Genomic DNA, 54839 nt, shown 5'->3' on the forward strand with positions numbered 1-54839 from the left:
CACGTGCAGATGTGCTGCCGGTGCTCCTCCGCCAGGGTCATGGCCGCCTCGCCGGTGGGCGGCTCGTCCGCCGACATCAGGGCGCCGTAGCGCTGATGTTGCGCGGGCCGCCGCCGGCGGAGCCGTACGACCGGTACGTCAGTCCTTGATCTCGCACTCGTTGCCGAACGCGGGGTTGAGCAGCCCGATCACGTTGATCGAGTTGCCGCAGACGTTGGCGTTGATGTCGATGGGGATCTGGATGACGTTGCCGGAGAGAAAGCCGGGGCTGTCGGTGGCGATACCGACGGGGCCGTCGTTCGCGCTCGCCGTACCGGCGAAGGCCAGCAGGGCGGCACAGGCCAGGCCTGCCGCGGCAGTCACACGTGTGCGCATGGGTAAAGCTCCTGTCAGTCGCAGGGACACGTGTCTCCACCGTCACCCGGGGTGCGCCGACGCGACATCGGTGAGCGTCCGAACGGGGTGCGCGCGGTCCGGCGGGGCCGGGTTCGCGCTCTCCGGATGCACGCCGCGCTCCCGCGGGGAATGGTGATATCGGACCCGTTTTTCAGCACCGGGGCCGCACCAGCGATCCGGACCCTAGGAGCAGAGAACATGTCGACGTCAGAGCCCGCCGCATCCCGGCCGCCCGAGGACCGCACCACCCCGGACCGCCTGCTCCACACCAGCACCGGCACCGACGTGTCGCCGGAGGACCTCGTCCTCGCCTCGGGCAAGGACCTCACCCCGCACAACCTCGAGTGGGCCAGGCGCAAGCTGGCGGCGGAGGGGCCTGCCGCCCTCGAGAAGCTGCTGCCCTAGCCGAACCCCTTCGCACATACGGGAGGCCACCGGCCCGGCGCGGATGCGCCCGGGTGCGGTGGCCTCGCGCGTGCCGGCGTGACCTCACGCCGGCGGGCGGGTCACACCCTGCCGTCGTCCTCGGGCAGGGCGCTGTCGTCCTCCACCACGTGCACGGCGGCCTCCTCCGCGCCCGCGGCTCCGCCGTCGATGCCGACGTCGGACGCGACGGTCTCCTTCGTGGTGTCGGCGTGGGCGCCCTCGTCCGGGGCGACCAGGCGGCCGGCGCGGGCGGTGCCCGCCTCGGGGTCCACCGGTTCGCCGTCGCTGTCCGGGGTGTCCCCCACGCCGTCCCCGACGGGCTCGGCGGACACGTCGGGCACCTCCTGGGCCAGCCGTTCGTCGAGGGTCTCGCCCTCGTGTTGCTCGGCGGCGGTGGTGCCGCGCTTGGTGACGCCGAGGGGCTTCTCCGGCGGGGAGTAGCCCTCGTCGAGGGTGTCGTCGTACGTCCGTTCGTCGACGGCGTCCTGCAGGTCCAGCGGCGCGGCGTCCTCCTGCTCCTCGTTGGTCCCGGTGGGCTGGTACACGTCGTCCGCCATCGGTTCGGGGCGCATCGGTTCCGTGCCCATCACTCCTGCCTTCCTGTGGCGCTGCTCGACTCGTTCGTCTCTGCTGTCCGTTCCGCGTTTCCCGTTACGCGGGCTCTAACCTCGGCGGACGTCCCCCGGCCGGGAGGGTGCCCGAACGTCCGGCGGGCCAACGGGAGTTAAAACCCTGGGCGGCCCCGGACATTACCCACCGGTCAATCTTGAAAGCTCAAGGAGTCGGACTATCATCACTCGCACACACGGTGTGACCGGCTGCCGACGCGGCGGCAGCACGGTATCCACCACCCCTGTTTCATCGCCCCCGGTCCCGAGGCCACCCACCTCCGTCCGGCGGCGAGCTCCACCCCCACCCCCCAACGCCGGGACGGCCTGCCCGCCTCCGGTCGTGCACAAGTGAAAGCAGCGCATCCATGAGCTACAGCAGGGGCAGAGGGCTGCAGGCCAATGTCCTCAGCACGTTCGACACCGTGGTGATGGCGGTCGCCGGCAGCGCACCGGCGTATTCGCTGGCCGCGACCACCGCCGTCCTGGTCGGCGCGGTGGGGCCGGCCAGTCCGGCCGCCCTGCTGTACTGCGCGATACCCATGCTCGGCATCGCGCTGGCGTTCAGCTACCTCGGCCGGATCGACGTCAACGCGGGCGCCAGCTACTCGTGGGTGGGACGCACCCTGCATCCCTTCCTGGGCTTCATCAGCGGCTGGGCGCTGGTGATCTCGGCGACGATCTTCATGGTGGCCGGTTCACTGCCCGCCGGTTCGATGACGCTCGCGCTCTTCGACGACGAACTCGCGAACAACACCGCGCTGTCCACGGTGGTCGGTGCGGCCTGGTTCCTCATCATGCTGTGCGTGGTGCTCGGCGGCGCCCGGCTCACGGTCCGGGCCCAGCTGATCATGTCCGGTGTGGAGCTGGTCATCCTGGCGCTGTTCGCGGTGCTCGCCTTCTTCCACACGGGCAACGCCCGCGCCTTCGACTGGTCCTGGCTCGGCTTCTCCCACTTCGACGGCATGGCCGGTTTCGCGTCGGGCGCGCTCATCGCCGCGTTCTACTACTGGGGCTGGGACGTCACCAGCAACCTCAGCGAGGAGACCCGCAACAGCCGCCGTACGACGGGTCTCGCGGGCCTGATCGGGGTGGGCATCGTCTTCCTGCTGTTCGAGGTGTTCACCATCGCGGTGAACGTGATCCTGTCCTCCAAGCAGATCGAGGAGAACGACGCGAACGTGCTGGCGGTGCTCGGCGAGGAGGTCTGGCCGGGCTGGGGCGGCAAGCTGCTGATCGTGGCCGTGATGCTGTCCACCATCGCCACACTGGAGACGACGCTGATCCAGGTCACGCGCTCGCTGTTCGCGATGGGCCGGGACCGTACGATGCCGTCGGCGCTGGGCCGGGTGCACCGCCGCTGGAACACCCCCTGGGTGGCGATCGTCGTGGTCGGATCGGTGGCGCTGGTGATGTTCATCGCCTCCAACGCCCTGGGCTCGGTGGGCGACATCCTCTCCGACGCCATCTCGGCGATCGGCCTGCAGATCGCGGTCTACTACGGTCTCGCGGGGCTCGCGGTGGTCGTCGCGTACCGGAAGATGCTGCTGAAGTCCCCGGCCAACTTCCTCTTCGGCGGCCTGTGGCCGCTGTGCGGCGCCCTGTTCATGTTCTGGGTGTTCGTGGAGTCGCTGGGCGAGTTGAGCGGCACCGCGGTCACGATCGGCATCGGCGGCCTCGCGGTCGGGCTGATCCCGATGCTCTGGTACTGGCGGCAGGGCAGCGACTACTACCGGCCCGCGAAACTGGACGCCTCGCGCGCGGTCGAGACGGACTACGTCCCCGACGAACAGGACGCGCACGCCCGCGTCCACGAGGGTCTCTCCACCGACTTCTGAGGAGAACCCCGATGGCGCGAGGCAGTCTCAGACGTGGTTTCACTCCCGACTTCGACCCCGACTGCGGGGACACCGACCTCACCTCCGCCCGCCAGGACGTCGTGATCGGCCGCTGGCAGGGGCTGCGGGACCTGCTCGGCGCCACCGGCCACGACTGGGCGGCCCGGGGGCACCGGATCCGGCAGCTCGCGCAGGTGTGCGCGGGCAGTTCGACGGTGGAGTCCTGGCTTTCGGCGGACGCCCACAGCGCCGACGCGCTGGTGCTGCGGGCGGCGACGGAGACGGCCCGCACCTTCAACGTGGCCATCGCGGCGGGACGGGGCGTGCCGATCGACCGGCACCGCGTGGACGCCACGGTGCTGGCCTGCCTGACGGCGGCGGAGGCGTACCCGGAGGATCCGACACCGTGGGTGTCACTGATCTCCGTGGCGCGCCTGTACCCGTCGGGGGTACGCCGGCAGGAGCTGGGGCGCTGGTGGGACGAGTTGCACGGGCGCGACCCGTACAGCGTCGAGGGGCACCTGCAGGTGCTGCACTATTACTCGGCGCGCTGGCACGGCACGCACGGCCTGATGTACGACTTCGCCCGGGACGCGGCCGGGGTGGCACCGCCCGGCTGTCCGCTGCCGGTGCTGGTGCAGTACGCCCGGGTCGAGGAGTACCGCTTCGCCCTGGACGCGGCACAGGGCAGGCACTCCGCCGTGGGGCTCTCGCAGCACTGGAACCACGACGGTGCGGCGAGCGACCTGCGGCGGACCTGGCAGCGCTGGGTCATGGGCCGGACGGAGACCGGGATCGCGCCCGCCGAACTCCGCGACTTCAACTACCTGGCCCACGCGGCCTGCACGGCGGGTGCCAGGGACATCGCGGGCATCCTGCTGGGCATGCTGGGGTCCCGCGCGACCCGCACGCCGTGGTCGTACACGGGCGATGCGGAGAAGCAGATCGTCAAGTGGCGCAAGGAGCTGCGGCCGGGTGCGTGAGCTCCTGGCTGCAGCCTCCCTGCTGGGAGGGCGTCATGGCGCCGTGGGCCTCGCGCTCGCCTACGCCATGGCCGTCATGCACTGACGCCGCGCCCCGGCCCGGCCAGGTCCCCCGACCACTTCTCCTCGATGCGCCCGGCCCTCCACACCACCAGCGCCACCACCCACGTGGCGAAGAACAGGGCGACGACCACGTAGCCGAGGACGTTGAGGTCGAGACCGGAGATCCAGTCCCAGAAGGGGCCGTGCAGGCCCAACTGCCCGGCGAGGAGGCCGAGGAGTTCCACCGTGCCGATGAGGAGGGCCACGGCGACGGACAGGCCCGTGACGGTGAGGTTGTAGTAGACCTTGCGAACGGGCTTGGAGAAGGCCCAGCCGTAGGCGAAGTTCATGAACGAGCCGTCGATGGTGTCGAGGAGGCACATCCCCGCGGCGAACAGGACGGGCAGGCACAGGATCGCGTACCAGGGCAGGCCGGAGGCGGCGCCGGAGCCGGCCAGGACGAGGAGGGCGATCTCGGTGGCGGTGTCGAAGCCGAGGCCGAACAGCAGGCCCAGCGGGTACATGTGCCAGGGCTTGGACACCGACTTCATGACGCGGCCCAGCAGTCGGTTCATGAAGCCGCGGTTGTTCAGCTGCTCCTCCAGGGCGGCCTCGTCGTAGCGGCCGGAGCGCATGGCGCGGAACACCTTCCAGATGCCGGCCAGGATGACGAGGTTGATGCCCGCGATGAGGTAGAGGAACGCACCGGAGACGGCCGTGCCGATCAGGGCGGTGACGTCGTGCAGCGCGGAGCCGCCGTCGCGCACCGGGCCGGCCAGGGTCTTCACGCCGAGGGTGAGCAGGAAGGCCAGGACGAAGACGACGCTGGAGTGGCCGAGGGAGAACCAGAAGCCGACCGACAGCGGCCGCTGTCCCTCCCCCATCAGCTTGCGGGTGGTGTTGTCGATGGCGGCGATGTGGTCGGCGTCGAAGGCGTGCCGCATGCCGAGGGTGTACGCGGTGACGCCGATGCCGACGCCGAAGGTCTGCGTTCCCATGGTGCGGTGCTCGGGGGCGACGATCGCGACGAGGGTGAACCAGCCGATCACGTGCAGGGCCAGGACGAAGGCCACCATCCCCCCGACCCTGGTCCACTCCCGCCGCGTCATGGAGGTGCGGACGCGGTGCCAGGCCGTGCGCTGGGCGGGGGCCGGGGCGGGGAGGGGCGGAGTGGACTCAGGGGCGGCCGTCATCGGGGGGAAGGTCTTTCTGTCGGACTGACGGCTGCGGTGAACAGCCTCGTGCCATCCTCCGGCAGCTGCAAGTCATGTGCAGTAAAGCCCGTGACAGGTCTTGTCCATGGAACCGGAAACTCCGCCGGGCGGTCGTCCCCGCGGGCCGGTGTCAGGCCTCGGCGTGCGGTCCGTCCGGACGGGTGTGACGCCGCTCGACCATCTCGCGGCTGAGCTCCTCCGTCTCCGCCTCGGCCAGCCGCTCGAAGCCGTCCTCGGTGATGACCGAGACGATCGGGTAGATGCGGCGGGTGAGGTCGGGGCCGCCGGTCGCGGAGTCGTCGTCCGCCGCGTCGTACAGGGCCTGCAGGGCGGCCAGGGCCGCCTCGCGACGGGACATGCCCGGGCGGTAGAGCTTCTTCAACGCGCCCCGGGCGTACGGCGATCCGGAGCCTTCGGCGTGGAAGCCGAACTTCTCGTAGCGGCCGCCGACGACGTCGAAGGAGAAGATGCGGCCCTGCTCCCCCGCCGGGGCCGCGGGATCGTAGCCGGCGAGCAGCGGGACGACCGCGAGGCCCTGCATGGCCTGACCCAGGTTGTTCCGGATCATGGTGGCCAGCCGGGTCGCCTTCGCGGCGAGGGTCATGGGGATGCCCTCGATCTTCTCGAAGTGCGCCAGCTCGACCTGATACAGCTTCACCATGTCCACCGCGAGCCCGACAGTGCCCGCGAAGGCGACCGCGCAGTGGTCGTCGGCGGGGTGCACCTTCTCCAGGTCGCGCTGGGCGATCAGGTTGCCCATCGTCGCCCGCCGGTCGCCCGCGATCAGCACGCCGTCCCGGTAGGTGAGGGCCAGCACGGTCGTGCCGTGCGGGGCGCCCTCGGCCCGGACGCCGTCCGGAAGGACACGCCGGGTACTCAGCAGCTCGGGGCGGTGGGCCGCCAGGAAGTCGGTGAAGGACGAGGAGCCCGGAGTGAAGAACTCCTCCCCCAGCCTGCCCTCGTGGTCGCTCGCCGCCATGCCGTTCCCCCCTCGATCGTGACCGTCAACCGACTCCTACCTGAGCCGGACGGGCGGGAAACGTCACCTGAGGCGTCAGGAGCCCGGTGCGACACGCACGTCCAGGTCCGAGATCCGGTGGACGGGCCAGGAGCGGGCGTAGCGGGGCGGGGTGCCGCCGGCCGGTGCGAGGTGGGCGACCGGGAGACGGTCCGCGGTGCGCAGGATGCCGGCCACGGTGATGTTCTCGTTGTTCCCGGACGTCGCCCCCGAGGAGCAACCGGTGTAGTAGCCGATGGGGATGGCCTCGTGACCGGTGAGCAGACAAGGCGGGCGGACACCGAGCCGGTGCAGGGCGTCGGCGGTGCGGCCCCAGTCGCGTCTGCTCTCGATGTTGCGGGACACGGCGCCGTCCAGAACGGCGAGCTGCGCCGCGAGATGCCCGGCCAGGGCGAGCGCGACGAGTGGGGCGACCACCGGGCGCCATGTTCCACCTGGGCCTTTGACCAGGTACCACAGAGCGTCGGCGACCGGGAGCGCGAGCAGCGCGTAGGCCGGCTGGAGGAAGCGCGGGGCCGCGTACCCGATCATGAAGAGGTACGGCAGCGCGGCCGTGGTGGCGCAGGCCAGCGGGACCAGCGTCCGTCCCAGGCGCCGGGCCCGCCCCGCGACGACCAGCCCGAGGCCTGCCAGGACGGGCAGGGCGAACCACCAGAGGGTGACCAGCGGGGTGGGCATCGGCCCGGTGCACGGCCGGCACAGGGCCCGTCCGCCCAGGCTGCGCAGCTGGTCGTCGACGGCGATCTGCCAGCCCAGTCCGCCCTGGATCCGGGACGCCTCCGCCAGCCGCGCCCCCAGGCCGCCGTGGCCCGCGTACGCCTCGATCACCCATGGCACGGCGCCCGCCGCGAGACCCGCGGCGAGCACGAGGAGGAGTCGCCAGTGGCGGCGCACCAGGGCGAGGACGAGCAGCGGCACTGCGACGTAGACCGCGTCGGTCGGACGCATCCACGCCATGAGTGCGGCACCCGCCGCGACACCCCACAGGACCACCGAGGCGGAACGTTCCGCCCGGGCCCGCAGGAAGCAACCGACGCTGATCAGGGCGCCGATCGCGACCCAGTAGTTGGGCATGGCCTGCGGACCGTAGAAGAGGGTCATCCACAGGGAGGCGAAGAGAGCCCCGCCGACGACCAGGACCCGGGTCGGAAACAGGCCCCGCCAGGCGCGCAGGGCCAGGTAGAGGGCGAGGCCGGACAGCAGGGCGAGGTAGACGCGCAGCAGCGGGACGGACGACGACCAGGACGCGACGGGCGCGACCAGCAGCGAGACGCCGCGGGAGCGGGGGGCGCTGAAGAAGGCCGCGGGGTGGTGGGAGGTGACCTGGCTGACATAGACGATCTCGTCCCAGCCGAGGCCAAGGACGGGCCGGACCAGAGCGAGCTGCGCGACGGTGAAGACGGCGGCCACGGCGGCGAGGGGCAGGTTGCCGCGCGGCCTGCGGATGGTGCGCGGCCCGGCCGTCCGTGCACGTCTTCGCCGTCGGACGAGGATGGCGTTCGCGCCATCAGCCATGTTCCGCCCCTTACCCCGTTGATCGAAAACACGATCAAGCTAACCCGCGGGGCGGGGGTGTGCAGGGCGGAACTCGGCCAAGTGACTGACCCGGGAGCGTGGGTCAGCGGGCGTTCGGGGCGCGGTGCGGGGGCTGGCTCGGGGCCGGGCGGTGGGTCAGCTCGGGAATGGGCCGCGTGACGGGGGCGTCCTCGCTCACCGTGAGCTCGGTGCCGTGGTGCCGGATGGTCAGGGGCATGCCGGAGTTCAGGCTGTACGTGGCCCGGTCGCCGGTCAGTTCCACGCGCAGGCACCGGCCGAGGAAGCCCACCGTGAAGGCGAGCCGGCTGTAGCGCTCGGGCAGGCGGGGTGCGAACCGCAGGGCGCCGTCGCTGCACCGCATGCCGCCGAAGCCGGCGACCAGCGCCATCCAGGTACCGGCCAGCGAGGCGATGTGCAGCCCGTCGCGGGTGTTGTGCTCCAGGTCGCCGAGATCCATCAGCGCGGCCTCGGCCGTGTAGTCGACGGCCAGGTCGAGATGGCCTGCCCGGGCGGCCATGACGGCCTGGACGCAGGCGGACAGAGAGGAGTCGCGGACGGTCAGCGGCTCGTAGTAGGCGAAGTTGCGGGCGATCTGCTCCTCGTCGAAGTACTCCTCGAAGAACGCGCCGCAGGTGTACATCGCCAGCACCAGGTCCGCCTGCTTGATGACCTGCTTGCGGTACAGGTCGAAGTAGGGGAAGTGGAGCATCAGGGGGTACTGGTCCGGGCCGGTGCGCTCGAAGTCCCAGCGCTGGTAGCGGGTGAAGCCGGCGTGCTGCTCGTGCACGCCGAGTTCCTCGTTGTACGGGATGTTCATGGCCTCGGCGGCGTCCCGCCAGGCGGCCCGCTCCTCCTCGTCGGCGCCGAGCCGCGCGGCCTCGTCGGGGTGGCGTTTGCAGGCGTCGGCGGCGGCCAGCAGGTTCGCCCGGGCCATGAGGTTGGTGTACGTGTTGTCGTCGGCGATGGCGCTGTACTCGTCCGGACCGGTGACGCCGTCGATGTGGAAGGTGCCCCGGTCGTCGTGGTGGCCGAGGGAGCGCCACAGCCGGGCGGTCTCCACCAGCAGCTCCACGCCGACCTCGCGTTCGAAGGTCTCGTCGCCGGTGACGGCCACGTACCGCACGACGGCGTCGGCGATGTCGGCGCCCACGTGGAAGGCCGCGGTGCCGGCCGGCCAGTACGCGGAGCCCTCCGAGCCCTCGATGGTGCGCCAGGGGAACGCGGCGCCCCGCAAGCCGAGCTGGACGGCGCGTTCCCGGGCCGCGGGCAGGGTGTCGAGGCGCCAGCGCAGGGCCTCGGCTGCGGACTTCGGGGCGGTGTAGGTCAGCAGCGGCAGCACGAACGCCTCGGTGTCCCAGAAGGCGTGGCCGTCGTAGCCGGAGCCGGTGAGTCCCTTGGCGGGGATGGCGCGCTGTTCGGCGCGGGCGCCGGCCTGCAGGACGTGGAAGAGGGCGAAGCGGACGGCCTGCTGGATCTCCTCGTCGCCGTCGATCTCGACGTCGGCGCGCGCCCAGAAGTCGTCGAGGTAGGCCCGCTGGTCCTCGAGAAGCCCCTGCCAGCCGCTGTGCCCGGCCGCCGCCAGGGCCGCCTCGACCTGATCGCTCATGGCGGGCCGGGAGCGGACGCCGGACCAGCCGTGCGCGACCAGCTTCTCCACGCGCAGCCGCTCCCCCGGTTCCAGCACGGAGGTGACGGTCAGCCGGGCCACGTCCACGTTGCTCTCGCTGCTCGTGGTGGTCCGTTCGGGGCCGGTGACGGTGTGGTCGGCGGCCACGGCCACCCTGAGGCCGCTGCGGCGGGTGCGGTGGACCAGGCGCAGCCGGCTGTCCGAGGCGAGGTCCTCCTCCGGCTCCAGTGGTGACTTCAGCGCCTTGGCGGCGCGCGGGTCGCCGTCCGGCTCGGGCAGGCTCTCGTTGGCGACGAGTTCCGACTGGACGACCACGCGGGTCCGGCTGTCGACGGGCTCGACCTCGTACGCCACGGCGGCTATCGCGCGCTGGGTGAGGGACACCAGCCGCGTGGAGCGCACCCGGACGGTCGAGCCGGCCGGGGAGGTCCATTCGCAGACCCGCTCCAGGACGCCCCGCCGCAGGTCGAGGGTCCGCTCGTGGGTGACGAGCCGCCCGTAGCGCAGGTCGAACGGCTCGTCGTCGACCAGGAGCCGCAGCACCTTGCCGTTGGTGACGTTGATGGAGGTCTGGCCGGACTCGGGGTAGCCGTAGCCGGCCTCGGCGTAGGGCAGCGGGTGCAGTTCGTGGACGCCGTTGAGGTAGGAGCCGGGCAGGCCGTGCGGTTCGCCCTCGTCGAGGTTGCCGCGCCAGCCGACGTGGCCGTTGGACAGGGCGAAGACCGACTCGCTCTGCGCCAGGACGTCGAGGTTGAGTTCCGACTCGCGTACGGTCCAGGGCTCGACGCTGTAGGCCCGCTGTGTGATCACTCCGTGTCCCCCAGTTCGGCGAGGTCCTTCACCACGATGTCGGCGCCGTGCCGGTACAGCGCGTCGGTCTGTCCGACCCGGTCGACGCCGACGACGTACCCGAAACGGCCCGCGCGGCCCGCGTCCATACCCGCCAGGGCGTCCTCGAAGACGGCCGCTTCGGCCGGCTCGACGCCCAGGTCCTCGGCGGCGGCCAGGAACGTGTCGGGGCGCGGCTTGCCGGGAAGCTTGCGCTCGGCGGCGACCACACCGTCGATGCGTACGTCGAAGAAGTGCTCGGCGCCGATCGAGCGGAGCACGTCACGGCAGTTGGCGCTGGAGGAGACGATCGCGGTGCTGAGTCCGTGGGCCCGGACGGCCTCCAGATAGCGCAGGGTGCCCTCATAGGCCTCGACGCCGTCGGTGCGGATCTTCTCGAGGACCAGCTCGTTCTTGCGATTGCCGAGTCCGTGCACGGTCTCGGCTCCGGGTGGGTCGTCGGGGTCGCCGTCGGGCAGGTCGATCCCCCGGGAGCCGAGGAAGGTGCGCACCCCGTCGGCGCGTGGTCGCCCGTCGACGTACTCGTCGTAGTCCGCCGCCTCGAACGGCCGGAAGTCCGCTCCGTCGCGCTCGCGCAGGAAGGCGTCGAACATCTCCTTCCAGGCGGCCGCGTGCACGACCGCCGTCTTGGTGACGACGCCGTCGAGGTCGAACAGACAGGCGTGGATGTCTTCGGGAAGACCGAGCTGCGTCATACAGGACCGGTTCCCCACCGGGAGATGTTCCAGTGAGTGGCGCACGCCACATGGGCCCGGCACGCGAGTTCACACCCGGGCGCGGGTGACACACTCTCCTCTGTGCCGCTCACCTTCGACGACCTCGTCCTCCGCGCCCGCGCCCTCCCCCGGGGCGGACGGCGCGCGATCCTCGGCATCGCGGGCAGCCCCGGCGCGGGCAAGTCGACACTCGCCGAGCACCTGGTGCGGGAGCTGAACGGCACCGGTGCCCCCTGGGTCGCACACGTCCCCATGGACGGCTTCCACCTCGCAGACGCCGAACTGGAGCGCCTCGGCAGGCGGGACCGCAAGGGCGCGCCCGACACGTTCGACGCGGCCGGGTACGCGGCGCTGCTGGGGCGGCTGCGCGAGGAGACGTACGACGACGTCGTGTACGCGCCCGGCTTCGAACGCGTCCTGGAGCAGCCGCTCGCGGGTGCGATCCCGGTGCCTCCCACGGCCCGTCTGGTCATCACCGAGGGCAACTACCTGCTCCTGACCACCGGCGCCTGGTCCCGCGTCCGCCCGCTCCTCGACGAGGCGTGGTTCTGCGAGGTGCCCGAGCGCGAGCGGGTCCGCCGACTGGTCGCCCGCCACGAGGAGTTCGGCAAGACGCACGAGGAGGCGGCGGCCTGGGTGTCCCGCTCGGACGAGCGCAACGCGGAACTGGTCGCGACGACCCGGGGGCAGGCCGACCTGGTGGTGCCGGAGTCGGCCCTGCCGCGCGTCGAGGCCTGAACATGGGGTTGGACATCACGGTGCTGGCGGTCGACTGGGAGCGCCTCGAAAGCACACCGTTCGAGGAGCGGTACGCGCTGCTCGAGGATGCCGCGCTGCCCGAGGACGACCTCGACCGGTACGCGGAGCCGCGGCGGGGCTGGGTGTGGCCCGCGGCGCCGACTGTCCCCTGGTGCGGCCGGTACGAGTTCCACAGCACCACCGGCTCCTACAAACCGCACTTCTGGGCGGGGCAGGCATGGGAAGACGTACGGGAGCATGCCGGACCGGAGCCCCGCGAGCACCTGGACGCGTTCCTGCGGGACCTGATCTGGGACACGGACACCGAGGACGCCTCGGTCTCCGGGCTGTTCCCCGCGGACACCGACCCCTGGCACCGTCGGCTGCTGCTCGCCTGCCCGCCCGCGACCGTGTCCGCACTGGCCGGGCACTGGGTACGGGCCGAGCCCCTGCTGGAGGGCCTGCGCGAACCGTACGGCATGCACGCCGCCTGCCCAGGGCGGTGGATCGAGGACTTCGACGAGTTCTCGGTGCTGCTGCGGGAGTGGGGTGTGGTGGTGACCGGGGCGGAACGACGCGGTTGGGGACTGGTCGGCCTGCCCCTGTGACGCCCGGGCCCCGGCCTCAGGCGTCCACGGCCAGCCGCACGCCCAGCCCGACCAGGACCGCGCCCGAGATCTGCTCCATGCGGCGCCGTACGGACGGCCGCCGCAGCACGCCCCCCACGCGCCCGGCCAGCCACACCACCGGCAGGTACCAGACCAGGTCCACCAGGGCCCAGATCACCGAGAGGAGGAGCAGGGTGGGCAGGACGGCGGCGCCCTCGGGCACGAACTGCGGCAGGAACGAGACGGCGAACAGTCCCGCCTTCGGGTTGGCGGCGTTGGTGACCAGCCCCTGCCAGTACGACCGCCGCAGCGAGACCGAGGCCGATGCGGCGGGTTCCGCTGCCGCCCCGGCCCTGCGCCGCGCCTGCCACAGTGCACGTGCACCCATCCACACCAGCACGGCGGCACCGGCGATCCGGATGACGTCGTAGGCGATCTGCGAGGCCAGCAGCAGCGCGGAGAGGCCGAAGGCCGCGGCGAGTCCCCACAGCAGCACGCCGCACTCGTTGCCCAGTACCGCGGCCATTCCGGTCCTGCGGCCGTCGGCCACCGACCGGCGCAGGATCACGACGGTGCTCGGGCCGGGGGCCATGGCGATCAGGAAGGCGGCGCCGATGAACGCGATGAGGGAGGTCGACACCGCGTCAGGATCGTCGAGTTCACCTGTCGCCACAAGCCGTATCCCGGCCCCGCCGCGATGAGGCATGATCTGCGCATGATCAGGTACGCCACCGTGAACGACGTCCCCGAGATCCGGGCGATGATCCGCGAACTCGCCGCGTACGAACGGGCCGTCGAGCAGGCCCGGGCCACCGAGGAGCAACTGCGCGAGGCGCTGTTCGGTGCGGACCCGGCCGCCTTCGCGCTGATCGCCGAGGACGACGCCACGGGCGAGGTCATGGGCTACGCCTTGTGGTTCCCGCGCTTCTCGACCTGGACGGGCACGCGGGGTATGCACCTGGAGGACCTGTACGTACGCCCGCAGGCGCGGGGCGCGGGGCACGGCAAGGCCCTGCTCGCGGCTCTCGCCGCGACCTGCCGGAGCAACGGATACGACCGCTTCGAGTGGTGGGTCCTGGCCTGGAACACGCCGACGATCGACTTCTACAAGTCACTCGGGGTGGAGCTCCTGGAGGAGTGGAAGGTGTGCCGGCTCAGCGGTGATCCTCTCGGCGAACTAGCCGCCCAGGCACCGGCTGTCGTGCACCCGGCCGCCGAGGCGCGGGAGGGAGACCCGTGCGACCCCCTGTGACCGAGGTGATCGAGGCCCACCGTGTGCTGGCCCGCCTGGTCGCCCCGCTCGACGACGCGCAGGTCCGTGCGGCGTCCGCCCTTCCGGGCTGGTCGCGCGGACACGTCCTGGCCCATCTCACCGACAACGCCCGGATGTTCGCCCGTCTCGCGGAACACGCCCTGCGCGGGGAGCTCGTGCCCGCCTACGACGGCGGCGTGGACGAGCGCAACGCGATCATCGACGCCGACGCGGGCCGTGACGCCGCGGGGCACCGCGCCGAACTCGCCGCCCGCACGGACGAGCTGGAGGCGGTCTGGGAGCGCGTCGGCGACGCCGACTGGAGCCGTCCGGTCACGTTTCGCGACGCGGACGTCTCGGCGACCGTCTTCGCCCGCTGGCGCGAGGTGTGGATCCACTTGGTCGACCTGGACCTCGGTGTCCGGCCGGCGGACTGGCCGGTGGAACTGGCCTGCCACGCCGTCGACTTCCTGCTCTGCCGACTGCCGGCCGGCACGCGGGTGCGGGCCGAGGACGTGCCCCGGGAATGGTCCGTCGGCGACGGTCCCGGTCAGGTGGTCGGCGGACCGGTGCGCGACCTGGCCGCCTGGATGGCCGGGCGCGCTCCCGCCGTCCTGCCCGTGGCGGCTCAGGCGCTGCCCGACCTCGGTCCGTGGCCGCCCCACCCACCGCCGATCCCTGGGTGAGGTACGGAAAGGCCACCTCACGCGGACAGCGTGAGCTCCGGTTCCCCGGCGGCGTCGCCCGCCGGATCCCCGATGACGGCCGTGAACGCCTCGGTGCGGACCCTCAGGCCCGTACCGTCGCGTTCGAATGCCGGTGTGAAGGCGCTGTCGTGCGGGCCGTAGCGGACGGCGAAGACATGCAGGTCCTCGGGGGCGCCGGGGGCCGGTCCGGCCTCCAGGGCCGTCGAGGCGACCAGGTGGCGCCAGCCCTCGTCGGGGTTGCCGTAGCCGCGGGGGTCGGCGGCCAGGGCGAAGGCGGCCTGCTCCTGCGTGAGGTCCGTGCGGGCGTCGAAGTGGTGCGGGTCGTCCGGGGCCGGGTGGGTCAGACGCAGGTCACCGGCCGACGTCACCCGGGGTTCGGCGGTCCTGCGGACGCGGTCCCCGTCGTCGGCGGCGTACGGCAGGCCGGCCAGCAGGTACGGCGTGCCCGGGAGGCGTTCCACCGCGACCGTCGTCCACAGGGTCGTGCCGTCGGTGACGTACAGGGACTGGACGTGGCGCAGCACGTGGTCGCGGCCGACCACCGGCTTGGTGACCAGCTTCGCCCTCAGACCCTCCGCTGCCACGTCCCGGACACGGACCTCACCCATCGGGCGGCACATCAGGAAGCCGTCGGTGACCGGGCCGAAGCCGTGCTGGCGGTTCACCGCGGCCGGCAGGTAGTACGTGCCCGCGGCCTCGACGAGGGACGGGGTCATGCGGCTGTCGAAGGCCACCGACACCGAGCCCGCGCGGAGCTGGTGACGGGCCGGAGCCGCTGACGGGGTGCGGTGCCAGCGCGTGGTGTCCTGGATCTGCCAGACGAGCATCCACGCGAAGTGGCCGTCGACCCCGCCGTCGGCCTTGCACGCGTGCCGGGCCCAGCGGCTGTCACCCCGGTAGCGGCCCAGGTCGGAGCCGATGCGGGCACCGAAGTAGCGCAGGCCCAGGACCGACTCGAACGCGGAGTGCTGCTCGCTGTAGCGGGGGCCGCCGTTGTCGAAGCCGCCGCCCGTGAGGCGGGCGTCGAGGTAGCGGGCGAGAGCGTCGCCGTCCTCGGCGAAGATCTCCTCGCCGCTGACCCGGTGGGCCTGCGCGAGGAACGACAGGGAGATCGGGCCGTAGTTGTTGTCGTAGGCGCCGCCGTGCTCGGGCGGCAGGAGCGCGCCCCGGTCGGCGACCCGGTGGGCGCGGATCTCGTCCTCGTACAGCCGCAGGGCCTCCCGCCGCACCGGGTCGCCCTGGGCGGGCGGCAGGTACCGGGCCAGCATCAGGCCGCCGACGATGCAGCCGATGGCCTGGTTGCCCGCCTCCTGCGGGTTGAAGAACGTCACTTCCGTCAGCCAGCGCCAGTAGCCGTGCGCCACCTCGACCAGCCGTGTGCGCTGCGCGTCGTCGACGAGGCCGTCCGCCGCGTCCAGCACGTTGACCGCCTGGAGCAGCGCCCACACCGTGCTCGGCCAGTCGCCGATGGGGTGCGCGCCGGCCGCCAGGGTGTAACGGGCGTACGGGAGACCGGAGTTGCGCAACCGCAGGTTGGGATAGCCCGGGTTGTCCTCGGTGTACACCCGCTCGTCCAGGTGGAAGGCGAGGGTGCGGCGCACCGCGTCGGGCAGCCGCGGGTCCTTGCCCCGCTGCCAGGCGAGGGCCAGCAGCGAGGTGACGCCGAGGGACGTGTCGCCGATGTCGTCGACGCAGTCGGGGTGTTCGAGGTTGCCCTCCGGCGTCATGCGGGCCAGTGCCTGCTCGGTGACGTCGGCGAGGACGGCGTCGTACGACTCCGGGGTGTCCGGGAGGTCGTGCAACGGGCCGCGCTGGTGAGGGAGGTGCGTGGGCACGGTCAGTCCTTCAGTCCGGCGTTGATGTCGGCGTTCATGACGTAACGCTGGAACACCAGGAAGACGACGATCAGAGGGACCATGGAGATGACCGATCCGCCGAGCACCACCGACCAGTTGATGTTCTGCGCCCCGACGAGGCTCTGGATGCCGATCTGCACGGTGAACTTTTCGGGGTCGTTGAGCATCAGCAGCGGCCAGATGTAGTCGTTCCACCGCCACTGGAACGACAGGATGGCGAGCGTCAGCATGATGGGCCGGGAGATCGGCACCATGATCCGCAGGAAGATCGACAGTTCGCGGGCGCCGTCGATGCGGGCGGCCTCGATGAGCTCGTCGGGGACCGTCAGGAAGAACTGGCGGAACATGAAGCACCCGGTCGCGGTGAGCACGGCCGGGAGGATGATGCCGGCGAGCGAGTTGTAGAGGCCGAGGTCGCGGACCACGAGGAACTGCGGGGCGAGCATGACCTCGGACGGCAGCATCGTGGTGGCCAGGATGCCGACGAAGAAGACCTTGAGCCACTTGTTGTCGTACTTGGCCAGCGCGTACCCGGTGCAGCAGCTGACGCCCACCGTGAGGATCGTCGCGATCACACACACGATGGTCGTGTTGATGAAGTACTGGGAGAAGTTGGCGCTGTCCCACGCCGCCTTGTAACCCGACACCGTGGGGTCTTCCGGAAACAGCGTCAGCGGAAGGGAGAACAGGTCTCCCGCCGGCTTGAAGGAACTGAGTACGAACCACAGCACCGGCAGCCCGTAGAGGGCCGCCAGGACCCAGAGCAGTGTCGTCGCGGGCACCGCGCGCCGGAACCCACCACTGGCCGCGCCGCCGAGCCGCTTCTTGGGAACAGCCCGCCCGGACCCGGAGTCGACCTTGCGTGGCATGTCTGTGGTTGTCATCGGTTCTCCACCCGCCGGTTGACGATCAGCTGCATGAACGCGACGGCCATCAGGATGAGCATGAGCACGAACGACGCGGCGCTCGCGTAGCCGATCTGGCCCGACTTGAAGCCGGTCTGGTAGATGTACTGGACAAGCAGGTTGTTCGACGTTCCGGGTCCGCCGTTGTTGAGGGAGGCGAACAGCGGGTATTCCTTCATCCCGTGGATCGTGTTGAGCAGGATGACGATGAAGGACGTCGGCGCGATGCTCGGCAGGGTGATGCTGAAGAACTGGCGCCACGGACCGGCGCCGTCGAGCGCGGCCGCCTCGTAGTACGACGTCGGTACGTTCTTGATCGCCGCGATGAACAGCAGCATCGAGAAGCCCGTCCAGGCCCAGGATGCCGCCACCACGACCACGATCAGTGACAGGTCCGCGTTCGACTGCCACGGAACGGCGCTTCCGCCGACCTTCTCGATGAGGTAGTTGACCAGTCCGAAGTTCTCGCCGAACAGCCACCGCCACAGGACACCCACGACGATGGGCGACAGAAGCCACGGGATGAAGAAGAAGACGCGGGCGACCGACACGCCCTTGGCGTGCTTGCTCACCAGCACGTTGGCGATGAGCAGCGAGAACACGAAGTTCAGCGGAACGAAGAGCACGGTGTACAGCAGCGTCCGGGTCAGCGCGTCGAAGAAGGTGGAGTCCCCGAACAGGTTGCTGTAGTTGTCCAGTCCGACGAACTGGAACGCCCCTACGCCCGTGTAGTTCGTGAAGGAGTAGACAAGCCCGATCACCGCCGGCCAGAGGAAGAACAGCGCGAAGAGCACGACATTGGCCGCGATGAGGACGAGCGGCGCAAGGGTGTACTTACTGCGGCTCCTGGGCGGGCTCGCGGACACGTCCGGGGCGCGTTTGGTCATCTTCCTGACTCCGTGCTGGTGGAATGGGTTCCTACAGGGCTCAGGCCATGAGCCCGGCATCGCGTGGGTCTCGATTTGTCAGACAGACCCTGGGCCGGGCGGCGGTGTCTCGACCTCGCCGCCCGGCTCTGTGGGCCTGCGCTCAGCCGCCGACCTGCTGGTTGTAGCCGGCCACGATGTTGTCCAGCGCCTTGTCGGCCGACTGCTGGCCGTTGATCGCCTTGCCGAGCTCCGTCTTGGTCGGGTCCTCGGTGAGGCTCTTGCCCTTCAGCACCCAGTTCGTCTGCGCGGTGTTGAAGTAGCCGGAGATCGGGTCGTAGAGCGGGATCGACTCGTTGTACAGCTTGAACGCCGCCTGCGCCGCCTCGGACTTGAAGGGGTACTTCGGGCTCAGACCGCTCTCGACGGGCAGGAACCCGGACGCCTCGCACAGCGCCTGGTAGTGGGCCGGCTCGTACAGCCAGGTCAGGAACTTCGTCGCGGCGGCGGCCGCGTCGCCGTTGTTGTTGAAGCCGACCGTCATGCCGCCGCTGTTGACGTCGCTGGCCTGCACCGGTTCGGCGGGAGTCGGGACGCTCGCCCAGTCGAACTTCTTGATGCTCTCCGCGAAGGCGGGCACCTGCCACACGCCGGACCAGTAGGCGACCACGTCACCGCTCTGGAACATGGCCGACGGGTCGGCGCCGCTGGTCCACACCGACTTCGGCATGGTCTTGTCGTCGTTCATCTCGACGAAGCGCTTCACGGCCTTCTTGGTCGCGGCGTCCACCGAGAACTTGCCGGAGGAGTCCGCGTGGACGTACTTCCCGCCGAGCTCGTACACCATGGCGCGGAGCCGGGAGGGCGACTGGTCGAACGTGAGGGAGTACTTGGCGCCGGTCTTCTCCCGGACCTTGTCCGCCGCCTTGACGAATTCGGTCCAGGTCCAGGTCTTCTGGGGCGAGGTCGGGACGGAGACGCCGGCCTTCTTGAACAGCGTCTCGTTGATGAACAGGCCGGACGCGGTGATGTCCGAGGGGATGGACAGCACCTTCCCGGACGAGTCCTTGGCGATGAAGTTCTTGTTGATCTTGTTGCTCTTCTTGTTGGCGATGGAGCCGAGGTCGATCAGCTTGTTCGCCCAGATCGGGTCCAGCTTCGGCACTGCCGCCACGTCGGGCAGGGAGTTCGCCTGCGCGGCGTTGCGCAGCTTCGCGTCGTAGCCGTCGTAGGGGATGTTGACGAGCTTGACCTTGACGCCGGTTTCCTTCTTGTACTGCGCCACCATCTTCTTCCAGCCCGCGTCCTGCCCCGGAACCGTGGAGATCCAGAACGTCAGCGACTTGGAGGTCCCGCCCGAGCCGGATTCCGACCCGCAGGCGGAGAGGAGGAGGGCACCTGCCGTGGCCACGGCAGCGAGGGGAACAACGCGGCGTATGCCGCCGCGGCCGAGCCGGCGAGAGCGCCGCACACCCAGACTGGTCATCTTCAATCCCTTTTCGTCGTAGCGGAAGAAGCACGGCGCCAGCCGAGGCGGCACGGGTGCATTTTGCAGGAAATTTCGCTTTCCGGGGGCACGGCCTCGCCCGGCCGCGTCGCCTTGACGGGTGGGGTCCCCGGCCATGACGGCCGTCGTCGCACAAGCACGCCCTCGTGCGGCTGCCGTACTTCGCGTACGGGCGGGAGGCTCACCCGGAGTCGGCGTCCCGGCCGACTCAGAAAGCGCTTGTCCGGACATTGGCAGACCGATGGCGCAGCCGTCAATGCTTCGCCCGCACAGCTCCGGTCACGGTTTGAATTCCATGGGCGACCGCGAGCCTGCTGGCGCCCGCCACGGTGCCGGTGTCGCCCACCACGCTGCTGACCACCTCGGTGGGCCAGCTCAGCCGGTCCAGCTCGGCCCGCACCCCGGGCAGGAGCTGCGGATCCGCTCCGGTGCCGCCCCCCAGGACGATCAGGCCGGGGTCCAGCACGGCGGCGACGGCGGCGGCGAGCCGGCCCACATCGGCGGCGTGCGCGTCGATCACGGACCGGGCCGTGGCATGCCCCTGCCCGGCCAGGGCGAGGAGCCGTTCGGCGGTGCGCGGGCGGGGGCCGTCGGTGTCCTGCCAGGCCTCGGCCGCCCTGCGCAGCAGCGTGCGTGATCCCATGCGCTGCTCCAGGCCCTCGTGGCGCGGGGCGCGGCTCTCGTCCCAGGGGTAGGGCAGCCGGGCCACCTCACCGGCGGCGCCGTTCGCGCCGCGCAGCACCCGGCCGCCGATGACGACGGCGAGACCGATGCCGACGCCGATGCGCAGGTAGCCGAAGGTCTCGCGGCCGACGGCGGCGCCTTCGTGCAGTTCGGCGAGGGCTGCGCAGTTGACGTTGTTCTCCAGGTGAACGGGGACGCCCTCGGGCAGCGCGACGGCCATGGCGTCGAAGACGGGTCCGGCCTTGGCGGTCGCGGGGCGTTCCCCGGCGCCCTCGCCGTCCCGGGTGGTGACATCGCCGACGGCGACGACGACGGCCCTCAGCGGGGCCCCGGCGGGCAGCGCGTCGAGGACCTCGCGGACGGTGTCTGCGGCCTCCTGTCTGGACCCCGTGCCCTCGGCGAGCAGCGTGCCGTCCAGGGCACAACTGCGCACCCGGGTCTTGGCGGGGCCGAGGTCGACGGCGAGCACGGCCCCGGCGGCCGGGCCGAGCCGGTAGACGGCGGCGCTGCGGCCGGTGCCGCCGGACGCGCGGCCGGAGTGGGCGGCGAGCTCGACGGCCTCGAGTTCGGCCACGGCGGTGGAGACGGTCGGCTTGGAAAGGCCCGCACCGGTCGCCAGCTGGGGGCGGGTGGCCGTTCCCGTCCCGGCCAGTACGTCGAACACCACACGGGCACTCTCACTCAGGTGCATGGTCTCCCCAGGTCGTGCTGCGGCCGAGCAGGGCGGCCGCAAGGGTCGCGCGGCACCGGCGATACGTGCCTCTTGACGCGCACCCTACTTCGTTAGTTAACTTCCTAACGAACTTCACGGTACTCGCCTGCCGTGTTCCGCAGAAGCCCGTCCCGGGGCTTCCCTACCTCTTCAACTGCCGTGGTCCGACGGGCGGTTCGCCTGCCGTCGCCGTGCCGCGCAACGACGAAAGAGGACCCGTGCAGGACTCCACGCCTTACGCGGTCGGTATCGACGTGGGCGGCACCAAGACGCATCTGCGCGCCTTCGCGGGCGGCGAGGACGTCGTCGACCGGGTGCGCGGCAGTTCGGGATGGCGACCGCACGACCCCGGGGCCGCCGCCGACTGGCTGGCCGCTCTGGTCACCGACGCCCTGCCGTCCCACGTACGACCGTCCGCTCTCGCCGTTGGCGCTCACGCCTGCGAGACGCCACGCCAGTGCGCGGGCATCCGGGCCGCCCTTCAGGAGCGGCTCGGGGTGCCCGCGCTCGTCGTGGGCGATGCCGAACTGCTCGTCCCGGCCGCGGGGCTGGACAAGGGCGTCGGTCTGGTCGCCGGTACCGGTTCGGTCGCGGTGGGGCGGCTGCCCGACGGCTCTGCGGTCCAGGTCGGCGGCTGGGGCGCGGTGCTCGGCGACGAGGGCGGTGCGGCCGGCCTCGTCCGTGAGGCCGCGCGGGCCGTCTGGGCCGCGCACGACCGCGGTGAGGAGCCCGACGCGCTGGCGACCGGGCTGGTCGCCGCGTTCGGGGTGGCCGAGGTTCCCGCGCTCGGAGCCGCCCTGGAGTCCGCCACGGACGTCTCCGCCGAGTGGGGCCGCCACTCCCCCGCCGTGTTCGCCGCCGCCGAGGCGGGCTCGCCGCTCGCCCGGGCCGTGATCGCCGACGGCGGCCGGGCGCTCGCCGGGCTCGTCGTACGGCTCGCCGCGCGCGGGGTCGCCGTGGACGACGTGGTGGTGGCGGGCGGCACGGTGCTCGCCCAGCCCGCGCTGTACGAGGCGTTCGCCTCCGCGCTGGCCGAGTCCCTGCCCGGGGCCCGGCCACAGCCGCTGCGGGTGCCGCCGGTCGAAGGCGCGCTGGCCCTGGCCCGTTCCCTTCTGTGAGCCGGGCGGCCGCCGTTCACCTTCCGGACACCGGCCGGTGGCCGACCTCTCTCCGAAGGGTCACGACACGGCCGTAGATCTTCGCTCGTACGCAACAGGTGCCACAGAAGTCCTCAGAGGCACCAGAAGTCGCACACGCCGCATCACCTCCCCGGCCGCACCGGCCGAAGCACCGTCGCGCAACGCCACGACACCTTCTTCGCAGAACTCCAGAGAGGCGCACCCATGCCGTCATCAGCCGGGCACCGCTCCCCCGCCACCGTCGACAGGCGGGGCTTCCTCAAGACCTCCCTCGGTGCCTCGGCGGGCCTGCTCGCCGCACCGACCTTCGTCTCGTGGCTCGGCGCCGCGGACGCGAAGGCCGCCACGGGCTTGGCCGCGTTCGTCGACGACTACAAGTCGAACGTCATAGCGAACCTGACCCCGGAGACCAACGCCGTCGTCCGGGTCCTGGGCGGCATGGCGGAGGTGTGGAAGACCGGCGACGCCTGGAACACCGGCCGGGTCCTGGACCGCGAGGTGCTGCGCGCCAACATGCGCTACTGCGCCCGTCTCACGCAGGCCCGCACCGAGGCCCAGGCCAAGGAGGCCTTCCTCTACGACCGCCAGCACCAGAGCTACGCCATGATCGCCGGTCTCGGTCCGCTCGCCGGGCTCTACAAGGCGGGCGCCAAGGCGGTCACGTCGATCACCAGCGCCCCGGACGGCACGCCCGCCGGGAAGATCAACGACACCCTGCCCGCCGACGCCCCGGCCGGATCCGCCCTCGGGGCGGGCTCGTACGACTCGGACCTCGGCCGGGTGGCCAAGCTGGTCGACACCGTGCGCGGGCCGTTCGCCTCGGGCAACCCGGGCAAGTTCGCCTTCCAGTACCCGCGTCCGTGGCGGATGAACGAGGACAGCGAGGTCGTCGACACCGGGAAGAAGGACGCGCTGGGCTACCCGGTGTACGACTCGGACGTGGTCGTCGCCCCCCAGCTGCTGCGTCAGCGTTCCGAGAACGCGCAGGAGGACGGCGGCTTCCCCAGCGGCCACACCAACGCCTTCCACCTGGCCGCCCTGGCCTACGCCTACGCGGTGCCCGAGCGGTTCCAGGAACTGGTCACGCGGGCGTTCGAGCTCAGCCACACCCGGATCATGGCGGGCATGCACTCCACCGTCGACGTCATCGGCGGCCGGATCATGGCCACCGCCCTGACCGCCGCGACCCTGGCCGACCCGGCGAACGCGGAGCTCAAGGCCGCGGCCCGCGCCCAGGCCCTCGCCTACTTCACACAGCGGACCGGCACGACGGCGGACACGCTGTACGACTACGCCCACCCGGGCGCCGGGGACGCCTACGCCGACCGCGAGGCCAACGCCCGCGCGGTCGGGCCGAAGTTGACGTACGTGCTGCCGCGCCGCGGCCGCAAGGACCCGCTCACCGTGCCGAAGGGCGCGGAGGTGCTGCTGGAGACGCGGCTGCCGTACCTGACCGCGGCCCAGCGGCGCGAGGTGCTGCGGACGACCGCGCTGCCCTCCGGCTATGTCCTGCTGGACGGCTTCGAGCAGTGGGGCCGGCTGAACCTGTTCGCCGCGGCGGACGGTTACGGCGCCTTCGACCGGGACGTCTCCGTGACGCTGGACGCGGCGGCCGGAGGCTTCCACGCGGCCGACAGCTGGCGCAACGACATCGAGGGCGACGGCGGTCTGACCAAGCGCGGCACCGGCACGCTCACGCTGACGGGCCACAACCGCTACCACGGCGGGACCGTCCTGGAGGCCGGCACGCTGGTCGCCGCGTCGCCGGGCGCCCTGGGCGAAGGCGACGTCCGGGTCACGGGCGGCACACTGCGCGCGAACAAGGTGCTGCGGGTGCGCGGCTCGTACGTCCAGGAGTGCGAGTCGACGCTGGAGCTGCTGCTGCGCCGGAACCACGGCCCGGCCCTCACGGTGGACCGGCGGGTTCTGCTGGGCCGGGGCAGCGTGCTGTCGCTGCGGCTCGACGCAGAGCGGCCGCCGGTCGCGGGGACGACCGTTCCGGTCCTGTCCGCCGCGCAGCTGCGCGGCCGGTTCGACCGTGTCGAACTGGACTCGAAGACGCTGCGAGCCGTGCCCGTCCACACGGCTGACGGTCTGTCGGTGCGACTCGTGAGGCGGTAGCGCTTTCCACGGCGGGGGCTGATGCAGAGTGGGCCCATGAGGGACCTCCGGATCGCTCCCGCCGTTCCCCGGCCCGTGTCGCTCTCGCCCCCGGCACGGGCGGACGACGCGCGTCGGCCGGGCAGACGGTGGCCGGTGCCGCTCCTCGTGGCCGTGCTGCTCGCCCACATGGCCTTCGCGATGGTCACGACCGCCGTGCAGCAGACCCCGACGATCGACGAACCGGTGTACGTGGGCGCGGCCGCGGAGTACGTGCACGAGCACCGGCTGCGGCACAACCCCGAGCATCCGCCGCTCGGCAAGCTGGTCATCGGTGCGGGGGTCGCCCTCGCGGATCCGCACGTCGACCCGGCCTTCACCGGGGACCAGGGGCGGTTGGGCCGGCATCTGCTGTACGAGTCGGGCAACGATCCCTGGCGGCTGATGCTCGGGGCCCGCCTTCCGGTGATCGCGCTGACCCTGTCGTTCGGGCTGGTGGTGTTCGCCTTCGCCCGTGAACTGGCCGGGCCCGTCGCGGGGTTGGCCGCGCTCGCGCTGTACTGCTTCTCCCCGGACGTCATCGCCCACGGTTCGCTCGCCACGCTCGATGTGCCGGCCGCCGGCTTCGTGCTGACCTCGGCGTGGCTGCTGTGGCGGGCGCGCCGGAGACCGCGGCGCTACGTGCCGCTCGCGGGGCTGGCGCTCGGCGCCGCGCTGGCGACGAAGATGAGTACGTTGCCCGCTGTGCCGGTGCTGGCGGTGCTGGCCGCGGTGTCCGTATGGCGGGCGTCCGCGGGAGGCCGGCGCCTCCTGCGTGCGGTGGCCGGCGCCGGCGTGGTGGCCCTGGCCGCGGTCGCGGTCGTGTGGGTCACGTATCTGATGGTCGATCCGCGGCTGCGCTGGACTCCGGAACAGCATGTGCCCGTGGTGCACGGCCTGCGGGGGCTGCTGGTGGGGCTCCTGCCCTTCCCGGAGGCCTACCGGGACGGGATGCGGGTGCAGTTCGGGCTGGAGAACCGGCCCTGGCAGGGCTTTCTGTTCGGGCGGCTGTACGACGGCTCGCTCTGGTACTACCTGCCGGCCGCGCTGCTGGTGAAGACCCCGCTGGGGATGCTCACGCTGTGGGCCGGGGGCGCGGCGGCCGTTGTCGCGGTCCGGCGGCTGCGGCCCACCGCGCCGTATGTGCTGGCCGCTCCCGTGGTGCTGCTGGCGGCGGCCACGCAGGGGGCGCGGGACCTCGGGACCCGGTACGCCGTGTACCTTCCGCTGTTCCTCGCGGTGGCGGCGGGGTGCCTGCTCGTGGCGCGGCGACGGTGGGTGTCCGTGGGGGTGGCCCTGTTGGCGGCGTTCGCCGCCGTGAGTTCGGTGCGGGCGTTTCCCTACTATCTGCCGTACTCCAACGAGGCGTTCGGGGGGCCGGCCAGGACCCGGGAGTGGTTGCACGACTCGAACGTGGACTGGGGCCAGGATCTCGGGCGGCTCTCGGACCGGCTGCGCGAGCGGTACCGGGGTGAGCGGGTGTGGCTCGTGTACAAGGGCAGTGGGGTGCCGGCCTACTACGGCATCGAGGCCGCGGATCCCCGACGGGTGCCGGTCGACGAGGTCCGGGGCCTGCTGGCCGTGTCGGACTCGGCGGCCGCGAAGGCCACGGGGCGGCTGGCCGAGTTGATCGGCAGCAGCCGCCCCGTCGATGACGTCGGGCACTCGATCACGCTGTATCGCCGTTGAGTGCTGTGACGCGCCTGCGTCAGTGCGTGGCGTAGAAGAACCCGTCCGCGCTCACGTTCTGCATGACCCGGCCGGCCACCCGGTAGCGGCCGTTGGGCACGTCGGGGCACCTCGCCACGTGGACCGCCAGCGGGCCGGCGAATTCGTAGCCGCGGCGTTCCGCGTGGCGGGACAGGCTGTCGGTGAGGGCCTGTCCCACATCGGTGCCGGTGCGGGTCAGGTGGTCGTGTACGTCGTCGGGCAGTTCCACGTCGTAGGCGTTGGGGACCATGACGCGGCCCTCACGGCACACGACGGCGTTGTCGTCGCACTCGCGCCGCAGGGCGTCGAGGACCTCGACCGGTTCCTTGTCGAGGAGCCGCGCCCACAGCGCGTCCCAACGGTTCTCCAGGGTCTGTTCCAGCGCACTCAGCGCGCCCATGCCGTCTCACCTGCCGGAAGCGTCGTCGGTTCGGTTGGGGTGCCGGGGAGGGGATGCCCTACCGGTCGTCGTAGTCGTCGGGGCGCACCTCGGCCTCCTCCAGGGCCTCGCGCATCGTGCGGCCGGTCGCGCCCGGCGGGCGGGTGCGGTTCTCGTCCTGGTGATCCAGCAGTACGTCCGTGGTCTCCGTCTTGGGCCGGTTCTCCTCGGGGACGGTCATGGCGCTCCTCTCTGCATCGTGTGTGGCGGCGGGTTCCCGCCCGGCGTACGGGTATCCCAGGTCCGGGCAGCTCATGCTGCCCGAAGAAGCCCTGGTCACCACGGTGCGTGAGCTATGTTGAACGTCCGTGGGAGACGAAGGAGGCGCACCGGTGCCATCGCCGCAGCAGGCACGCGCACAGGCATCCGCGATCACCTCGGGGAAGGCCGCCCCCGAAGCGGAGGTCTCCCCGTCCGCCCAGCTCAGGTCGCTTTTCGACCGGCCCCGGCTGTCCCCGGGGCAGCGGCGCATCGCGCAGTACCTGATCGAGCACATCACCGAGGCGGCGTTCCTGTCGATCACGGATCTCGCGGACCGGGTCGGCGTCAGCCAGCCCTCCGTGACGCGGTTCGCCTCGGCGGTCGGCTTCAGCGGTTACCCGGCACTGCGGGAGAAGCTCCAGTCGATCGCGCTGGGCACCCTGGCCGTCGGCCCGGCCGAGGAGAACCAGGGCAACGAACTGCAGGCGGCGGTCGACGCCGAGATCGAGAACCTGGAGAACCTGCGGCGGGACCTGGCCGACCCGAACGTGGTCATCGACGTCGGCCGCAAGCTCTCCTCGTCCGCTCCGCTGACCGTCCTCGGGCTGCGCATCTCCGTCTCGCTCGCCGAGTACTTCGCCTACGCCGCCCGCCGGATCCATCCGGACGTACGGCTCGTGACACGGGGTGGCAGCGTCGCCTACGACGCGCTGCTGCAGTCGCGTGAGGCGGGCGGTACGTGGGTGCTGGCGTTCTCCATGCCCCGGCACGCCCAGGAGACCCTGACCGCGGTGCGGGTCGCGCGCGGCGCCGGGCTCAAGGTCGCCCTGATCACCGACCTGGCACTCGGGCCGCTGGCGGACGAGGCCGACGTCGTCTTCGCCATCGGGACCGGGTCGCGACTGGTCTTCGACTCCTACGCGGCCCCGGGCGTGATGTGCTCGGCGCTGCTGCAGGCCATGACGGACGCGGATCCGGAGCGGACGCAGGCGCGGCTGGAGGAGTACGAGCAGGTCGCCGACCAGCACCAGTTCTTCCTCAGGGACTGAGCGGCACTCGGCGGACCTCACATGGGGAGCATCCGCAACAAAGCGCGCATGAATGTTTTCATGCTCCTTGCAAACCGGATGGCATATATAAATACTGCTCACGGATCGCGACCCGGCTGTTCCGGATCCGTTCCGCACCCGTGGAGCCGGGTCCTACCCACTCCGGGTCCCGGGTGTCCGTGGCGGCCCCGGCCATCCCCTAGGCCGGGGCCGCCCCGACCCGTCGTCCACCCTCACGACGCCGCACACCCGGAAGCGATGACCATGCACCTGACGACCACGCGCATCAGCCCGGACTGGCCCTGCCAGGTCAAGACCCCCGGGAGCTACGACTGGGAGCGCTCGGCGGCCAAGTGGCTGCGCGAGCTGGTCCCCACGCGCTACGCCGGATACCCCGTGTTCATCCGCCATCCCGTCCTCCTCGCCCGGCACGCCCAGATCCAGGTCCAGAACGAGATCCGGGTCGCTCGCACCGCCCTCCAGACCGCCCGCGCCGACCTGCCCGGACTCGGCCTGCACGAGGGGGTCATCGAGCACACGATCAAGCTGTACGCGGCCGAGGTCATGCAGCTCCAGCACATCGCCCGCAGCGTCCGGGCGGTCACCCAGGCCCTGGTCGAGGCGAACCGCCAGCCGTGAACCGGAGGGCATGACCCGCGCCGCGCGTGGCACACGTGGAGGAATGAGCACCACCGAAGCCCGGCGCGGCGAGCCGGTTACCACGGTCCTGACCTGGCAGGTGCGTCCCGGCCGGGAGCGGCGGTTCGAGGAGTGGACGCACGGCATCACCCGCTGCGCCAGACAGTTCCCCGGCAACGAGGGCGTCTCCTGGCTGACACCCGAGGACGGCCACCGCTACCACGCGGTGCTGCGCTGGTCCGATCAGCACCGGCTCGCCGCCTGGCTGGAATCCGAGGAGCGCGCGCACTGGCACCGGCGGATCGAGGACATCGCCGCCGAGGTCAGCAGCGAACGCCAGTCGACGACCGGGATGGAGACCTGGTTCAGCCTGCCGGGCACCACCGTGCAGGCCCCGCCCCGGTGGAAGATGGTCCTCACGACCTTCCTCGGCGCCTACCCCTTCACCCTGCTCATCCAGTGGCTGGTGGCGCCCCACACCACCGGCTGGCCGCTGCCGCTGCGGGCCGCCGTCTTCCCACTGGTACTGCTGCCGGTGCTGACGTATCTCGTGATGCCGCGGCTGAGCCGGCTGCTGCGGCAGTGGCTGTATCGGCACGACGGCGACTGAGCCGGCCCCCGCGGGGCTGACATGACCGACGGGACGCCTGGGGCGAGCGAGCAGTCCGCGCGCACAGGGCGGTCTTCGAATCGGGCCAGGTGTGCAATGCTCAACGCGTGACGAGCGAGCCCGTGACGCCGGCGCAGCCCGGTGCCGCACCGGACCTGGTCGAACTGGCCAAGATCGTCGCCCGGCAGCGCGCCGAGATGGACCGGCTGCGCGACCAGGCGGCCACCTCTGCTGTCATGGAGCGCGCCAAGGGCGCGGTGATGGCGCTGACCGGTTGTTCCGCCGACGCGGCGGGCGAGCAACTGCTCCAGCGGGCCAAAGCCGCCCGTCACACCCTGCTGGAGGAGTGCTGGATCACCCTGGGCCGTCTCGCGCCCACGCCACCCGGCCCGGGCCGGGCGAGCGAGTCCGCCGGCACCGGGGCTTTCGACTCCGAAGCGGACGCCCTGGAGCAGTCGGACACCCCGGACGACGTCACCGCCGCTCTGGCCCGTCTCGGCCGGACCCTCGTTCGGGTGATGACACCCCACGACCTCGCCCGGTGTCTGCTGGAGCATCTCGGCCCCGACATGTCGGCGGACGCGGTCCTGATCTACGCCCGCAGGTCCGACGGCGGCCTCGATCTGATCGGGCACGCGGGCATCGACGACGACCTGGCGGCCCAGTGGTGCCAGGTGCCGCCGCTGAGCGGGATGGCGGCGCTGGACGCGCTGCGGGCGGGCGAGCCGCGCTGGCTGGAGGACTTCGCCGCGGACGAGCGGCAGTACCTGCTCATCGGTGACCCTCCCGATAGGTGGCGCTCGCGTGCCTGGCTGCCGGTGCTCGCCGCGGGCTCGGCCGAGGTCTGCATCGGCGTGCTGCGTGGCCGTGCCGGGGTGTTCACTCCGCGCGACCGCGCCCATCTGCGGGGCGTCACCGGGCTGTGCGCCGGCCGGCTGCGCGCCTTCGACACCCCGCCCGAGCGGGACGGCGACGCCGCCACGGACGCGGTGCAGGCACTGTTCGAGGCGCTGCCGGTCGCGGCGATGCTGCTCACGCCGCTACGGGCCGCGACGGGCGAGACCGAGGACTTCCGGGTGGAGGCCGCCACCGCACAGGTGGGTGACCTGCTGGGCCGGACCGGTGAGAATCCGGCCGGGCGGCGACTGCTGGAGCTGCGGCCGGCCCTGGCGGCCGAGCCGCTGTGGCGGGGCTGTCTGCAGGTACTGGCCACCGGGAATGCCTACGAGGGCGAGCCGTTCGCGCACGAGGAGGTCGTGGCGGGCGTCGCCGAGCTGTTCGTGTACACGGCACGGGTGGCGCCGCTGGGCGACGCCCTCGTCGTCTCGTGGATCCGGCACGGCTCCTCCGACCGGCAGGAGCAGCGGCTGGCGGACCTGCAGCGGCTCGGCAATCTCGGCTGGGCGAACTGGAACCTGGCCACGCGGGAGGCCTCCTGGTCGACCCAGGTGTTCTCCCTCGTCGGCCGGGACCCGGCGCACGGCCCGCTGCGCCTGTCCGAGGTGCCGGAGCTCGCACTGCCCGAGGACACGCCCGCACTGACACGCGCCGTCGATGAACTCGTCCACGAGGGGCGGCCGTTCGACATGCCGTTCCGGATCCGGACGAGCGGCGGCATCCGGCATCTGCGCCTGGTGGCCGAGTCGGTGGCCGACCGGCACGGCACGCCCGTCGAGGTGCACGGCTTCATGCAGGACATGACCGCCCGGCGGCAGGCGGAGCTCGCGCTGGTCGAGAGCGAGCGGGCGATCCTGACGCAGCACGACGTGCTCCAGGCGGAGCGGACCCTGGCCACCCGGCTCCAGCACGCGCTGCTGCCGATGGCCAACCGGCCCGTGCACCTGGCCGGGCTGCGCGTCGAGGTCGCCTACCTGCCGGCCCAGTCGGGTGTGCACGTCGGCGGTGACTGGTTCAGTGCCATCGAACTGCCCGACGGTGACGCACTGCTGGTGGTCGGCGATGTCGCCGGGCACGGGGTCGACGCCGTGGCCACCATGGCCCAGCTCCGCTTCACCGCGAAGGGCATGGTCATCACGGGCTCGTCCCTGACCGGCGCACTCGCCCGGCTGAACACGCTGCTGCTGCACTCGCGCGACTCCCACGCGACCGCCACGATGGTGCTGGCCCGCTACAGCCCCCGTCACCGGCGCCTGGTCTGGGCACAGGCGGGGCATCCCCCGCCGCTGCTGCTGCGTGACGGCGAGGCGCGGTATCTGCGCCGCCCCGGCGGCATGCTGCTCGGGGCGACCCCCACGCCGGTCTACCAGGAGGCGGAGTGCCGCCTCGACCCGGGCGACCGGCTCATCCTGTACACCGACGGCCTGGTCGAGCACCCTCCGGACAGCATCGACCGGGGTCTGGAGCAGCTCGCCGAGGCGGTGGCGGCCCCGCACGGCGACGGGCCCGGGTCGCTCGGGCCGCTGCTCGCGCGGATGCTGCCGGACGAGCGGCGGGACGACGTGTGCGTCGTGGACGTCCGGGTGCCCGGGGTGCGGGAACGGTAGGGACCGCGCCCGCCTCACGAGTCCCCGCGGTGGCGCCAGTACCACCACAGGCCCACGAGCAGGGCCAGCAGGAACAGGGTGGGGAGCACCAGGCCGGGGATGCGGGAGCCGTTCATGGGCGTGGCCTTCGGTTCGCGGCGGTTCGGGCGCCTCGTGCGTCGCCCGGGCCCAGGGTGACGCCGGGTGGTCCCGCCGTTCCGCTGCTTTCCCCAGCCCTTGCCCGGCGTTCGATATACAGGGAGCGGCGTCAGTCGACCGGGTGACCCGGATCGATGGTGACGGCGTCGGAGAGGCGCAGCAACGGTCCGTCGTGCGCCTCGTGTCCGCCCCACTCGACCGGGTCGAGGACGAAGCCGATGTGGTCGCCGCCGCCCGCGCGCGTCACGATCCGGCCGACGAACCAGGCCGGCGCGTCCTCCAGGACGAGGGCCCCGCCGTACGCCTCCCGCAGGCGGACGTCCTGGAACTTGTCCGTCCGGTCGCCGGTGTGCCCGCCGAACAGCTCGGCGAGACCGCGCTGTTCGCGGCCGAGCAGGTGCACGGCGAGGACCTCTGCGTTCCGGGCCACCCGGAAGGTGTGGTTGAGCTCGGACAGCCACACCACGAACCGCACGGGCCGCAGCGAGCACTGCGAGGCGAACCCGACCAGGCAGCCCGCCCGTTCACCGCCCGCGGCGGCCGTGACCACGTACATGTCGGGGTTCAGCCGGTCGATGAACTCGTCCATGCCGGCCATGGTCACACATCAGCTCGAGCCCGCCGGGGTGCGGGACTCCAGCGCGGCCCGGGTGTCGTTGCCGTAGACGCCGGTCTCGTCGCCGCGGATGCCGTACCAGAGCTGGAAGCGGGCGACCGCCGCGGTGAGGGTGGGGTCGTAGCGGCCGCTGGTGGAGCCGTCCCGGTAGACGTCCGGGATGCGCAGGAGGCGTTGCTGGAGTTCGGTCACCTCGGGGCCGGTGGCGCCCTCGCGCAGCGTGCCGGCGCCGTCGGGGTCCACGGGAGCGGTGGTGGGCGGGGTGGGTGTGGGGTCAGGGGTGGAGGCGGCGGACCGGGGCGGCGCGGGCGCGGGCGCCGCGGTGTCTTCCTTGTGCTCGCCGCGGAGCAGGAGCGCACCGCCGAAGCCGATCACCGCGGCCGCGAGGACGGCCACCGCGACGGCGGCGCGGCGCAGCCCGGCTCCCGGGGGTACGGCGTCCGTACGCCGACGGGTCTCGCGGGCGACGGGCGGGATTTCCTGTGTCAGGGCCTCGGAGCCGGCCGGCCGCCCCGGCAGCGTGACGGACTCGTAGCCGCCGGGTTCGCGGCCGGTCTCCTGCTGGAACTCCCGCATCAGTTCCGCGAGTGCGTCGGTGCGGCGGGGCCGCAGGACGCGGATGGGTTCGAGGGCCGGGCCGTCGTGCGGCGGCCGGGGCTCGGACGGTGTCGACACGCTGCTCTCCTTCGTCCGGGCCCGGGCGCCCGTCTTCGAGGATCGTCCTGCCGCTAGATACGCGGCTGCCGCGCCCGGGGTTCAGAGACCGATCACGCCCGACGTGCAGAGCACTCAGTACCTCCCATCGAGTGCACTGAGTGCCATGAGTGGCGTGCCGGGTGCTACGTTCGCGCTCATGAGCTCCGAGAAAGCCGAGGCCGTCGCCGGGAAGCCGCCCATGCGGGACGCCTTGGTGGCGGCGGCCTTCCAGCTGTTCCTCGAGCGGGGGTACGAGCAGACCACCGTCGACGACATCGTGGCGCTCGCCGGTGTCGGACGGCGCTCGTTCTTCCGCTACTTCCCCTCCAAGGAGGACGTGGTCTTCCCCGACCACGAGCGCTGTCTGGCGGACATGACGGCCTTCCTGGCGGACGGCTCCGACGACGAACCCGTGGGGCGGGTCTGCGACGCGGCCCGGCTCGTACTGCGCATGTACGCCGAGAACCCGACGTTCTCCGTGCAGCGCTACCGCCTCACCAAGCAGGTGCCGGGGCTGCGTGCCTACGAGCTGTCGGTCGTGTGGCGCTACGAGCGGGCTCTCGCCGAGTACCTGCGCCGGCGCTTCGCGGTCCGCCGCGACGGCACTCTGCAGGCCGACGTGATCGCGGCGGCGGTGGTCGCGGCGCACAACAACGCGCTGCGCTCCTGGCTGCGTTCCGACGGGCAGGGCGAGGCGAGCACCGCGGTTGACCACGCGCTGGCCTACGTGCAGTCGGCGTTCGGGGGCACACCGGTACCACCGGCCGTGGCGCAGCCGGAGGACGTGGTGGTCGTGGTGTCGCGGCGCGGGGCACCGCTGTGGCGGGTCGTGCAGGAGATCGAGGCGACGCTGGGGCGGGGCTGAGGCTCCGTACATTGAGGGTACGGAGTGCCTTTACGAGTGGCACTGAGTGCCATACTCTGTGCTGCGTGCACGGTGGCACGGCGAACCGCGCACACGTGTGCGCGGGTGATCGCGTGCGCGGATTCCGGCCGAGTGCAGGGAGTTGACCAGCGTGTACCACTCAGGAAGCGTCACTCAGCAGGCCGCCGGCTCCGCGATGGGTCTGCTCGACCCGAGGGGCCAGGACTCGGAGGCCATCCTCTTCCAGCGCTGCACCTGGTGCGGCACCTCCATGTACCACCGGCTGCTGTGTCCGGTCTGCCGGGGCAGCGAGCTGCGCACGGAGCGCGCCGAGGGCACGGGCACGGTGCGGCACTCCACCGTCGTGCACCGCAACACCCCCGCGGCGCGCAACGTCTCCCTGATCGAGATGTCCGAGGGCTTCGTGGTGCGCGGCCGGGTGATGGGCCCGCCGATCGGCATCCACAGCGGGGACCGGGTGCGGCTGTCCACGGCCAAGGACCCGGTACGGGGCGAGCCGGTCTTCCAGCTGCTGGACGAGCCGTACCGGGCCTGGAGCTGACCTTCCCTCAGCCGGCGATCAACTCGTCGGTGCGCACCGGCCGTCCCGTCTCGAAGCTCCGGTTGGCCGCCAGTCCGACCGCCAGGGCCAGTGCCCCGTCGCGTTCGGTGGCCGTCGGACGGGTGGCGGCGGTGTCCGCCGGGCGGTCGGGGCCGACGGGGCCGAACAGCGCGTCGAGCATGCGCGGATCACCGCCGCCGTGGGCCTCGTGGGCGACCGCGAGCGGCACGTCCACCGGAGGTTGCCACAGCGGGCGCAGGGTCAGGCGGGCGCCGCCCGGGTGCTCGGCCGCCGCGTCCCCGTGCACCGCGCCGGCCGCCGAGGCGACCCGGGTCGGCGGCGGCTGCCAGCGGCTCTCCTCCACCTCCAGCTCCAGCCGGCCCGCGCTGCCGTTGAACATCACCCGGTAGCCCTCCCACGGGGAGTAGGCGGTCAGGTGGTACGTCATGGTCGCGCCGCGCGCGTAGCGCACGAGGACGGACATGTCGTCCTCGATGGTGACCGGCCCGTCGAAGACATTGCGGTCCCGCAGGTAGCCGTCGTCGCGTTCGGCGTCGAGGTAGAGGGCGCGCAGGGTGTCGTCGGCCGCGAGGTCCAGGGCGAAGGGGTCGTCGGCGGCCCGTTCGGCGCCGTGGGCGCGGTCGTAGTCCCGGCGCAGTCCGTGCCGCTCCCCCGCCTCGCGGCCGTAGAAGCCGAGCCGCCCGTACCCGAAGGCCTCCCGGGGCTCGTCGGCGAGCCACCAGTTCACCAGGTCGAAGTGGTGCGAGGACTTGTGCACCATCAGGCCGCCGCTGTGGCGCTTCTCGCGGTGCCAACGGCGGAAATAGTCGGCGCCGTGCCGCACGTCGAGCAGCCACTCGAAGTGGACCGACAGCACCTCGCCGATCGCGCCGTCGGCGAGCAGGGCGCGGACCTGCTCGTGCACGGGGTTGAAGCGGTAGTTGAAGGCGACGGTCAGGGAGTTGCCGGTCTCGCGGACGGTGCCGAGGATGCGGGCGCAGCGCCCGGCGTCGACGGTCATCGGCTTCTCGGTGACGACCCGGCAGCCCGCCTCGAGGGCCGGGACGATGTAGCGGTCGTGCTCGGCGTCGACGGTGGTGACGACGACCTCGTCGATGCCCTCCTCGGCGAGCAGGTCGGTGAAGCGGTCGGGCTCCCACGTGGTGGCGGCCGGGGCGCCGGTCTCGGTCAGCAGCCGGTTGTGGAAGGCCATCCGGGTCGGGCTGGGGTCGCACAGCGCGGCCACGACGTGGCCGGGGCGTTCGGCGAGGCCGCGGGTGAACAGCTGGGCCCGGTGGCCGGTGCCGACGACGGCTGCGCGCAGGACGGGAGTTCGGCTCATGGCAGGTGCCCTTTCCCGTGGACCGGGCGTCCACTCCCCTGCGACCGAAAGCGCTTGCTGGATGTCAGAGGGTGATGCGGATGCCCACGGTGCCGTCCAGGCCCCGGCGCAGTCGGCTGCCGAGCAGGGTCAGCCGGCCCGTCACGCCGTACTTGCGGGCGATCAGTTTCCGGTAGCGGGCGGTGGTGGCCGGGTCGCAGATCTCCGCCGTCGCGGGCACCTGGTCGCCGGTGGGGTTGCCGCGCAGGTCGCAGGGGCCGACCAGCACGTCGGCGCGGTTGCGGATCCGCTTCACCTTCCAGGAGTCGGCGGGCGTCCACGCGCCGAGCGCGTCCCCGTCGCGTACCACCCAGACCGGGGTGGCGACCGGCGTACCGTTCCTGCGGTAGCTGGTGATCAGCAGGTACTTGCCCGCGCCGAGTTCGTCCAGGGCCCTGTCGTCCATGGCGGGCAGTGTACGAGCGTGCCCCCGGGGTCAGTGCAGCGCCGCCGCCATTCTGCGCACCGCCTCCGTGAGCACCTCCTTCGAGGTCGCCAGGTTGAGGCGGACGTGGCCGGAGCCGCCGGTGCCGAAGGGGAGCCCGGAGTTGAGGGCGACGCGGCCGCGGTGCAGGAAGACGTCGGCCGGGTCGTCGCCGAGCCCGAGGGCGCGGCAGTCGAGCCAGGCCAGGTAGGTGGCGTCGCCCGGCCGGTAGCGGATCGCGGGCAGGTGCTCGGCCAGCAGGTCCGCGAGCAGCCGCCGGTTGCCGTCGAGGCCGGCCAGCAGGGCGTCCAGCCAGGCGACGCCGTCGCGCAGGGCGGCGGTGTGGGCGATGACGGCGACGTGGCTCGGGCCGTGCCCGACCTCCTCGGGCATCCGCTCCAGGTCGGCGGCGGCCCCGGGCCCGGCGACCGCGAGGGCGGCCTTGAGCCCGGCCAGGTTCCACCCCTTGGACGCCGACATCAGCGACAGGCCGCGCTCGGCGCCCGGCACGCTCAGATACGGCACGAAGCCGGCGCCGTCGAGCACGAGCGGGGCGTGGATCTCGTCGGCGACGACACGCACGCCGTACCGCTCGGCGAGCCCCGCGACGGCGGACAGTTCCTCGGCCGTGTGCGCGGTGCCGGTCGGGTTCTGGGGGTTGCACAACAGGTAGGCGGCCCGCCGTCGGTCCGCCACGGCCTGCCGAAAGGTTTCCTCCAGGACAGCGAGGTCGATGCGCCCGTCCGCTCCGAGCGGGGCCTCGGCGACCCGCCGGTCCATGTGCTCCACGAACGGATAGAACGGCGGGTACACGGGCGGGTTCACGACCACCGTGTCGCCGGGGCCGGTGACCAGTTTGAGCATCTCGACGACACCCAGCATGACGTCGGGCACGATCGCGGCGCGCTCCACGGCGAGCCCGTCCCATCCCCACCGCTTCCCGGCGAAGGCGGCCAGGGCCTCCGCGTAGGCGGTGCCGGCCGGGTAGCCGGTGTCACCGAGGTGGAGCGCGTCGGTGACGGCGCGCACGACGGGCTCGGCGAGCGGCACGTCCATCTCGGCCACCCACAGCGGCAGTACGTCCTCCGGGTAGGCGCGCCACTTCATGCTGGTGCGCTGCCGGAGGCGGTCGAGGGTGAGGACTTGCAGGGGATTCGGTTCACCGGACGTCTCGTGCGGGATCCTGGTCATGGGCACACGATAGGGGGCTGTGCGGTGACCGGGAATCTTGTGGACCGGGATCGGGGCGGGGCCGCGGGCGCGTTCCTGGAGATCGCCTGCGACGAGTCGGGGTCGGACGGTGAGAACCTCACCGGCGGGAACACGGACGTGTTCGCCCACGCCGGCGTCTCACTGTCCGTGGCGTCGGCCGCGGCGGCGGTGGGAGAGATCCGGGACCGGATCCGCTCTCCGGCCGAGGAGTACAAGGCGAACCATCTGCTGCGGGAGAAGCACCGCGCGGTGCTGGAGTGGCTGCTCGCGCCGCAGGGGCCGATCGACGGGCAGGCGCGGGTGCACCTCATGGAGAAGACGTTCTTCGTGGTGGACCGGACCCTCGGCCTGCTGCTGGGCGACGCGGCCGAGGCAACGGCCCTGTTCCGCGCGGGGCGTCCGGCCTTCGGGGAGGACGGCTGGCGGGCGTTCCTGGAGGCGGCCAACCAGTTGCTGCGGGTCCGTCACGACGGGGACCCGGTGGACGCCTTCTACGGCACGGTCGACGCCCTGCGCCGCGCACACCCTCGGACGGACGCGGCGAGGATCCTGGAGCGGCTCGCCGCGACCCGGCCCCGCGCGGTCTCCTACCGGGACGGTTTCCTGGCCGGGCCGCCCCTGATCCCGCCGCTCAACCCGCTGCTCCCGGCGATCGTGCGGACGGCCGCGCTGTGGAGTCGTGACGGGCGGCCGGTCCACCTGGTGCACGACCGGCAGAACATGCTGACGCCAGACCGCATCGCGTGGATCGAGAGTACGGCCCGGCGGGCCGGGATCGGCCTGGCCGGGCTGCGGCTGGTCGTCGCGCGCGACGACGCGCGGGTGCAGGTGGCGGACTTCCTCGCCGGGATCGCCCGCAAGATCGCCTCCGACGAGCTGAACGGCCGCGGGGACCCCGCGCTCACCGCTCTGCTGCGGCCCTACGTCGATCCGGACTCGGTGTGGGGCGACGCGCGCAGCGGGGCCCTGCTCGCGGCCCCGCTCGCCGGATGACGCCGAAGAGATCCCCGGTGCGCTGAACGCGGCGCGACTGCGACCCGTATGGATGAAGGGCACTCAACTCAAGGAGGGCCCCGCGGTGTTCGCACCGTGATGTTCGGGTTCGGGAGCCATGCATGAGGCACGCACGACGACGGGTCGTCCGGCGAGTGACACGGCTGGCGGCCGTCGGCGGACTCCTCCTCGGAGGAGCGATGGTCACCAACGCCGTGGCGAGCGAGCCCCCGACCCCGACCATCGGTGTCCCGTTCACGGCGCCGCCTGCGACCGGGGAGGGCACCGACCTCGTGTCCCGGCTGGGGAACTCCCGCACGGCGGGCAGCTGGCTCGACTCGGCCGGGCGGCCGGTCGTCGCGGTCACCGACGAGAAGGCGGCCGCCGAGGTGAAGCGCGCCGGCGCGCAGGCGAAGATGGTCAGCCACAGCATGAGCGACCTCAAGTCGGCGGCGGCGACGTTGCGTTCGGCACCCAGAGTCGCCGGGACCTCTTGGGCCCTGGACTACAAGAGCAACCAGGTGGTGGTACGGGGCGACACCACCGTCTCCGCCTCCGACTGGTCCCGGATGACCGAGGTCGCCGAACGCATCGGCTCCTTCGTGCGCATGGAGCGCACCGAGGGCACGTTCACGACACGGGTCAACGGCGCGCAGCCCATCCTGTCCACCGCCGGGCGCTGTTCGGCGGGGTTCAACGTGACCGACGGGAAGAGCGACTACATCCTCACGGCCGGGCACTGCGGGCCCGACGGTTCCATCTGGTTCGCCGACGACCGGGGCCGGGACCAGGTCGGCACATCGCTCAGGGGGAGCTTTCCCGGCGACGACTACTCCCTGGTGAAGTACGACGGCGGCCGTGCGGGCAAGGGCGCGGACGTCGTGGCGGTCGGTGACGGCAAGGGAGTGCGGATCACGGGCGTCGCCGATGCGGAGGTCGGGCAGAAGATCTTCCGCAGCGGCAGCACCAGCGGACTGCGCGAGGGAGAGGTGACCGCGCTCAACGCGACGGTCAACTACCCCGAGGGCACGGTCACCGGCCTCATCGAGACGAACGTGTGCGCCGAACCGGGCGACAGCGGCGGCCCGATGTTCGCCGACGGCGTCGCGCTCGGCTTGACGTCGGGCGGCAGCGGGGACTGCAGGGCGGGCGGTACGACGTTCTTCCAGCCGGTGACGAAGGCGCTGACCGAGCTGGGGGTCAAGCTGATCGTGGCCAAGTCGGCCGGCGGCACGGGGGCCGCCCCCGCGCCGTCGGCCTCGCAGGGCGCCGCCTCACCGGGTTCGTCGGCGCCGATCACGGGCACGGACGTGTCGACGCTGCTGAGCCGCCTCACCGACCCGCGCAATGTCGGCCCCGGCATGCTCGTCATCGCGGGCAGCCTCGTCGCCCTGGTGGCGACCCGGTGGATCCGCGCGGAGCAGGACCGCAAGGCGTACCGGCAGTACTACTCGGCCACTTGGGGATGATGCCGCCGGTGGCCGACCGTCGTGGGGCCGGCCCGTCAGCCCAGCGTGAGCAGCACGGTCGCGATCCCGGCCCCCAGCAGCCCCACCGCCTGACGGCGGCTGATCCGCTCGTGCAGCAGGACGAGGCCGAGCACCACGGGGAGGGCCGGGTAGAGGGAGGCCAGGACGACGGCGACGGCCAGCAACTGCCGCTGCGCGGCGAGCAGATACAGCACGAGGCCGAGGGCCGCCCCGGCCCCGATGAGGACGGCCTGGACGCACCGGACCGGCGGCAGCTTCAGGCGGCGGGCGTGACGTGCGGCGTCCGGCAGCAGGACGAGGACCGCGGCTGCCCGGCCCGCGGCGACGGGCCACAGCCCGCTTCCGGACCCGGCCTGGCCGAGGGCGAGGTACTGCACGGCGACGCCCAGGCTGGCGATCAGTCCGTCCGCCGTTCCCCTGCCCGCACCGCCCTTGCCGCCGGCGACGAACCACAGCGCGGGCACCGTGACGGCGATGCCCAGCCAGGCGACGGCGCCCGGACGGTCGCCGAGGACGAGGACCCCGCACAGCACCGACAGCGCGACCCCGGTGACGGCGCTCACGGGCACCACGACACTCATGTCGCCCCGGCTCAGCCCGCGGTTCAGGAACCACATGGCCGTGCCGCTGCCGACACCGGACAGCGCGCCCCACAGCAGGTCGGCGCGGTGGACGGGGTCGGCGGACAGGAGGAGCGCGGCGGCGCAGGCGAGCAGCAGTCCGCCCAGCTGGCCGAGGAAGGTGACGGCGGTGTGATGTGCACGCCGGGAGAGCAGACCGCCGGTGAAGTCGACGATGCCGTAGACGACGGCCGAGGAAAGTGCGAGAAGGGCACCCATCGGATCAGGGGTGCCCCTCGACGAGGGTCCGATGCGTCAGCGGGCCGGGACGAAGGTCAGGCCGCGGGCGCCGACTGCGGGGCCGCGGAGGCCCACTCAAGGACGAGCCGCTGGTATTCCTCGCGCTGCTCGACGCTCAGTGTCCCGCCCGACCGGCGCCACAACGCGCGGATCTCCTCGTTGACCTCGTCAGCCGATCGCTCGGATGAGGTTTCAACAGTGGTGGACATGCTGTGAAGCATACGTCGCCGGACGTGAAGACGATGTGAGTAATCGCGAACTAAACGGTCATTCCGGACAGTGTTGCTGATCACGTCCATCTCCCGGTAAACGTGAGGCTGTTCACATCAGCCACCTGCGAGTACCTTTCGCCACCCGGACGTTCACCGCGGTTCACGCTTCGGCCGATCCCAGCACCAGCACCTTGATGGCCAACACGGCCGCGCCACGGGCCCAGTCGTGGAAGTCGGACACCTTCGTCTCCAGGCCGACCGGTGCGGCCAGCGGGTGCCGGTGCTCGCGGACCGTCTCCTCGACCGTCTTCCCGGCCACGTCCATCAGCCCGACCCCCTCCCCCGCGAGCAGGATCTTCTGCGGCATCACGAAGTTGGAGATCTGCGCGACGAGCGTGCCCAGGGCACGCGCGGCCTCCTCGACGACCCGGGCGGGCATCGGGTCCCCCGCGGCGGCCAGGGCGAGGATCTCCTCATAGGTGAGGTCACTGCCGGTGGCGGCCCGGATCTGGTAGCGGATGCTGGGGATGGTCAGCAGCGAGACGGCACTGCCGCGCCTGCCGTCCGGGGTGAGCGGCCCGTTGCGGTCGACGATCCAGTGTCGCCCGAACCCGCGGTCCTCCTCCGCGAAGGGCACCCGCTTGCCGCCGAGGACGAGCCCGTAACCGAGCCCGGCGCCGATGGTGAGGACGACGAAGCGCTCCAGGCCGCGTCCGGCGCCGAACCACGTCTCGGCCTCCACCAGGGCGGCGACGTCGTTCTCGACGACCACCGGCAGCCCGGTTCGCTCCTCGACCAGGTCGGCCAGGGGGACGTCCCGCCACAGCAGGAAGGGGGACTCGCCCACCACGGCACGGTCCTGGACGAAGCCGCCGACCCCGATGCCGATCCCGGCGAAGCGGGGGTGCCCCTCGGCCATCTCGGCGGTCATCTCGGCCAGCACGTCGGCGACTTCGGCGGGGTCGTGGGTGGTGAGCGTCCGGTCGTGGCGGGCGACGATATGGCTTCGGAGGGTGGTGACGACGCCGTAGACCGTGTCCTCCGTGATTTTGAAGCCGAGGAAGAAGTCCGAGTCGGCGACGACGTCCAGCGGCTGGGAGGGGCGGCCCTGGCGCGTCTCCGCAGGCGCTCCCGCCTCGGGCACCTCGACCAGCAGGCCCGATTCGATCAGCGGCTTGGTCAGCCGGGTGAGACTGCCGGCCGACAGGCCCAGCCTGCGGGCGAGTTCGGTGCGCGACAGCGGGCCGTGGACGAGCACTTCGATCGCCACGGAGCGCTCCCCCGGGCTCAGCGGCAGCCAGCCGGCGGTGCCTTCGTTCATGAAGGTCCGACTCCCCTCACCCTTTTTTTCGCACTGAAACCAACATGACCACTCTAAGTCGATGACGGTTCTTGGGAAAAGATGTTTGCAGGCCCCTTGACGCAGCAATTGTTTCGCACCAAAAGTAAGTCTCGCCAGAGGACGAGCCGCCGCAGCGAGGGAGTCTCCCGATGACCATCGCCTCCAGCAGTCCTCCTTCGCGTCTGCCCGCGGGCGGCGCGGAGGAGGCCCGCAGCAGGACCGGAACGCGACGGGGGGTGTCCGGCGAGGACCGGGGGGACGGGCGGCTGGCCGCGCTCTTCATCGCGCCGGCCCTGCTCGGCTTCCTGGTCTTCCTGCTGTGGCCGACGCTCCGGGGCATCTACCTGAGCTTCACCCGCTTCAACCTGCTGACGCCGGCGGAGTGGGTGGGCCTGGACAACTACGTCCGCATGGCCAACGACCCCATCTTCTGGGACTCCCTGTGGGTCACCGTCGAGTACGTCGTCATCAACATCGGCGTCCAGACGGTCGCGGCGCTCGCCACCGCCGTCCTGCTCCAGCGGCTGACCCGGTCGGCGATGCTGCGCGGCATCGTGCTGACCCCGTATCTGATGTCGAACGTCGTCGCCGGTCTCGTCTGGCTCTGGATCCTCGACACCCAGCTCGGTATCGGCAACGAGATCATCAGCGGCCTCGGCGTGGACCGTATCCCGTTCCTCGCCGACGAGACCTGGGCGATCCCGACGATCGCGCTCATCAACGTGTGGCGGCACGTGGGTTACACCGCCCTGCTGCTGTTCGCCGGTCTGCAGGCCATCCCCAACGACATGTACGAGGCGGCCCGGGTGGACGGCGCGAGCGAGTGGCGGATGTTCTGGCGGATCACCCTGCCGCTGCTGCGGCCGGTGCTCGCGGTCGTGCTGATCATGACGGTGATCGGGTCGTTCCAGGTGTTCGACACCGTCGCCGTGACCACCGCGGGCGGTCCGGCGAACGCGACCAACGTCCTGCAGTACTACATCTACGGCTCGGCCTTCGGACGCTTCCAGTTCGGCTACGCCTCGGCCATGTCCGTCGCCCTGCTGGTCGTGCTGAGCGCGATCACCATCCTCCAGTACCGGCTCACCCGGGCCGGCCGGACCGACCTCGGCTGACGGAAGGGAGACACCGCCATGGCTGCCGTGACGACAACGACGCCGACGACCCTGCGGCCGGTCCGGCGCAGGTTCCCCTTCGGGCGGGCCGCCGCCTGGACCGTGATGGGGCTGATCGTCCTCATCACCCTGCTGCCGTTCTACTGGATCCTGCGCACCGCGCTCTCCACCAACGCGGGCCTGAACGCCGACCCCACCAACCCCTTGCCGGTGGACCTCACCACCAGCGGCTTCGAACGGGCCCTGGGGATGCAGTCGGCCGAGGAGGCCGTCAAACAGGGAGGAGCCGGCGGCGGGCTCGACTTCTGGCGCTATCTGCTCAACTCGGTGCTGGTGTCGACCCTGATCACCGGATGCCAGATCTTCTTCTCCGCGATGGCCGCGTACGCCTTCTCGCGGCTGCGCTGGAGGGGCCGGGACAAGATGTTCGGGCTGTTCCTGGCCGGGATGATGGTGCCGGCCATCTTCACGCTCCTGCCGAACTTCGTGCTGATCAAGCAACTGCACCTGATCGACACGCTCCTGGGTATCGCGCTGCCCACCATGTTCATGACGCCGTTCGCGGTGTTCTTCCTGCGGCAGTTCTTCATGAACATCCCGAAAGAGGTCGAGGAGGCCGCGCTGCTCGACGGCGCCGGGAAGATCAAGATCTTCTTCCGGGTGGTCCTGCCGATGGCGTCCACGCCGATCATCACGCTGGCCGTGCTGACGTACATCACCTCCTGGAACGACTACTTCTGGCCGCTGATGGTCTCCTACAGCGACAGCTCGCGCGTGCTGACCGTGGCGCTGGCGGTCTTCCGGGCGCAGACCCCGCAGACCGGCGTCGACTGGTCCGGGCTCATGGCCGCGACGCTGATCGCCGCGCTGCCGATGCTGGTGCTGTTCGCCTGCTTCGCCCGCCGCATCGTCAGCTCCATCGGCTTCACCGGGATCAAGTAAGGGGACTGTGATGCGAATTCGTACGCTCGTCGCGGCGACCGGAGCGCTGGCGCTGTCCCTGGTCAGCGGATGCGCGGAGGGAGGCGCCGCCGGATCCTCCGCGCATACGGTCACGTACTGGCTGTGGGACGCCAACCAGCTGCCCGCCTACCAGGCCTGCGCGAAGGGGTTCGAGAAGGAGAACCCCGGGCTGAAGGTGAAGATCACGCAGCTGGGCTGGAGCGACTACTGGACCAAGCTCACCGCCGGGTTCATCGCGGGCACCCAGCCGGACGTGTTCACCGACCACATCCAGAACTTCGGCCAGTTCGCCGATCTGAAGGTCCTGGAACCGCTGGACGACCTCGGCATCGAGGACTCCGACTACCAGCCGGGGCTCGCCGCCAACTGGGTCGGCCAGGACGGCCACCGCTACGGCGCTCCGAAGGACTGGGACACGGTCGCGCTCTTCTACAACGAGAAGCTGACGAAGGACGCGGGCCTCACCGCCGAGCAGCTGAACAGCCTCTCCTGGAACCCGAAGGACGGCGGCACCTTCGAGAAGGCCATCGCCCATCTCACGGTCGACAGGAACGGCAAGCGGGGCGACGAGCCGGGCTTCGACAGGAACAACGTCAAGGTGTACGGCATGGCCACCAACGGCGGCGGGTTCGGCGACGGCCAGACCCAGTGGAGCAACTTCGCCGCCTCCGCCGGGTGGAGCTACCTCGACAAGCCGCGCTGGGGCACGAAGTACCAGTACGACAGCAAGACCTTCCAGTCCGTCATCCAGTGGTACTTCGGCCTGGCGAAGAAGGGCTACATGCCGCCGCTGTCCGACTACAACGTCCAGTCCAACCAGGCGAACACCCAGGTCGCGGCGGGCAAGGCGGCCACCGCCTTCGACGGGGCCTGGATGATCTCCACATACGCGGGCTTCAAGGGCAAGGACATCAAGACCGCCTTGACGCCGGCCGGCCCGACCGGCAAGCGCGCCACGATGATGAACGGCCTCGCCGACTCCATCACCAAGGCCTCCAAGAACAAGGCGGGCGCCCGCAAGTGGGTGGCCTACATGGCCTCGGACCGGTGCCAGAGGGTCGTCGGCAGGTCCGGGGTCGTCTTCCCCGCCACTCCGGCCGGGACCGAGGCGGCCGTCGCCGCGTACCGGAAGAAGGGCATCGACGTCTCGGCGTTCACCGAGCCCGTGGCCGACAAGAAGCGCTTCCGGACCTTCTCCTATCCGATCGCCAGCTACTCGGCGGACATGACGGCGCTGATGTCACCGGCGATGGAGGACATCTACGGCAACGGAAAGCCCGTGAGCAGCCTCGACCAGACCAATGAACAGATCAACCTGATCCTCTCGCAGTGATCCCCCGACCAGTGAAGGGCACGCCTTACATGACGTTCTCCCTCGGCATCGTCGGCGCCGGACAGTTCTCGGGCCAGTTCGCCACCCTGTTCCAGGCCCACCCCGGCGTCAGCGCCGTCTACGTCACCGACCTGCTGCCCGAGAGGGCCGCGCAACTCGCCTCCGCCCAGGGGCTGGCGGGCACTTTCCCCTCCTACCAGGCCATGCTGGAGTCGGAGGACGTCGACGCCGTCGCGATCTTCACTCAGCGCTGGACGCACGGGCCGCTGGTGCTCCAGGGCCTCAACGCCGGCAAGCACGTGTACTCGGCGGTCCCCATGGCGATCAGCGTGGAGGAGATCGCTGCGATCATCGACGCGGTCAAGGCGACCGGGCTGACCTACATGATGGGCGAGACCAGCGAGTACAACCCGGCCACGGTCCACGCCCGCAACCAGATCGCCGAGGGCGCCTTCGGGCGGCTCTTCTACGCCGAGGGCGACTACGTCCACGACATGGATCTGGGGTTCTACGAGGCCTACCAGTACAGCGGCGGCGAGAACTGGAAGGCGACCGCCAGTTATCCCCCGCTGCTGTACCCGACCCACGCGGTCGGCGGGGTGCTGGGCGCCTGGAAGACGCACGCGGTGAGCGTGTCGGCGATCGGTGTCGTCGACGACCGGGGCGACGGTGTCTTCGACAAGGACGTCAGCCAGTTCGGCAACGACGTCTCCAACGCCACCGCGCTCTTCGAGGTGGCGGGCGGCGGCTCGTTCCGTACGAACGAGTTCCGGCGGGTCGGCTACCCCTCGCACATACGGGAGTCGCGCTTCCGCTTCTTCGGCACCGAGGCGAGCATGGAGCAGCTCGCGACGGTCGCCCTGTGGCAGGACAAGCAGGGGGTGAAGGACATCAGCGAACTGCTGGAGCCCAAGCCCACCATGGCGCCCGACGACCCCTCGCTGCAGCACATCGCGCCGGAGCTGCGGGCGGCCTTCACCTCCGGGTCGGCGCCCGTGCACGACCGTGCGCGGCTGCCGAGGGAGTTCGACCACCTCCACAACGGCCATGAGGGCAGCCACCACTTCCTGGTGGACGACTTCGTGACCGCCGTCAACGGCCGCACGCTGCCCTCGGTGAACGCCTGGGTGGCCGCCCGCTACACCCTGCCGGGGATCATCGCGCACGAGTCCGCGCGGCAGGGCGGGGCCAGGCTGGAGATCCCGGACTTCGGGGACGCGCCCCAGTAGGGGACGGCGGGTGCGAGCCGGGTGCCTGAGATCAGGTGCCCGGCTTGCGGCCGTAGACGAAGACGTCGTCGCCCTTCTTCAGCAGCGACCAGTACTTCTTGGCGTCGGTCTTCGTCATGTTGGTGCAGCCGTGCGAGCCCGGCGGGTTCCACATGCTGACGCCGACCGAGTGGAAGGCCTGGCCGCCGTCGAAGAACTGGGCGTAGGGCATCGGCACGTCGTAGATGGACGAGACGTGGTCGATGTTGCGCCAGTAGATCTTCTTCAGGCCGGTGCGGGTCTCGTACCCGTCGCGGCCCGTGCGGACCGGGACGGGGCCGTAGACGAGCTTCTCGCCGTCCTGGATCCAGCTCAGCTGGAGCGTCAGGTTGACACAGGCGATCCGGCCCTTGTTCACCGGGCACTTGCCGTCCTTGTTGGGGTTCGACCCGACGGCCTTCTGCTTCTGCATCAGGTCCATCACGCCCCAGGTGACGGATCCGGCGTAGCCGATGTTCGGCGAGATGCCGTGCTTGGTCTGGAAGGCCTTGATGGCCTTGCAGTCGGCGGCGGACTGCTTGCCGTCGACCGGACGGCCGAGGAACTTCTCGACCTTCTTCTGGTACGGGCCGGCCTGCGTGGTGCAGCTCGCGGCCTGGGCCGGTGTGGCGCCGAGTGCGAGCGTGAGCGGTGCCACCAGGCCGGTGATCCCCAGTGCGACGGCGCTGCGTCTGCGTACGTCCCCCATGGCTGGTCATGCCCTTTCACGAATGCGGGTCTGCGATGTCTGCCAGCTAGACGGGCGGAGAACGGTTCCGGTTGTGCGGTCGGGCGCGCTGGGACGGAACAGTGACATTCCTCATGGAGCGGGCGCGGGCCCGTGCAAAGCCGTGGACAGGTGAAACCGACGCCGTAAGTTGCACATATAGGCTTACGGCGTAAACTTACGGACATCGGGTAACAGTTCTCCAGTCCACGGAGCACGTGATGATCGAAACGCCCTCACCCACAGCATCGGAACGCCGCCTGCGGCGTGACCCGGCGGCCAGGGCGCTCAAGCTCGTCTTCCCGCTGACTCTCGGGGTTCTCCTGGCGTCCCACGGCAGGCACCTCGCACACCGCGACGGTCCCGTGACGGCGCCCGCCGCGGCACCAGAATCGCCTCGGGTGATCGTGCTCGTGCCCGCCTACAAGGAAGTGGATTCACTCCCCCATGTGCTGGAGGCGGTGCGGGGACAGACACACTCCGCGGACCGCGTCATCGTGACGCTCGATCCGCACAAGGAGAGCCGTCGGACCGCGGAGCTGGAACGGATCGCCCACGCGGCCGGTGCCGAGGTCTGGCATTCGGTCGGCAACCGGCACAAGAAGGCAGGCAACCTGAACGGTGCGCTGAGCAGACTGCTGCCGGACCTCTCCGATCAGGACGCGATCCTCGTCCAGGACGCCGATACCTATCTGGACCCGCACTTCATCGAGGTCACCCGCAAGAAGATGGGACAGGGATACGGCGCGGTCGGCGGGAATTTCCGCGGTCGCTCGGGCGGCAGACTGTGCGGGGCGTTCCAGCGCAACGAGTTCGCCCGGTATGCCCGGGACACGGCGCGCAAGAACGGCAAGGTGCTGTGCTTGACCGGCACCGCGTGCCTTTTCCGGGCCGGAGCCCTGAAAGACGTCCTCGACGCCCGGCGATCGGGCCGGCTTCCTCCGGCCGAAGGCGTCTACGACACGAAGGCGCTGACCGAGGACAACGAACTCACGCTGGCCCTGAAGCATCTGCACCACCGCATCGTCGCTCCGCCGCGGGCCACCATGACGACGGAAGTCATGGAGACCTGGCGGGCGCTTGCCAAGCAGCGGCTCCGGTGGAAGCGCGGCGCGCTGGAGAACCTGATCGACTACGGCCTCACCCGCTACACGACGGAAGGCTGGGCCAGACAGCTCGTGGCCTTCCTCGGAGTATCCGTGTCGACCGCCTACATAGGTTCCGTCATCTGGTTCCTCGCCTTCGGCTCGGGGCTGCGGATCGCTCCCTTCTGGATCGCCTTCACGGCGTTCTACGCCCTTGAGCGGGCCATCACCGTGAAATCGCGCGGCTGGCGTGTGTCGATCGCCTCGATGCTGGTCCTGCCCGAGTGGTGCTTCGACCTGTTTCTCCAGGGCGTCCACCTCCGCGCGCTCGCGGACACGGCCCTGCGAAGGAACCGCACTTGGTGACACCCGAACGACTCATACAAAGACGCACACAAGGAATCGCCCGAGGAAAGGAAAAGATCATGGCGAACTATGTAGGTGCCGGCACCACAGCCGCTGGAACCACCGGAGCAGGACTGCTGCCGGTCACCGGGGGCCCTGGAAGTGTCTGGTTCTGGATTGTCGTCTTCGTTCTGATCTCGGCGGGATCAGCCGCACTGCGGCTCATCCCGCGAAAGGTCAGGAACGACGCCTGACGAGGTCGCCGAGGCGGGGCCACGGAAGTGGCCCCACCGCAATGCGGGAGGTCCGAAATGAGAAGGGTGATCCGGCTTCTGAGCGTCGGCCTGATTCTCGCCGGCCTGGCCTTGGGCGGCCTCAGACTCTTCCACGACGGGCACTCCGGCGACGCCTATGCCCATACGCAGCAGGTGCTGCGCGAAGAGCTTCGGCAGTCGGCCGCACCACCGCAGACGACCCGGGAAAAGGCACCCGATCCGCGCGACGGAGAGGCCTTCGCCGAGCTGCGCGTTCCTCGATTCGGCCGGGAATTCACCCCGGTGATCGTCGAGGGCGTCTCCCCGAAGGCTCTCGAGAAGGGCCCCGGGCACTTCCCGGAGACGGCGCTGCCGGGAGCGGCGGGCAATTTCGCGGTCGCGGGCCATCGGACAGGGTGGGGACAGCCCTTCAACCGGCTCCCGGAGCTGAGGAAGGGCGACACGATCGACATCGAGTGGAAGCGGACGACCTACACCTACCGGGTCACCCACAGCAAGGTCGTGGAGCCCTCTGACGTCGGAGTCCTCCTTCCCGTTCCCGGCAAGCCGGGGGCTCGGCCCGACAAGGCCCGGATCACCCTCATCACCTGTACGGATCGCGGCTGGGACGGCACGTACGTCCACCGGTTCGTCGTGTGGGGCGAACTGGAAAGGCCATGACGGCCGGATGCATCTCCGCGGAGGAGGCACGTGATGGTGAACGGCGCGGGGCCGGGTGCCGATGAGGACGGACGTCACGGCAGGCTCAGCCGCAAGCGGGTCCTCACCGCCGCCCTGGACCTGGTCGACCGCGAGGGCCTCTCGGCACTGACCATGCGTCGCCTGGGAGCCGAACTCGGTGTGGAGGCCATGTCTCTGTACCGCTACGCGCCGGGCAAGACCGCGCTTCTGGACGGAGTGGTGGAGGCTCTGTTCCTGCAGCTGGAGGACCGGCTCGCCCAGGTACCCGCCCCGGAAACGGCCGCTGAGGCCGCGGGCCCCGAGTGGCGGGCCGAACTGCACCGCATCGCCCGCATCACCTACCAGGTCTGCCTCGACCACCCGGAGGGGGCACCGCTGATCTTCACGCGCTTCACCGAGGTACCGCTGGCACGCAGGGCACCGGCGGTCCTCAGAGATCATGAACGCGTGCTCGCCGTGCTCTGGGACGCCGGCGTCGAGGAGACACGTTCCGCCCGGGTCCTGCGCGCCTTCACCGCCTGGGTCCTCGGGTACGTGTCCGTGGAGCTGCGGGCCATGGTCGACAACCCGAGGGAGCCGGACCCCGCGTTCCGGCTCGGTCTGTACCGCATGCCGTCGGAGGAGCTGCCGAGGCTCCGCGCGACCGCACCCGCCCTTGCCGAGCGGGGCGGTCCCGAGGGCCTGGCGGCCGGGCTGGACGCACTGCTGGACCGCTTCATCGAGAGCGAGCGCTGACGGTGCGCCATAGCCCGGCCGCAGGTGACCGTCCTCGTCACCGGTATCCGGTGACGTCCGCGGGCTTCCCCGCGTCCTGGACCTCCACGAGGTAACGCCAGGCGTCCGGACGACTGCCGTCGAGGTCGGTGAAGCCGTACACCTGGGCGAGGCCGCCGCTGGAGAGGGACGTGCCGTTGAAACGGGACACGTCCGGGTCGGCGGCGAGCGCGGCCACGGCCCGCCCCACGTAGTGCGGGGTCTCCGAGATGGCGAAGTGGGGGACGCGCTCCAGGGCGTCGCGCCAGTTGTCCTCCCGTACTCCGAAGGCGTCCAGCATGATTTCCGAGCGCATCCAGCCCGGGGTCAGGGCGACCGTGGTGGCGCCGCGCGGGCCGAGTTCGTGGCCGAGGGAGAAGGCCATGCGCAGCACGGAGGCCTTGGCGAGGTCGTAGAAGAAGTTCACGCGGTAGTTCTCGGCGTTGTAGTCCGCGGTGCCGTCGGTGACCTCGACGACCAGGCCGCCTGGGTTGCGCAGCAGCAGGGGCAGGGCGTGGTGGCTGGTGACGGCGTGTGTCTCGACGGCGAGCTTGAGCAGGCGCAGGCCGTTGTCGAGGTCGTGCTCCCAGAGGGGGGTGTCCCACTCGAAGAGCTTCTCGCCGCCCCAGATGTCGTTGACGAGGACGTCGAGGCGGCCCTGCTCGTCCGCGATCCTGTCCACGAGCGCCCGGACCTGCGCCCGGTCGAGATGGTCGGTGGGGACGGCGACGCCCCGCCCGCCGGCCGCGGTGACCAGGTCGGCGGTGTCCTCGATGGTCTCGGGCCGGTCGTACTCCGAGCGGCGGGCGCGGGTGGTGCGGCCGGTGACATAGACCGTCGCGCCGGCCGCGCCGAGTTCCACGGCGATCCCTCGTCCGGCGCCCCGGGTCGCACCGGCGACCAGTGCGACCTTGCCCTGCAACGGAGCTGACATGTCCGACCTCCCGTGAGCTGACTGCTTGGCGCCTTCAGCGTGACGGGTAAGCCGGACATCTTCTGTCGCCTTTTACCGGCGACACGCGATCAGTGGCCCCGGGCGATCCATTCCTGAAGCTGCGGGGCCTCCGCGCCGATGGTCGTGGAGTCGCCGTGGCCGGTGCGGACCGTCGTCTCGGGCGGCAGGGTCAGCAGCCGGTCGCGGATCGAGTCGATGATCGTCGGGAAGTGCGAGAAGGAACGGCCGGTGGCGCCGGGGCCGCCCTGGAAGAGGGTGTCGCCGGTGAAGACGGTGCCGAGGCCCGGGTCGTAGAGGCAGACCGCGCCGGGCGCGTGCCCCGGGGTGTGCAGGACCCTGAGGTCGGCGCCGCCGGCCTCGATCGTCTGGCCGTCGACCAGCCAGGCGTCCGGCTCGCGGTCCGGGTGGGTCTGCTTCCACAGCGGCAGGTCGTCATGGTGCAGCCAGATCGTGGCGCCGGTGCGCTCGGCGAGGGCGGGGGCGGCGTCGATGTGGTCGTTGTGGGCGTGCGTGCACACGATGGCCGTGAGCCTGCGGTCCCCGACTGCCTCGACGATGGCGTCGGCGTCGTGGGCGGCGTCGATGACGATCGCCTCGTGGTCGTCGCCGACGATCCACACGTTGTTGTCGACGTCCCAGGTGCCGCCGTCGAGGCTGAACTGGCCGGAGGTGACGAGGTGTTCGATACGCGTCGTCATCACAGCACCACCACCGAGCGCAGCACGTCGCCGTGGTGCATCCGCTCGAACGCCTTCTCCACCTCGTCGAGCTGGATGGTCTCGGTCACGAACGCGCCGAGGTCCAGGCGCCCCTGCAGATGCAGGTCGATCAGCATGGGGAAGTCGCGGGAGGGCAGGCAGTCGCCGTACCAGCTCGACTTCAGCGCCCCGCCGCGGCCGAAGACGTCGAGCAGCGGCAGGTCGAGCTTCATCTCGGGTGTGGGGACGCCGACGAGGACGACGGTGCCCGCGAGGTCACGGGCGTAGAAGGCCTGCTTGTAGGTCTCCGGGCGTCCGACGGCCTCGATGACGACGTCGGCGCCGAAGCCGCCGGTGAGCTCGCGGATCGCCTCGACCGGGTCGCTCTCGCGCGAGTTGACGGTGTGGGTGGCGCCCATGGACCGGGCGGTCTCCAGCTTGCGGTCGTCGATGTCGACGGCGATGATCGTCGCCGCTCCGGCCAGGTGCGATCCCGCGATGGCCGCGTCGCCGACACCGCCGCAGCCGATCACGGCGACCGAGTCGCCCCGGCCGACGTTCCCGGTGTTGATCGCGGCGCCGATGCCGGCCATCACACCGCAGCCCAGCAGCCCGGCCACCTGCGGGGCGACGCCCGGGTCGACCTTGGTGCACTGTCCGGCCGCGACCAGTGTCTTCTCCGCGAAGGCGCCGATGCCGAGGGCCGGGGACAGCTCCTGGCCGGTCGAGGCGAGGGTCATCTTCTGCTGCGCGTTGTGGGTGTCGAAGCAGTACCAGGGCCGCCCGCGCAGACAGGCCCGGCACTTCCCGCACACCGCACGCCAGTTGAGGATCACGAAGTCACCGGGCTCGACGTCGGTGACGCCGGCACCGACCGCCTCGACCACGCCCGCGGCCTCGTGGCCCAGCAGGAACGGGAACTCGTCGTTGATGCCGCCCTGCTTGTAGTGCAGGTCGGTGTGGCACACCCCGCAGGCCTGCACCTGCACCACGGCCTCGCCCGGGCCGGGGTCGGGCACCACGACCGTCTCGATCCGCACCGGCTCGTCCTTGCCGGGGGCGATCACGCCGCGTACTTCCTGGGCCATGGTGCTGACTCCTTCGTCGGCCGGGGTCCGTTCCCTTCCGACCCTACGCGCGACTGATCGGTAAGGAGCGCGGATCGGCCACCCTCCTCTCCACGAAAGGGCAGGCCGCGCGGGTCGCCGGCGACGTAGCCTGAACGCTCCGCCGACGCCGAGGGAGCGCCGTGAGCATCGCAGAGACCGAGACCGCCACACCCGCGTGGCGGCAGCTCCTCGGATACGTACGGCCGCACCGCTGGTCCCTGTTCACCGGTGCGCTGCTCTCGCTGGTCACCGGGGCGACCGGGCTGCTGCTGCCGCTGGTGGCGCGGGAGCTGATCGACGACCTGTCGCACGAGCGGGCCATCACCGGCGCCCTGCTGGCGATGTCGGCCCTGGTCGTGACCAACGCTGCGGTGGGCGCGCTGGGTTCGTACGTGCTGACGCGCACCGCCGAGTCGGTGGTGCTCGGCGCGCGGCGCGCCCTGTCGTCGTATCTGCTGCGGCTGCGGATCCCCGCCGTGGACCGCAGCGAACCCGGGGACCTGATGGCCCGCATCACCTCCGACACCACCCTGCTGCGCGCGGTCACCACCGACTCGCTGGTCGGCCTGGGCACGGGCGGGCTCACACTCGTCGCCACGGTGGTGATGATGGGCCTGGTGGACGCCGTGCTGCTGGGCGTCACCCTGGCCGTGATCCTGGGCGCGGGCGTGGTCCTCGGGGTGATCGTGCCGCGCATCAACAAGGCGAGCCGGGAGGCGCAGACCGCGGTGGGGGTCATGGGGGCCTCGCTGGAGCGGATCCTCGGCGCCCTGCGCACGGTGAAGGCGTCCGGTGCGGAGCACCGGGAGGAGCAGACGCTGCACGAAGCGGCGCAGGAGTCGTGGCGGCAGAGCGTGCGGGCCGCCAAGTGGTCGGCGGCCGCGGGCAACACGGCGGGGCTCGCCATGCAGATCGCCTTCATCACGGTGCTCGCCGTGGGCGGCGCACGGGTCGCGACCGGGGCGGTCGACGTGGGCACGCTGGTGGCGTTCCTGCTGTACGTCTTCTACCTGATGTCGCCGATACAGCAGGTCGTCGGCGCCGTCACGCAGTACCAGACGGGCGCCGCGGCCCTCACCCGCATCGAGGAGGCGCTGCGCCTGCCCGCCGAACCGGCCGCCGAGGCCGCGCCGCTGCCCTCCCCGGGCGCGCAGCCCGCCGCCCTCGCCTTCGACGACGTCCGCTTCCGCTACGCCGACGACCTGCCCTACGTCCACCACGGAGTGACGTTCACCGTGCCCGCG

At 71.3% G+C, this 54839-nt stretch carries 53 protein-coding genes and 1 pseudogene (1 of these 54 running past the window's edge); 26 read left to right on the plus strand and 28 right to left on the minus strand.

Annotated features, from left to right (window positions below):
- Together AB0G20_RS38680 and AB0G20_RS38685 are read right to left on the minus strand one after the other, a co-directional pair.
- Nucleotides 1–95 (minus strand): annotated as a pseudogene (locus AB0G20_RS38680) (MerR family transcriptional regulator); the annotation flags it as partial.
- A gap of 43 nt (nt 96–138) precedes the next feature.
- The gene (locus AB0G20_RS38685) at nt 139–375 is read right to left on the minus strand and encodes a chaplin (protein ID WP_361311364.1); all 237 of its coding nucleotides are present in this window, start codon (nt 373–375) and stop codon (nt 139–141) included.
- 219 nt (nt 376–594) lie between these two features.
- Between AB0G20_RS38685 and AB0G20_RS38690 the strand changes: the two genes are divergently transcribed.
- Complete coding sequence (locus AB0G20_RS38690) at nt 595–801, plus strand: hypothetical protein (RefSeq protein ID WP_361311366.1); 207 nt, start codon at nt 595–597, stop codon at nt 799–801.
- Nucleotides 802–902: 101 nt separating this feature from the next.
- Here AB0G20_RS38690 and AB0G20_RS38695 read toward each other — a convergent pair whose 3' ends face one another.
- A complete protein-coding gene (locus AB0G20_RS38695) occupies nt 903–1394 on the minus strand; it encodes a DUF5709 domain-containing protein (RefSeq protein WP_361311501.1) in 492 nt (163 codons plus the stop codon).
- A gap of 404 nt (nt 1395–1798) precedes the next feature.
- Between AB0G20_RS38695 and AB0G20_RS38700 the strand changes: the two genes are divergently transcribed.
- Nucleotides 1799–3268 carry an APC family permease gene (locus tag AB0G20_RS38700; RefSeq protein WP_361311369.1) on the plus strand — a complete coding sequence of 490 codons (1470 nt, stop codon included), beginning with the start codon at nt 1799–1801 and terminating at the stop codon, nt 3266–3268.
- 11 nt (nt 3269–3279) lie between these two features.
- Nucleotides 3280–4251: a hypothetical protein gene (locus tag AB0G20_RS38705; RefSeq protein WP_361311371.1), complete on the plus strand. Its 972-nt coding sequence runs from the start codon at nt 3280–3282 to the stop codon at nt 4249–4251.
- 74 nt (nt 4252–4325) lie between these two features.
- Here AB0G20_RS38705 and AB0G20_RS38710 read toward each other — a convergent pair whose 3' ends face one another.
- From AB0G20_RS38710 to AB0G20_RS38730, 5 genes are all read right to left on the minus strand, one after another.
- Complete coding sequence (locus AB0G20_RS38710) at nt 4326–5486, minus strand: HoxN/HupN/NixA family nickel/cobalt transporter (RefSeq protein WP_361311373.1); 1161 nt, start codon at nt 5484–5486, stop codon at nt 4326–4328.
- Nucleotides 5487–5637: 151 nt separating this feature from the next.
- Nucleotides 5638–6486 (minus strand): proteasome subunit beta, encoded by an 849-nt coding sequence (gene prcB / locus AB0G20_RS38715; RefSeq protein ID WP_361311375.1) that lies wholly within the window; start codon nt 6484–6486, stop codon nt 5638–5640.
- Nucleotides 6487–6561: 75 nt separating this feature from the next.
- Nucleotides 6562–8040 carry a hypothetical protein gene (locus tag AB0G20_RS38720; protein ID WP_361311377.1) on the minus strand — a complete coding sequence of 493 codons (1479 nt, stop codon included), beginning with the start codon at nt 8038–8040 and terminating at the stop codon, nt 6562–6564.
- 103 nt (nt 8041–8143) lie between these two features.
- Nucleotides 8144–10498: a glycosyl hydrolase family 65 protein gene (locus AB0G20_RS38725; RefSeq protein ID WP_361311380.1), complete on the minus strand. Its 2355-nt coding sequence runs from the start codon at nt 10496–10498 to the stop codon at nt 8144–8146.
- Complete coding sequence (locus AB0G20_RS38730) at nt 10495–11232, minus strand: beta-phosphoglucomutase family hydrolase (RefSeq protein ID WP_361311383.1); 738 nt, start codon at nt 11230–11232, stop codon at nt 10495–10497. Before AB0G20_RS38730 ends, AB0G20_RS38725 begins: the two co-directional genes overlap by 4 nt.
- A gap of 102 nt (nt 11233–11334) precedes the next feature.
- Here AB0G20_RS38730 and AB0G20_RS38735 point away from each other — a divergent pair, with 102 nt between their 5' ends.
- Both AB0G20_RS38735 and AB0G20_RS38740 read left to right on the plus strand, forming a co-directional pair.
- A complete protein-coding gene (locus AB0G20_RS38735) occupies nt 11335–11991 on the plus strand; it encodes a nucleoside/nucleotide kinase family protein (protein ID WP_361311386.1) in 657 nt (218 codons plus the stop codon).
- Nucleotides 11992–11993: 2 nt separating this feature from the next.
- Nucleotides 11994–12599, plus strand: a complete 606-nt coding sequence (locus AB0G20_RS38740; protein ID WP_361311388.1) for a hypothetical protein — start codon at nt 11994–11996, stop codon at nt 12597–12599.
- A 16-nt stretch (nt 12600–12615) separates the two neighbouring features.
- Here AB0G20_RS38740 and AB0G20_RS38745 read toward each other — a convergent pair whose 3' ends face one another.
- On the minus strand, nt 12616–13239 hold the full coding sequence (locus AB0G20_RS38745; RefSeq protein ID WP_361311390.1) for a LysE family translocator: 624 nt from the start codon (nt 13237–13239) through the stop codon (nt 12616–12618).
- Nucleotides 13240–13314: 75 nt separating this feature from the next.
- On the opposite strand from AB0G20_RS38745, the gene AB0G20_RS38750 reads away from it, so the two are divergent.
- Together AB0G20_RS38750 and AB0G20_RS38755 are read left to right on the plus strand one after the other, a co-directional pair.
- Nucleotides 13315–13851, plus strand: a complete 537-nt coding sequence (locus AB0G20_RS38750) for a GNAT family N-acetyltransferase (protein ID WP_361311392.1) — start codon at nt 13315–13317, stop codon at nt 13849–13851.
- A complete protein-coding gene (locus tag AB0G20_RS38755; RefSeq protein ID WP_361311394.1) occupies nt 13836–14537 on the plus strand; it encodes a maleylpyruvate isomerase family mycothiol-dependent enzyme in 702 nt (233 codons plus the stop codon). Before AB0G20_RS38750 ends, AB0G20_RS38755 begins: the two co-directional genes overlap by 16 nt.
- A gap of 17 nt (nt 14538–14554) precedes the next feature.
- Here the strand turns inward: AB0G20_RS38755 and AB0G20_RS38760 are convergent, their stop codons facing one another.
- The 5 genes from AB0G20_RS38760 to AB0G20_RS38780 form a co-directional block, all read right to left on the minus strand.
- On the minus strand, nt 14555–16393 hold the full coding sequence (locus AB0G20_RS38760; RefSeq protein ID WP_361311396.1) for a hypothetical protein: 1839 nt from the start codon (nt 16391–16393) through the stop codon (nt 14555–14557).
- Between the two features lie 2 nt (nt 16394–16395).
- On the minus strand, nt 16396–17298 hold the full coding sequence (locus tag AB0G20_RS38765) for a carbohydrate ABC transporter permease (protein WP_361311399.1): 903 nt from the start codon (nt 17296–17298) through the stop codon (nt 16396–16398).
- Nucleotides 17295–18206 carry a sugar ABC transporter permease gene (locus AB0G20_RS38770; protein WP_059421278.1) on the minus strand — a complete coding sequence of 304 codons (912 nt, stop codon included), beginning with the start codon at nt 18204–18206 and terminating at the stop codon, nt 17295–17297. Before AB0G20_RS38770 ends, AB0G20_RS38765 begins: the two co-directional genes overlap by 4 nt.
- A 142-nt stretch (nt 18207–18348) precedes the next feature.
- Nucleotides 18349–19671: an extracellular solute-binding protein gene (locus AB0G20_RS38775; protein WP_361311401.1), complete on the minus strand. Its 1323-nt coding sequence runs from the start codon at nt 19669–19671 to the stop codon at nt 18349–18351.
- Between the two features lie 274 nt (nt 19672–19945).
- On the minus strand, nt 19946–21067 hold the full coding sequence (locus AB0G20_RS38780) for an ROK family protein (protein ID WP_361311404.1): 1122 nt from the start codon (nt 21065–21067) through the stop codon (nt 19946–19948).
- Nucleotides 21068–21306: 239 nt separating this feature from the next.
- Between AB0G20_RS38780 and AB0G20_RS38785 the strand changes: the two genes are divergently transcribed.
- The 3 genes from AB0G20_RS38785 (at nt 21307) to AB0G20_RS38795 (ending at nt 26055) form a co-directional block, all read left to right on the plus strand.
- Nucleotides 21307–22206 carry a BadF/BadG/BcrA/BcrD ATPase family protein gene (locus AB0G20_RS38785; protein ID WP_361311406.1) on the plus strand — a complete coding sequence of 300 codons (900 nt, stop codon included), beginning with the start codon at nt 21307–21309 and terminating at the stop codon, nt 22204–22206.
- A 225-nt stretch (nt 22207–22431) separates the two neighbouring features.
- Complete coding sequence (locus AB0G20_RS38790; RefSeq protein WP_361311408.1) at nt 22432–24348, plus strand: phosphatase PAP2 family protein; 1917 nt, start codon at nt 22432–22434, stop codon at nt 24346–24348.
- A 36-nt stretch (nt 24349–24384) separates the two neighbouring features.
- On the plus strand, nt 24385–26055 hold the full coding sequence (locus AB0G20_RS38795) for a phospholipid carrier-dependent glycosyltransferase (protein ID WP_361311410.1): 1671 nt from the start codon (nt 24385–24387) through the stop codon (nt 26053–26055).
- A 19-nt stretch (nt 26056–26074) separates the two neighbouring features.
- Here AB0G20_RS38795 and AB0G20_RS38800 read toward each other — a convergent pair whose 3' ends face one another.
- Together AB0G20_RS38800 and AB0G20_RS38805 are read right to left on the minus strand one after the other, a co-directional pair.
- Complete coding sequence (locus AB0G20_RS38800) at nt 26075–26476, minus strand: DUF3662 domain-containing protein (RefSeq protein ID WP_361311412.1); 402 nt, start codon at nt 26474–26476, stop codon at nt 26075–26077.
- 58 nt (nt 26477–26534) lie between these two features.
- Complete coding sequence (locus AB0G20_RS38805) at nt 26535–26696, minus strand: hypothetical protein (protein WP_361311413.1); 162 nt, start codon at nt 26694–26696, stop codon at nt 26535–26537.
- 151 nt (nt 26697–26847) lie between these two features.
- Here AB0G20_RS38805 and AB0G20_RS38810 point away from each other — a divergent pair, with 151 nt between their 5' ends.
- The 4 genes from AB0G20_RS38810 to AB0G20_RS38825 all read left to right on the plus strand — a co-directional run bounded on the left by AB0G20_RS38810 (nt 26848) and on the right by AB0G20_RS38825 (nt 31518).
- Nucleotides 26848–27765 (plus strand): MurR/RpiR family transcriptional regulator, encoded by a 918-nt coding sequence (locus tag AB0G20_RS38810; RefSeq protein WP_361311415.1) that lies wholly within the window; start codon nt 26848–26850, stop codon nt 27763–27765.
- Between the two features lie 258 nt (nt 27766–28023).
- Nucleotides 28024–28404, plus strand: coding sequence for a hypothetical protein (locus tag AB0G20_RS38815; protein WP_361311417.1), 381 nt, complete (start codon nt 28024–28026; stop codon nt 28402–28404).
- A gap of 43 nt (nt 28405–28447) precedes the next feature.
- Nucleotides 28448–29014: an antibiotic biosynthesis monooxygenase gene (locus AB0G20_RS38820; RefSeq protein ID WP_361311420.1), complete on the plus strand. Its 567-nt coding sequence runs from the start codon at nt 28448–28450 to the stop codon at nt 29012–29014.
- A 107-nt stretch (nt 29015–29121) separates the two neighbouring features.
- Nucleotides 29122–31518, plus strand: coding sequence for a SpoIIE family protein phosphatase (locus AB0G20_RS38825; protein ID WP_361311424.1), 2397 nt, complete (start codon nt 29122–29124; stop codon nt 31516–31518).
- 247 nt (nt 31519–31765) lie between these two features.
- Here the strand turns inward: AB0G20_RS38825 and AB0G20_RS38830 are convergent, their stop codons facing one another.
- Together AB0G20_RS38830 and AB0G20_RS38835 are read right to left on the minus strand one after the other, a co-directional pair.
- Nucleotides 31766–32254, minus strand: coding sequence for a flavin reductase family protein (locus AB0G20_RS38830; protein ID WP_361311427.1), 489 nt, complete (start codon nt 32252–32254; stop codon nt 31766–31768).
- A gap of 9 nt (nt 32255–32263) precedes the next feature.
- The gene (locus AB0G20_RS38835) at nt 32264–32947 is read right to left on the minus strand and encodes a peptidoglycan-binding domain-containing protein (RefSeq protein WP_361311430.1); all 684 of its coding nucleotides are present in this window, start codon (nt 32945–32947) and stop codon (nt 32264–32266) included.
- 220 nt (nt 32948–33167) lie between these two features.
- Between AB0G20_RS38835 and AB0G20_RS38840 the strand changes: the two genes are divergently transcribed.
- Nucleotides 33168–33833 (plus strand): TetR family transcriptional regulator, encoded by a 666-nt coding sequence (locus AB0G20_RS38840; RefSeq protein ID WP_361311503.1) that lies wholly within the window; start codon nt 33168–33170, stop codon nt 33831–33833.
- 151 nt (nt 33834–33984) lie between these two features.
- Complete coding sequence (locus tag AB0G20_RS38845; protein ID WP_361311432.1) at nt 33985–34395, plus strand: zinc ribbon domain-containing protein; 411 nt, start codon at nt 33985–33987, stop codon at nt 34393–34395.
- Nucleotides 34396–34402: 7 nt separating this feature from the next.
- Here the strand turns inward: AB0G20_RS38845 and AB0G20_RS38850 are convergent, their stop codons facing one another.
- The 3 genes from AB0G20_RS38850 to AB0G20_RS38860 all read right to left on the minus strand — a co-directional run bounded on the left by AB0G20_RS38850 (nt 34403) and on the right by AB0G20_RS38860 (nt 37391).
- Nucleotides 34403–35737 carry a Gfo/Idh/MocA family oxidoreductase gene (locus AB0G20_RS38850; RefSeq protein WP_361311434.1) on the minus strand — a complete coding sequence of 445 codons (1335 nt, stop codon included), beginning with the start codon at nt 35735–35737 and terminating at the stop codon, nt 34403–34405.
- Nucleotides 35738–35801: 64 nt separating this feature from the next.
- Entirely contained in the window at nt 35802–36182 is a 381-nt protein-coding gene (locus AB0G20_RS38855; RefSeq protein WP_361311436.1) for a PPOX class F420-dependent oxidoreductase, read from the minus strand.
- A gap of 30 nt (nt 36183–36212) precedes the next feature.
- Nucleotides 36213–37391, minus strand: coding sequence for an aminotransferase class I/II-fold pyridoxal phosphate-dependent enzyme (locus AB0G20_RS38860; protein WP_361311439.1), 1179 nt, complete (start codon nt 37389–37391; stop codon nt 36213–36215).
- A 24-nt stretch (nt 37392–37415) separates the two neighbouring features.
- Here AB0G20_RS38860 and AB0G20_RS38865 point away from each other — a divergent pair, with 24 nt between their 5' ends.
- Nucleotides 37416–38405 carry a hypothetical protein gene (locus tag AB0G20_RS38865; RefSeq protein ID WP_361311442.1) on the plus strand — a complete coding sequence of 330 codons (990 nt, stop codon included), beginning with the start codon at nt 37416–37418 and terminating at the stop codon, nt 38403–38405.
- Nucleotides 38406–38527: 122 nt separating this feature from the next.
- Nucleotides 38528–39874, plus strand: coding sequence for a S1 family peptidase (locus AB0G20_RS38870; protein ID WP_361311444.1), 1347 nt, complete (start codon nt 38528–38530; stop codon nt 39872–39874).
- A 35-nt stretch (nt 39875–39909) separates the two neighbouring features.
- Here the strand turns inward: AB0G20_RS38870 and AB0G20_RS38875 are convergent, their stop codons facing one another.
- The 3 genes from AB0G20_RS38875 to AB0G20_RS38885 all read right to left on the minus strand — a co-directional run bounded on the left by AB0G20_RS38875 (nt 39910) and on the right by AB0G20_RS38885 (nt 42288).
- Nucleotides 39910–40734, minus strand: a complete 825-nt coding sequence (locus AB0G20_RS38875; protein WP_361311447.1) for an EamA family transporter — start codon at nt 40732–40734, stop codon at nt 39910–39912.
- A 56-nt stretch (nt 40735–40790) separates the two neighbouring features.
- Nucleotides 40791–40976: a hypothetical protein gene (locus tag AB0G20_RS38880; protein WP_033312444.1), complete on the minus strand. Its 186-nt coding sequence runs from the start codon at nt 40974–40976 to the stop codon at nt 40791–40793.
- Nucleotides 40977–41127: 151 nt separating this feature from the next.
- Nucleotides 41128–42288 (minus strand): ROK family transcriptional regulator, encoded by a 1161-nt coding sequence (locus AB0G20_RS38885; RefSeq protein ID WP_361311450.1) that lies wholly within the window; start codon nt 42286–42288, stop codon nt 41128–41130.
- A 170-nt stretch (nt 42289–42458) separates the two neighbouring features.
- Here AB0G20_RS38885 and AB0G20_RS38890 point away from each other — a divergent pair, with 170 nt between their 5' ends.
- From AB0G20_RS38890 to AB0G20_RS38905, 4 genes are read left to right on the plus strand one after another with little or no spacing between them, the layout of a single operon-like run.
- On the plus strand, nt 42459–43424 hold the full coding sequence (locus tag AB0G20_RS38890; protein ID WP_361311453.1) for a sugar ABC transporter permease: 966 nt from the start codon (nt 42459–42461) through the stop codon (nt 43422–43424).
- A gap of 18 nt (nt 43425–43442) precedes the next feature.
- Nucleotides 43443–44366, plus strand: a complete 924-nt coding sequence (locus tag AB0G20_RS38895) for a carbohydrate ABC transporter permease (RefSeq protein ID WP_361311456.1) — start codon at nt 43443–43445, stop codon at nt 44364–44366.
- A 10-nt stretch (nt 44367–44376) separates the two neighbouring features.
- Nucleotides 44377–45720, plus strand: coding sequence for a sugar ABC transporter substrate-binding protein (locus AB0G20_RS38900; RefSeq protein ID WP_361311459.1), 1344 nt, complete (start codon nt 44377–44379; stop codon nt 45718–45720).
- A 29-nt stretch (nt 45721–45749) separates the two neighbouring features.
- The gene (locus AB0G20_RS38905; RefSeq protein WP_361311462.1) at nt 45750–46949 is read left to right on the plus strand and encodes a Gfo/Idh/MocA family oxidoreductase; all 1200 of its coding nucleotides are present in this window, start codon (nt 45750–45752) and stop codon (nt 46947–46949) included.
- A 31-nt stretch (nt 46950–46980) separates the two neighbouring features.
- Here the strand turns inward: AB0G20_RS38905 and AB0G20_RS38910 are convergent, their stop codons facing one another.
- Nucleotides 46981–47676: a L,D-transpeptidase gene (locus AB0G20_RS38910; protein ID WP_361311465.1), complete on the minus strand. Its 696-nt coding sequence runs from the start codon at nt 47674–47676 to the stop codon at nt 46981–46983.
- A gap of 383 nt (nt 47677–48059) precedes the next feature.
- On the opposite strand from AB0G20_RS38910, the gene AB0G20_RS38915 reads away from it, so the two are divergent.
- The 3 genes from AB0G20_RS38915 (at nt 48060) to AB0G20_RS38925 (ending at nt 50815) form a co-directional block, all read left to right on the plus strand.
- Nucleotides 48060–49145 (plus strand): glycosyltransferase family 2 protein, encoded by a 1086-nt coding sequence (locus tag AB0G20_RS38915; RefSeq protein WP_361311468.1) that lies wholly within the window; start codon nt 48060–48062, stop codon nt 49143–49145.
- A gap of 290 nt (nt 49146–49435) precedes the next feature.
- On the plus strand, nt 49436–50059 hold the full coding sequence (locus AB0G20_RS38920; protein WP_361311471.1) for a class E sortase: 624 nt from the start codon (nt 49436–49438) through the stop codon (nt 50057–50059).
- A gap of 33 nt (nt 50060–50092) precedes the next feature.
- Entirely contained in the window at nt 50093–50815 is a 723-nt protein-coding gene (locus AB0G20_RS38925; RefSeq protein WP_361311474.1) for a TetR/AcrR family transcriptional regulator C-terminal domain-containing protein, read from the plus strand.
- 37 nt (nt 50816–50852) lie between these two features.
- Here AB0G20_RS38925 and AB0G20_RS38930 read toward each other — a convergent pair whose 3' ends face one another.
- From AB0G20_RS38930 to AB0G20_RS38940, 3 genes are all read right to left on the minus strand, one after another.
- The gene (locus AB0G20_RS38930; protein WP_361311477.1) at nt 50853–51767 is read right to left on the minus strand and encodes an SDR family oxidoreductase; all 915 of its coding nucleotides are present in this window, start codon (nt 51765–51767) and stop codon (nt 50853–50855) included.
- Nucleotides 51768–51856: 89 nt separating this feature from the next.
- Nucleotides 51857–52486 (minus strand): MBL fold metallo-hydrolase, encoded by a 630-nt coding sequence (locus AB0G20_RS38935; RefSeq protein ID WP_361311480.1) that lies wholly within the window; start codon nt 52484–52486, stop codon nt 51857–51859.
- On the minus strand, nt 52486–53574 hold the full coding sequence (locus tag AB0G20_RS38940; protein WP_361311483.1) for an S-(hydroxymethyl)mycothiol dehydrogenase: 1089 nt from the start codon (nt 53572–53574) through the stop codon (nt 52486–52488). Before AB0G20_RS38940 ends, AB0G20_RS38935 begins: the two co-directional genes overlap by 1 nt.
- Before the next feature lie 161 nt (nt 53575–53735).
- Between AB0G20_RS38940 and AB0G20_RS38945 the strand changes: the two genes are divergently transcribed.
- Nucleotides 53736–54839, plus strand: the 5' portion of a protein-coding gene (locus AB0G20_RS38945; RefSeq protein ID WP_361311486.1) for an ABC transporter ATP-binding protein. The gene runs 651 nt beyond the window's last position; 1104 of the gene's 1755 nt are visible here — the first part of the coding sequence; it begins with the start codon at nt 53736–53738; its stop codon lies off the right edge, out of view.

The organism is Streptomyces sp. NPDC024017 (assembly GCF_040638895.1).
Classification (GTDB): Bacteria; Actinomycetota; Actinomycetes; order Streptomycetales; family Streptomycetaceae; genus Streptomyces.

Bases quoted from the DNA above. Each gene is read 5' to 3' on its own strand.
- AB0G20_RS38685 (WP_361311364.1), bottom strand. From the start codon at position 375: ATGCGCACACGTGTGACTGCCGCGGCAGGCCTGGCCTGTGCCGCCCTG.
- AB0G20_RS38690 (WP_361311366.1), top strand. From the start codon at position 595: ATGTCGACGTCAGAGCCCGCCGCATCCCGGCCGCCCGAGGACCGCACC.
- AB0G20_RS38695 (WP_361311501.1), bottom strand. From the start codon at position 1,394: ATGCGCCCCGAACCGATGGCGGACGACGTGTACCAGCCCACCGGGACC.
- AB0G20_RS38700 (WP_361311369.1), top strand. From the start codon at position 1,799: ATGAGCTACAGCAGGGGCAGAGGGCTGCAGGCCAATGTCCTCAGCACG.
- AB0G20_RS38705 (WP_361311371.1), top strand. From the start codon at position 3,280: ATGGCGCGAGGCAGTCTCAGACGTGGTTTCACTCCCGACTTCGACCCC.
- AB0G20_RS38710 (WP_361311373.1), bottom strand. From the start codon at position 5,486: ATGACGGCCGCCCCTGAGTCCACTCCGCCCCTCCCCGCCCCGGCCCCC.
- prcB (WP_361311375.1), bottom strand. From the start codon at position 6,486: ATGGCGGCGAGCGACCACGAGGGCAGGCTGGGGGAGGAGTTCTTCACT.
- AB0G20_RS38720 (WP_361311377.1), bottom strand. From the start codon at position 8,040: ATGGCTGATGGCGCGAACGCCATCCTCGTCCGACGGCGAAGACGTGCA.
- AB0G20_RS38730 (WP_361311383.1), bottom strand. From the start codon at position 11,232: ATGACGCAGCTCGGTCTTCCCGAAGACATCCACGCCTGTCTGTTCGAC.
- AB0G20_RS38740 (WP_361311388.1), top strand. From the start codon at position 11,994: ATGGGGTTGGACATCACGGTGCTGGCGGTCGACTGGGAGCGCCTCGAA.
- AB0G20_RS38750 (WP_361311392.1), top strand. From the start codon at position 13,315: ATGATCAGGTACGCCACCGTGAACGACGTCCCCGAGATCCGGGCGATG.
- AB0G20_RS38765 (WP_361311399.1), bottom strand. From the start codon at position 17,298: ATGACAACCACAGACATGCCACGCAAGGTCGACTCCGGGTCCGGGCGG.
- AB0G20_RS38770 (WP_059421278.1), bottom strand. From the start codon at position 18,206: ATGACCAAACGCGCCCCGGACGTGTCCGCGAGCCCGCCCAGGAGCCGC.
- AB0G20_RS38775 (WP_361311401.1), bottom strand. From the start codon at position 19,671: ATGACCAGTCTGGGTGTGCGGCGCTCTCGCCGGCTCGGCCGCGGCGGC.
- AB0G20_RS38780 (WP_361311404.1), bottom strand. From the start codon at position 21,067: ATGCACCTGAGTGAGAGTGCCCGTGTGGTGTTCGACGTACTGGCCGGG.
- AB0G20_RS38790 (WP_361311408.1), top strand. From the start codon at position 22,432: ATGCCGTCATCAGCCGGGCACCGCTCCCCCGCCACCGTCGACAGGCGG.
- AB0G20_RS38795 (WP_361311410.1), top strand. From the start codon at position 24,385: ATGAGGGACCTCCGGATCGCTCCCGCCGTTCCCCGGCCCGTGTCGCTC.
- AB0G20_RS38800 (WP_361311412.1), bottom strand. From the start codon at position 26,476: ATGGGCGCGCTGAGTGCGCTGGAACAGACCCTGGAGAACCGTTGGGAC.
- AB0G20_RS38805 (WP_361311413.1), bottom strand. From the start codon at position 26,696: ATGACCGTCCCCGAGGAGAACCGGCCCAAGACGGAGACCACGGACGTA.
- AB0G20_RS38815 (WP_361311417.1), top strand. From the start codon at position 28,024: ATGACCATGCACCTGACGACCACGCGCATCAGCCCGGACTGGCCCTGC.
- AB0G20_RS38820 (WP_361311420.1), top strand. From the start codon at position 28,448: ATGAGCACCACCGAAGCCCGGCGCGGCGAGCCGGTTACCACGGTCCTG.
- AB0G20_RS38830 (WP_361311427.1), bottom strand. From the start codon at position 32,254: ATGGCCGGCATGGACGAGTTCATCGACCGGCTGAACCCCGACATGTAC.
- AB0G20_RS38840 (WP_361311503.1), top strand. From the start codon at position 33,168: ATGCGGGACGCCTTGGTGGCGGCGGCCTTCCAGCTGTTCCTCGAGCGG.
- AB0G20_RS38850 (WP_361311434.1), bottom strand. From the start codon at position 35,737: ATGAGCCGAACTCCCGTCCTGCGCGCAGCCGTCGTCGGCACCGGCCAC.
- AB0G20_RS38855 (WP_361311436.1), bottom strand. From the start codon at position 36,182: ATGGACGACAGGGCCCTGGACGAACTCGGCGCGGGCAAGTACCTGCTG.
- AB0G20_RS38860 (WP_361311439.1), bottom strand. From the start codon at position 37,391: ATGACCAGGATCCCGCACGAGACGTCCGGTGAACCGAATCCCCTGCAA.
- AB0G20_RS38870 (WP_361311444.1), top strand. From the start codon at position 38,528: ATGAGGCACGCACGACGACGGGTCGTCCGGCGAGTGACACGGCTGGCG.
- AB0G20_RS38875 (WP_361311447.1), bottom strand. From the start codon at position 40,734: ATGGGTGCCCTTCTCGCACTTTCCTCGGCCGTCGTCTACGGCATCGTC.
- AB0G20_RS38880 (WP_033312444.1), bottom strand. From the start codon at position 40,976: ATGCTTCACAGCATGTCCACCACTGTTGAAACCTCATCCGAGCGATCG.
- AB0G20_RS38885 (WP_361311450.1), bottom strand. From the start codon at position 42,288: ATGAACGAAGGCACCGCCGGCTGGCTGCCGCTGAGCCCGGGGGAGCGC.
- AB0G20_RS38890 (WP_361311453.1), top strand. From the start codon at position 42,459: ATGACCATCGCCTCCAGCAGTCCTCCTTCGCGTCTGCCCGCGGGCGGC.
- AB0G20_RS38895 (WP_361311456.1), top strand. From the start codon at position 43,443: ATGGCTGCCGTGACGACAACGACGCCGACGACCCTGCGGCCGGTCCGG.
- AB0G20_RS38900 (WP_361311459.1), top strand. From the start codon at position 44,377: ATGCGAATTCGTACGCTCGTCGCGGCGACCGGAGCGCTGGCGCTGTCC.
- AB0G20_RS38905 (WP_361311462.1), top strand. From the start codon at position 45,750: ATGACGTTCTCCCTCGGCATCGTCGGCGCCGGACAGTTCTCGGGCCAG.
- AB0G20_RS38910 (WP_361311465.1), bottom strand. From the start codon at position 47,676: ATGGGGGACGTACGCAGACGCAGCGCCGTCGCACTGGGGATCACCGGC.
- AB0G20_RS38920 (WP_361311471.1), top strand. From the start codon at position 49,436: ATGAGAAGGGTGATCCGGCTTCTGAGCGTCGGCCTGATTCTCGCCGGC.
- AB0G20_RS38925 (WP_361311474.1), top strand. From the start codon at position 50,093: ATGGTGAACGGCGCGGGGCCGGGTGCCGATGAGGACGGACGTCACGGC.
- AB0G20_RS38930 (WP_361311477.1), bottom strand. From the start codon at position 51,767: ATGTCAGCTCCGTTGCAGGGCAAGGTCGCACTGGTCGCCGGTGCGACC.
- AB0G20_RS38935 (WP_361311480.1), bottom strand. From the start codon at position 52,486: ATGACGACGCGTATCGAACACCTCGTCACCTCCGGCCAGTTCAGCCTC.
- AB0G20_RS38940 (WP_361311483.1), bottom strand. From the start codon at position 53,574: ATGGCCCAGGAAGTACGCGGCGTGATCGCCCCCGGCAAGGACGAGCCG.